Genomic DNA, 49,583 nt, shown 5'->3' on the forward strand with positions numbered 1-49,583 from the left:
ACGGCCGGCCTTGCCCCAGTTGATGTTCGCCTGCTCGGCGTTGCCGACCTCGCCGACGGTGGCGCGGCAGCGCACGTCGACGCGACGGATCTCGCCCGAGGGCATACGCAGCGTGGCGTAGGCGCCTTCCTTACCCAGCAGCTGGATGCTGACACCGGCCGAGCGGGCCAGCTTGGCACCGCCGCCCGGACGCAGCTCCACAGCGTGGATGACGGTACCGGCCGGGATGTTGCGCATCGGCAGGTTGTTACCCGGCTTGATGTCCGCGTTGGGGCCCTGCTCGATGACGTCGCCCTGCTTGAGGTCCTTGGGGGCGAGGATGTAGCGCTTCTCGCCGTCCACGAAGTGCAGCAGCGCGATGTTCGCGGTGCGGTTCGGGTCGTACTCGATGTGCGCGACCTTGGCGTTCACGCCGTCCTTGTCATTGCGACGGAAGTCGATGACGCGGTACTGGCGCTTGTGCCCGCCGCCGATGTGGCGCGTGGTGATGCGGCCCTGGTTGTTGCGGCCGCCGGTCTTGGACAGCGGGCGCAGCAGCGACTTCTCGGGCGTCGACCGGGTGATCTCGGCGAAGTCGGCCACGGACGAGCCGCGGCGACCTGGGGTCGTGGGCTTGTACTTGCGAATAGCCATGGTTGTTCCCTTGCTCCCTAGCCGACAGCCGTGAAGATGTCGATGGAACCGGACTTGAGGGTGACGATGGCGCGCTTGGTGTCCTTGCGCTTGCCTGTGCCGAAACGGGTGCGGCGCGTCTTGCCCTGACGGTTCAGAGTGTTGACGGATGCGACCTCGACCTTGAAGATCTTCTCGATCGCGAGCTTGATCTCGGTCTTGTTCGAGCGGGTGTCGACGAGGAAGGTGTACTTGCCCTCGTCGATGAGCGAGTAGCTCTTCTCGGACACGACCGGTGCGATGATGACGTCGCGCGGGTCCTTGTTGATGGCGGGCATGTTAGGCGCTCACCTCTTCCTTCTTCGTCGCTGCGGCCTTCTGCTTGGCTGCGACGAAGGAGTCGAAAGCAGCCTTGGTGAAGACGATGTCGTCGGAGACGAGCACGTCGTAGGCGTTCAGCTGGTCGTACGAGATGGTGTGCACCGTCGGCAGGTTGCGCACGCTCTTCACGCCGGTCTCGTCGTCACGCTCGGTCACGACCAGAACGTGCTTCGAGGCGGCGATGCCGGACAGCAGCGCGACGGCATCCTTCGTCGAGGGCGAATCGCCGGCGACGATGGACTCCACCACGTGGATGCGCTCGCCACGAGCGCGGTCGCTGAGCGAACCGAGCAGGGCCGCGGCGATCATCTTCTTGGGCGTGCGCTGCGCGTAGTCGCGCGGGGTCGGGCCGTGCACGATGCCGCCACCGGTCATCTGCGGGGCGCGGATCGAACCCTGACGGGCGCGGCCGGTGCCCTTCTGCTTGAACGGCTTGCGGCCGGCGCCGGAGACCTCACCACGGTTCTTGGTCTTGTGCGTGCCCTGGCGCGCTGCTGCGAGCTGCGCGACGACGACCTGGTGGATCAGCGGGACGTTGACCTGAACGTCGAAGATCTCCGCCGGCAGCTCGACGGAACCGGACTTCTTGCCGGATGCGTCGAAAACGTCGATCGAGGTAGCCATGGACTACGCTCCCTTCACTGCGTTGCGGACGAACACGATGCGGCCGCGAGCGCCGGGAACCGCGCCCTTGACGAGCAGCAGGCCCTTGGCCGCGTCGACCGAGTGCACGGTGAGGTTCAGCACGGTCACGCGCTCTGCCCCCATGCGACCGGCCATCCGCATGCCCTTGAACACGCGGCTGGGCGTCGAGGACGCGCCGATCGAGCCCGGCTTGCGGTGGTTGCGGTGCGCACCGTGCGAGGCGGAGACGCCCTTGAAGTTGTGGCGCTTCATGACACCTGCGGTGCCCTTGCCCTTCGAGGTTCCGACGACGTCGACCTTCTGGCCGGCTTCGAACGTGGCCTCGACGGTGAGCTCCTGTCCTGCGGTGTACTCGCCTGCGTCTGCGGTGCGCACCTCGGTGACGTGACGGCGCGGCGTGACGCCCGCCTTCTCGAAGTGACCGGTGGCCGGCTTGTTCACCTTGCGCGGGTCGATGGCGCCGGTGGCGATCTGCACGGCGTTGTAGCCGTCGACCTCGGGGGTGCGGATCTGCGTGACCACGTTGGGCGTGATCTCGACGACGGTCACCGGGATGAGCTTGTTGTTCTCGTCCCACACCTGGGTCATGCCGAGCTTCTTGCCGAGCAGACCCTTGACGGTCTTGGTCTCAGTAGTAGACATGAGTGGACCCCTACAGCTTGATCTCGATGTTGACGTCGGCCGGCAGGTCGAGACGCATGAGCGAGTCGACGGCCTTCGGCGTCGGGTCGATGATGTCGATCAGCCGCTTGTGCGTGCGCATTTCGAAGTGCTCGCGGCTGTCCTTGTACTTGTGGGGCGAACGGATGACACACACCACGTTCTTCTCGGTGGGGAGCGGCACCGGCCCGACGACCTGAGCACCGGCACGGGTCACCGTGTCGACGATCTTGCGCGCCGAGGTGTCGATGACCTCGTGGTCATACGACTTAAGCCGGATGCGGATCTTCTGTCCCGCCATATCTGACTCTCTCTCTACTGTTCAGGCGTCTTACGGCAGTCAGAGCCGCATTGGACGCATCGCGCGCCGACGCTCTCGCGCCGGCACCTCTTGGGAACGCCACGTGGTGCCGCACCGCTATTTATCTGTCAAGGGCGAGGGGATGCTCATGCTCGCGCCGGAGCATCCCTTGCCTCTCATCGGCCCCCGCGCTCGGGCGTGTCGCCCTCGCAAGGCACATGGATAGCCCATGGCCTTCCGGATGTCGATTAAGCTGCGTCCTTCTGCCCGCGGCCTAACCCGAACCCCGAGGACTCGATCCGATCGTTCGGATCAGCCAGCTCGAAGCGGCTATGCACTGCCTGGCAGTGATCCGATGCACATCGCGCGGGGCGCGCAGCACCGAAATGTTGAACCCCAAAAGTTTGCCAGATCGCAGGGGTATGTGCAACTCGGGCGTGTCGCGGCACCGGCGCACCCACTGGCGCCCCGTTCAGGGGGCTGCCAGCGCCGTTCGTCGGCTTCATGATGAAGGGTCGGACAGCATTCGGGGCGTGCCGAGCCGCGCCCGGTAGTCTTATCGAGCAGTCGCGACGCCAGCGGGAGACATAGTGACTTTTCGGCAAGCCTTGAGCGCCATCTGGCAGAGGCGGCTGCTCGTCGTCGCCGTGGTCCTTCTGGCGGTGGCCGTCGCAGCCATTTTCCTCGTGCGGCAGACTCCCGTCTACACGTCCACCACCACGGTGCGCATGAGTGCTCTGGCCTCCAGCGCGTCCGCGAGCGGGCAGATCGGCACGGCATCCGTCGACTTCGATCCGACGAGCATCTCCTCGCCCGCGGTGCTGGATGCCGCGGCGAAAGCCGTCGGCGAGCCTGCCTCTTCCACGGGGTCGTGGGTCGTCACCGCGACGCCCGTGCAGGCAACCGGGCAGGCGCAGCCGAAGACGCTCACGATCACGGCGAACGGCAGGACCGCTGAACAGGCGCAAAAGCACGCAGAGGCCGTGGTGAAGTCATACAACGACTACCTGAAGGCGCAGACGGCGAAGGCGAAGTCGGCGGCCGAGGCTCAAGCGGCGAAATGGACGGCCTCCGCCGAGGCGTACCAGGCGCAGGTGAACGCGAACCCCGCCAACTCCATCGCCCAGTCGAATCTGGCGAACGCCATCTCGTCGCTGGCGAGCGCGAACAACACGGTGCAGAAGATCGACAGCGCCGGCTCTCCGCTGACGGTCACGAAGGCCGCGACTCCTGGGCAGTTCCAGGGCACGAGTCCGCTCATCGCCATCGCGGTCGCCCTCGCGGCGGGCCTCGTCGCGGGCATCGGCATCGCGCTCATCTGGGATGCGTTCGACGACAGACTGCGCGGCGACGACGACATCGAGGACATCACCGGGCTTCCCGCGCTCGGAGAGCTCAGGCTGGACAAGCGCATGCAGCGACGCGGTGACTGGCTGCCGGCCGCCGGCCGCAAGCGCACCTCGCTGAACGAGGGCCTCCGCGCTCTGCGCACCACGCTGCAGGTGCTCCTGCCGCGCGGCAACGATGTCGTCGTGGTCACCAGCGTGGAGCCGGCAGACGGCAAGACGTTCGTCTCGGCGAACCTGGCGCTGGCCTGGGCGAGAACCGGCAAGCGGGTGATCCTCGTCGGCGGGGACCTGCGCAGGCCGAGCTTGGATGCCTACTTCGGCGAGGCGGCCACTGGAAGAGGCCTGACCGAGCTGCTGCAGGCTGCGGCCAACGGCGGCTCGGCCCCGGGTGCGGAGATCATCGCCGCAAGCCTGAACCGCACGAAGTTCCGCGGGCTGAGCATCCTGCCGGCCGGCTCCGAGCCGTACGATCCGGCCGACCTGCTGGCCGTCTCAGCACTCGGCGACATCCTCGCCGCGCTCCGCACGATGTGCGACATCGTCGTCATCGACTCGCCGCCGTCGCTCGCGCTCGTGGATGCGAGCCTTCTCTCGGCGCACTCGGACGGCGCCGTGCTCGTGGCATCCATTCGCCGTACGAGGCGCAAGAGGCTGCTCGAGACCGTGCACGCTCTGACCGGCAACGGCATCACGGTGCTCGGTGTCGTGGCCAATCGCTCGCGGCGGCGCATGCCCAAGTCGTACTCCGCGTACTACGGATCCGGTGCATCGGCCCGTCGCCGCACGGTCGCCGCGGCACGCAGTGCTGAGGCACCGGCCCCCGCGGACGACGAGACGGCTTTCGACGACGAGGACGGCTTCGCGAACCTGGTCGGAGGCAACGGCAGGCAGCACGATGACCGCGCCGGTGACCGGACCGGGGACCGCACCCGAGACCAGGGCGGGTCACGAGACGACCAGGCAGACCCCGACAACGACGACGAGCTCGAGGACTGGCCCGGGTTCGAGCAAGCGGACGACGAACCCGCGCGCTCTGGCAGGAGCCGCAGAGGACGTGACTCGGCCGAGGACGAGAAGGTCTAGCCGTGCAGGGCGCGTCGTACGCCGACCAGGTGGGAGGCACGGACGGGGACCGGGATGTGACGCGCATCCTGTTCGTCTGCACGGCCAATCAGTGTCGCTCCGCCATGGCCGAGGCGATCGCGCGCCGTCGCTTCGCGGGCCTTCCGTTCGCGTTCGCCTCCGCCGGCCTCATCGAAGGCGGACGGCCGATGCCGCCCGCCGGGGTGCAGGTGGCCGGCGAGAACGGGTTCGACCTGTCCGGTCACCTGAGCAAGCGGGCCGACACGACGCAGCTGCGCGGGTGGGACGTCATCCTCACGATGACCAGGGAGCACGTGCGCGAGCTGGTGGCCGCCGACCGGGAGCTGTGGCCGCGCGTGTTCACGCTGCCGCAGTTCGTGCGCTGGCTCGACGAGCATCCCCCGAGCAGGCACGTGCTGCTGCGGGAATGGATCGAGCTCGCGGGGTCGGAGCGCCCACGTTCCGACATGATCGGCTCCAACGAGCAGGACGACATCGCCGATCCCGTCGACGAGCCCGCCGAGGCGTGGCGGGTACTGGTCGCGGAGCTGACGAGCGAGATCGACAGCATGGCGCGTCATCTCGTCGGCGACCGGGCCGGAGCGCCGCTCGACGCCCAGTTCGCCGCGCGCTAGGCCATCCACTCCCTGATGCGGCCGCCGAAGGTCGAGCCGTCGAACTCCGCAGCCCGGGCCCGGCACGCTGCGGGATCCACGGCGGAGGCAACCTCGACGGCACGCCGCAGCTCCGCTGCATCCGTCGAGCGGAACAGAGCTCCGGTGACGCCGTCGACCACCGTCTCGGATGCGCCCCCGATCGCGTTCCCCACCACGGGCGTGCCCGCTGCCATGGCCTCGACGGGCATGATCCCGAAGTCCTCGACCGCGCCGAACACGTACACCGCCGCCCTGCGGTACAGGGCACGCAGCATGGCGTTGGACGGCCGGTGCACGAACGTGACGCGACCGGGATTCCGGCGCGCGAGCTCGAGCAGCCTCTCGCGCTCCGGGCCATCGCCCGCGATCACGACCGGCAGGTCCGCGGCCACGCCCGCCGCTATCGCCAGGTCGACTCGCTTGTAGGGGACGAACCGGGAGGCGCCGAGGATGAACCCGGCTGGCAGCGCCTCGAGCTCCCTCAGCTCGTCCTCGGTGAGCTCGTCGTCGCTTCCCGGGAACGCGGCGACGTCCACGGGCGGGTAGATCACGGTGCTCTCGCGGTCCCAGCAGCGCTCGATGCGCTCGGCGATGAAGTTCGAGACGGCCGCCACCTTCACCGGCTCGGCGGCACGCTTGCGGTCGATGCTGCGCAGCGGAACGGATGCCGCGCGCACGAGCGCGCTCTGCCCGCGTTCGTCGATGTCCGGCTCCCAGATGTACCGCCCGGGGCTGTAGGCGTAGACGTACTTCGGGATGTCGCGCGACGGCCCGCGCAGGCGGGCATGGTGCGCGAACAGGTGCGTGCCGATCAGGAGCCAGTCGGCATCCATCGCGGGCAGCGAGCGCCACCACGGCAGCAGGAACGGCAGTGCCGCCGCCTTGTGGTTCCTGAGCGGGGTGGCAGCCAGCCAGCTCTCCCGCACGCGCCCCGGCCCATAGCGATCCTCGACGTCGTCCCACGGGCAGATGATCGGCGCGTCAGGGAACTCTGCGGCGAGCGCATCGACGACGCGCTCACCGCCGCCCACCGATTCCAGCCACTCGTGCACGATCACGCCGGTCATGTGGCTCCTTCTCGTGGGGTGCGCGTGCCGGACGCGGTTTCGATGACGTCGCCGAATGCTGCGACCCGCTCCCGCCAGTCGGGGAGATCATCGTATTCCACCGACGGCCGCCACTCGGCGAGGTCGAGCGCGACCGCGCCGGGGAAGGCGTCCGAACGGGCGACCGTCAGGCCTTTCGTCTCCCGGAACCCGGCGACCGGAGTGCTCACGACGGGCCTGCCGACGGCCAGGTACTCGTACAGCTTGATCGGATCCAGGCTCTCGGTGAACGCGGTCACGACGTGGGGCACGAGGAGCACGTTCGCGTGCTGGAGATAGCCGGGCACGGCGTCGTGCTCGCGCGCACCGAGGGCCACGACGCCGGGATGAGCGGCCAGCCGCTCGCGGTTCCGCGCGCCGAGGGCGTCAGGCCCGACGAGCACGACCGAGCCGCCGGATGCCGCAGCCGCATCGGCCGTGCGCAGCACGAGGTCGACATCCAGCCTGTCCTCGTGCAGTGTGCCGACGTAGAGCGCGACGGGGCCGTCCGGGAGGTCGCCCGGCCGGGGCACCCCGAGGCGATAGCGTTCCACGTCGACGGCGTTCGGGATGAGATGCACCCGACGCGAAGCACCCTTCGTGCTCGCCAGCGCAGGCGAGCAGACGACCACCTCGGAACTCAGCTCGAGCAGCATCCGGTCGGCCGCCGCGATGCGCGAGTGCTGCCTGCCCGTTCGCTCGGCCTGGACCCAGTCGTCCGTCACGTCGTAGACGACCGGCCAGCCGAGGGCGTTCACGAGCGGCACGGCGGCCGGGTCGTTGATCCACAGCACGCCATCGCTCCAGCCCAGTCGGCGGACGGCCGCGACCACGTCCCGCGTGAGCAGCGCATCCGCCAGCGGCCCCGCGATCCGGGGCAGCGCCTTGGTCGGCTGATGCAGCACGAGCCTGCCGTCGTAGCCGCCGACACGTGACCCCCGTCCGCGCCGTGGGCTGTGTCCCGTGAGCGCGTCGTGCAGCGGGTCGCTCGGCGGCTCGACGAACAGCACGCGGGTTCCGGGATCCGAGTCGAGCAGCCCGTCGACGAGGTACTGATTGCGGCGCCACACGCCGTCCCACGCCTCGAGGGAGGCCACCACGATGCGGCGCGTCATGTCTGCACGGGGTGCGGCGGATGCGCCTCGGGCGGAAGCGGCGACGCCAGGCCGTTGAGCGTTCGCTGCTGGTCGAGGTCGTGGGCGACCATCCGGGTGACCAGCCCGTCGAAGTCCACCTCGCGCCGCCAGCCGAGCACCTCCTGGGCCTTTGACGAGTCGCCGAACAGGTTGTCGACCTCTGCGGCGCGCGTCTGTGCAGGGTCGAACGAGACGTACGGCCGCCAGTCCTCGACGCCGATCCGCGCGAACGCCGCGGTGAGGAAGTCCTCGATCGAGCGTGCCGTTCCCGTCGCGAGCACGAAGTCGTCAGGCTGGTCGTGCTGCATCATCATCCAGATGCCGCGCACGTAGTCGCCTGCGTAACCCCAGTCGCGCTTGGGCCACAGCACGCCGAGGCTGACGGTGTCCTGCAGGCCGAGGCTGATCCGCGCGACGGCTCTCGTGATCTTCCTCGTCACGAACTCCGTCCCGCGCCGCTCGCCCTCGTGGTTGAACAGCAGGCCGCAGACGACGAACATGCCGTAACTCTCGCGGTAGTTCTTGGCGATCCAGTGACCGTAGAGCTTGGCCACGCCATACGGGCTTCGGGGGTGGAACGGCGACTCCTCCGTGTATCCGGTGGTGGGAACGGCGTAATCGACGCCTCCGAACATCTCCGACGTCGAGGCCTGGTACATCCTCGTCTTCGTCGAGAGTCCCGACAGCCGGATGGCCTCGAGAACGTTGAGCACGCCCTTGCCCGTGACCTCCATGGTGAGGGTCGGATGCTTGAACGAATAGCCGACGTGGCTGATCGCCGCGAAGTTGTAGAGCTCGTCCGGCTGGGAGTCCTCGACCGCCCGCACGAGCGAAGCGGGATCCGTCACGTCGCCCTCGAGGAGTTCGACGAACGGAAGATCGCGCTCCACGTCGGCTCGACGGGGATTGTGCTGGCCGCGGATCAGGCCGAACACGCGATAGCCCTTGTCGTGCAAGAGCGATGCGAGGTGGCTGCCGTCCTGGCCGGTGATGCCCGTGATCAACGCGGTTCTACGGACCCCGTCCATACCTGTCCCGTCCGTCGCGCTCGGATGACACGACGTCGATCGCCAGGATATCGAGCGCTTCCACCGCCGAAAGTCCCCATCAGGGGGCCGGGGACCGCGCCGCACTCCGCAACACGGCGACGGTCAGCTCCGTCTGCGCAGCGACCGTGAACGCCGCGCGCTGTCGCTCGCGCAGCGCGCGGCCGTAGTCGCGCCGGCGATCGCCGTCGCGCACGAGCCCTGCGAGCAGCTCGGCGGCCGCCTCGGCGTCTCCCGGCGGGAAGAGCGCGGCGTCCGGAACGCTCCCGACCGTCTCCAGGTGGCCGCCACCGGCCGCGGCGACGACGGGCACACCCTGGGCCATGGCCTCGAGCACCGCAAGGCCGAGCCCCTCACGCGGCGTCGGCGCGATGAGCACGGATGCCCGCCGCAGCCAGTCCTGCACGTCCGCCTGGAACCCCACGAAGTCGACCGAGCCCTCGACACCGAGCTCGCGAACGAGCCGCCGCAGCGCTGCCTCCTCGCCGCCCTCCCCCGCGATGACGAGCCGCCAGCCCTCGGCGACGGGCATGGCCGCCCACGCCCGGATCGCGACATCCGTGGCCTTCTCGGCCTCCAGCCTCTGCAGCACGAGCGCGAACGGCTCCCGTGCCCGCTCGTCGACATCCGCGGCATCCGCCACGCCGGTGTGCACGACGACGCTCTCCCCCTCGATGGCGTCTGCCACGAAGCGCGAGATCGCGATCTGCCCGCCGATCAGCCGACCGACGATTCCGGCCGCGGCCCTGCTGGCGGGATTTCCGCCGCGCGGCGCAGCGAAGTGGCGCACGCTCACGACCGGAACACGACGCATCCGCCCGGCCGCGGCGGCGGCGAAGTCGGCTGCGGTCATGTGGCTGACGATGACGTCGGCATCCCGGATGCTGCGCAGCTGCCGGTACGCCGCCGCCATGCTGGTCCCCGGGCGCCAGCCGATTCCCGCAGCCTTCAGCGCAGTCCCCATCGAGTCCTCGCCGCCGCCGACCACGGTGACGTCGCATCCCGCCTCGTGCAGCGACACCGCGGACTGCAGGACGTACCGCTCGACGCCGGCGAACGCCTCCGAGCACACCACTTGGACGACGTGCAGGGTCTTTCGCCGCGCGGTCGGCCGAGGCCGCACGAGCGCGGACTCGACGCGCACGGGTCCGTGCCGGAAGAGGGCGCCTCGCCTGCGGGCTTCCGCACCCCGTTCGCCGGGGAGGACGGCGCCGCGCACCGCCGCGCCGAGGAACGTTCCCGCGCGGTACACCTGCCATCCCGCCGCGCCGTAGTGCTTGCGGATGTACCGCTCCGCGCTCGCGTAGAAGTGGCGCTCGCGCCGGCGCGGATCGCCGCCCGTCCCCGCGCCGACGTGCGTCGCCTTCACGTTCGCGACAGCGATGTCCCAGCCTTGCGAGCGGGCGCGGCGCTGCCAGTCGGTCTCTTCGGCGTACAGGAAGAAGCGTTCGTCGAGGGCCCCGATCTCGCGAAGGGCCGCTCGTCGCAGCAGCAGGGCCGACCCGATCGCGAAGTCGTGACGTCTGCGCAGAGCGCCGAGTCCTATCGCCTCGATCCACGCGCCGACGGGCGTCGGGAACGGCCACCATACGCGCACGGGCGCGCCGGAGCCCGGCTCGGTCTGCGTGGCGCCGACCGCGGCGAGCCGGGCACGGGAATGCAGCAGCCTGTGCATGCGCTCCACGCCGTCGCGCGCGATCCTGGCGTCGGGATTCAGCAGCAGCACGTCGCGGTCGCGATCCTCGGATGCTTCGATCGCCGCCAGACCCCGGTTGACGCCCCCGGCGAAACCCAGATTCGATCCGGAGTCGATGTACCCGGCGCCGAAGCGTTCGGCCACGGCGCGCGTCTCGTCGGACGAGGAGTTGTCCACGATCGTGACGGGAAAGCCGTCGCCGAGCTCCGCGAGGCATCCGACAAGCTGATCCGGCGGCCCGTAGGCGACGATGAGCACGTGTGGCGCGGAATCGGCGCCGGCGTCGCGATCGGCCAGCACCTGCTCGTACAGCTCGCGGTGCATCCGGGCGACGTTGTCCCAGGTGAAGCGGAGGGAGCGGGCGAGGCCGCGTTCCCGGTGCTCGCTCCACCGCTCCGGCTCCAGCATCCGTCCGATCCCCTCGCCGAGCGCGTCGGGATCCCCTGGCCGCACCAGCAGCCCGGCGTCGCCGACGACGTCGGGTATGGCGCCCGAGTCGCTCGCGACGACGGGGACGCCGGAGGCCATGGCCTCGACGGCGACGCGGCAGAACTGTTCGAGCCAGTTCGGCCGGGGCAGCGAGGGAACCGCGAGAACGTCGAGGGCCCGGTAGCGTTCCGCCAGCTCGGCGCCGCTCGCGAACCCGAGGAAGTCGACCCGATGGGCGATCCCCAGAGCCTGCGCCAGCTCGGCGAGCTCTGCGCGCTGCGGGCCTTCGCCCGTGATCGCTATCCGCCAGTCGGCTCGCCCGGCGGCAGCGCGGAGGAGCACGTCCACGCCCTTGTGTGCTTCCAGTCGGCCGACGTAGCCGATGGTCTTCACGCCCTGCGAGGGCGGTTGCCGGTCGGCGGGAGCGAACGTACGCACGTCGACGCCCAGCGGGATCTCGACGGCCGGCCCCGCGAGATCCTTGGCCGTGAGGATGCGGCCGGCCTCGGCGTTGCACACGTACGCGGCCGCCGCGCCGCGCAGCGCCCTCCGCTCCAGCCAGCGGAACGGAACCGGGTATCGCTTGCTGATGTTCTGCGCCGAGTAGAGCACGTACGGCGCCGTGCTCCTGCGCAGCCAGCGGAGGAGGAGCACTTCAGCGGTGGCCAGAGAGTTCGGCTCCTCGTGCAGGTCGATGAGATCGGGTCGTTCGCCGATCGCGCGCCAGAGCGGAACAGGATCGAACACGAAGACACTCGGGTGCCTGCCGATCGTCCACGCGCCGCGCACGAACGAGTCGCCTTCGGCATCCAGTCGCACGTCACGGCCGCCCTCATTCCACACCCGCGACGAGATCAGCTCGACGTCGACGCCCTGCGCCGCCAGTTCTCGTTCGCGCTGCCGCCACGCCGACACGACGGCATGGTGGGCGATGCGAAGAACTCTCATGCTGACCCTTCGATCTCGTGCGAACGCTTACGCCTGGCGGGATGCCCCGACGCGCGGCCCGGGGAGCGGGTGTCCCGGCCGCAGGCCCGGACGTCGTGCTGCGGATCTCTGACGTTTCAGAAGGGCCGCCTGCTCCCACGGCACCGGCTCGCCTCGCGCCCGGCGATCCCTGTCCAGCTCGCGCACGCCGTAGCAGATTCCCACCACGATCCACAGCAGCGACGCCTGACCCGCCACCCAGTAGAGATCGAACTGGGCCTGCGTGAAACGTGTGGCGACCACGGCGAACCCCACCGTCCCGTACACCGGATCCATCTTCCAGAGGTACCAGCCGGCCACGGCGAACAGCACGAGGAACCCGATGAGGCCGAACACGCCGACCGTCGTGAGCACTTCGAGCTCGGCGTTCGGCGGCTGGAACGACTCGTACTGCCCGGCGAACCTGTCCGTGTACCACCAGCGCATGCCGACGCCGAAGATGGGGCTCTTCAGCCAGATGTCGAACGCCTGCGCATACCAGTCGACGCGCTGATGGGCTGAGTTGAACTGGTTGTCGGATGCCAGCTGCGACGTGAGCTCGCTCATCACCCACGCGATGCCCGGGATGGCGGCCAGCCAGACGATGCGCACGCGTCTTCCGGTCTGCGGGCGGGCGCGCACGCTCACGATCAGGATGCCGACGATCTCGCCGACGAGTCCCTGCCTCGACTGCGCGGCGAGCACGCCGAGCGACGTGACGATCACGATCAGCCACGACCATCCCGGGGACCACTGCAGCCACACCGGCCGCGCGAAGGCGATGACGGCGGTGATGCCCAGCATGCCTCCGATGGTGTTCTTGTTCAGATCGGTGAGGTAGACGGGCTGAAACGTGTGGATCTGCGCGAACGTCACGAGCGACACGGCGATCGTCACGAGCCCGATGCCGACGCATCCGAGCACATAGAGCGTGACGGCGACGCGCGCACGGTCGGCCCGGCCGACGATGAACCCGACGATGAGGCTGCCGAGGACGAGGAACACCTCGTGGATCCACTCGACCCCGTTGGCCGAGTACGGATTGAGGATCTGCGTCGGGATCGCGGTGGCCAGGTAGAAGACGCCGGCCCAGACGATGGGGAGGAGCACGGCGGCCCCGCGTCCGCGCAGTGCCAGCAGGCACACGACGGATGCGAGGGCCAGCACGATGTCCGAGACGCTGAGTGCGCTGCCGACCCGGGTGAGCACGAGTGTCGCGGGAACGGCGAGCACCGGGATGATCGTGAAGTCGCGCGCCGCGACTCCCGCCAGCAGCACGGCGATGCCCACCACGAGCGCGAGCGCGGTGCTGTTCACACTCAGCACGCCGAGGGCGACCGCGACCACGACGGCGAACGCCCCGACCGCCACGAGTGCCGGAGCGGTAGCGGCGGCTCTCACCCTCGCGCGCCCCATGCACACATGGTAATAGGCGGCATCGAGGCGGTCCCTCCCCTGCTCACCACGTCGCCCAGACTATCCGACGCCGTGAGAGATTCTCAGTTCCGTCCGCCGTCAGGCTCCCCGATATGGGGGTGAGCCGCCCCCGATACCGGCGGAAACGTGCTGTTAGCATCGAACGGTCGTGCCACCGGCCGGCGTGTACAGACCAGCGGGAGCGAAGCGGACCATGCCCGACACCGCCATCACCGTCGAGCATCTGACGAAGACGTACCGGATCGTTCGCGGGTCAGCGAGCAACAACCGCATCACCGAGGCCGTGCTCGAGCGCATGCGGCATCCGTTCCGCCGTGCCGAATACACGAGCTTTCCCGCCATCGACGACGTCACGTTCGACATCCCGTGGGGCGAGGCCGTCGGCATCATCGGCAGGAACGGCGCCGGCAAGAGCACGCTGCTCAAGCTCCTGACGCGGATCGCGGCGCCGACCGCCGGCCTCATCGACCTCGGCGGCCGGGTCGGCAGCCTGCTCGAGGTGGGCACCGGCTTCCACCCCGAGCTCACCGGCAGGGAGAACATCTACCTGAACGGGTCGCTACTGGGCATGAGCCGTAAGGAGATCAGGCGCCGATTCGACGAGATCGTCGAATTCTCCGGCGTCTCGAAGTTCCTCGACACCCAGGTGAAGCGCTATTCGTCCGGCATGTACGTTCGCCTCGCGTTCTCCGTCGCGGCGCACCTGGAGACCGAGATCCTCGCGATCGACGAGGTGCTGGCCGTCGGCGATGCCGAGTTCCAGGCGAAGTCGCTCGCCAAGATGCGCGAGGTGGCCCACAGCGGCCGCACCGTTCTCTACGTCAGCCACCAGGCCAGCACCGTGACGTCGCTGTGCACGTCGGCCATGTTCCTCGAGCAGGGGAGGCTGTCGTACTACGGCGATGTCGACGGCGCCATGGAGCGGTACCGCAGCACGTTCGAGACGTTCCAGCTGGAGCAGAAGGATGCCAGCAAGCGCTTCGGCTCCGGAGAGCTGAGGCTGATCGGGGCGCGCGTCGCCGACCAGTCCCAGGATCCGACCGACGACATCGTGATCGAGTTCGAGGTGGGATCGAACCCCGACGTGGTGGGCAAGTACTTCGTCTCCTGCCACATCAACGACGCCGACGGCAACGTCGTCGTGCAGTGCGACTCCCGGCTCGTCGGCGCATGGTTCGACCCGGCCGTCCCGCAGCGCGGCTCGCTCGTCGTGCGATCGCTGTGGCTGAAGCCCGGCCGGTACTTCGTGGATCTGTTCGTCTGCCAGGCGGGTGTCATGGATGCGTGGCAGGGCGCCGACACGTTCGATGTGCTTCCGTCCTCGCCGTACCCGGAGCTCACGTCCGACGAGGCGATGTCGCACGGCGCCGTGCTGGCGGACTTCAGCTACGAGGCGGCATCGTGAGCCGCATCCTCATCCGCCCGCCCGGGCGGCTCAACCTGCCCCAATGGCGCGAGCTCTGGGAGGCCCGCGAGGTCTTGTACCGGTTCGGCGTGCGCGACATCGTGCTGCGCTACCGTCAGACCGCGATCGGCGTCGCCTGGGTGGTGCTGCAGCCGCTGGTGGCCGCCGGCATCTTCTCCATCGTGTTCGGCCAGGTGGCGGGCCTTCCGACCGGCGGTGTTCCGTACTTCCTGTTCAGCTTCGCCGGCATGCTCGCGTGGAACGTGTTCAACAACGTCGTGAGCCGTTCCTCGACGTCGCTGGTCGCCAACCAGGCGCTCGTGTCGAAGGTGTTCTTCCCACGGCTCGTCGTGCCCCTGTCGAGCGTGATCTCCGTGCTTCTCGACTTCGTCGTCGCGTTCGCGATGTATGTGGTGCTCCTGCTCGTGCTGCGCGTCGACCCCGGCTGGCAGGTGCTGCTCACCCCCGTCTGGCTGCTCATCACGCTGATGCTCGCCTGCGGGATCGGCGTCGCCGCATCCGCCGTCACGGTCAAGTACCGCGATGTCACGTACGTGCTGCCGTGGATCCTCCAGATCCTGCTGTACGCAACACCGATCGCCTATGCGCTCTCCGCCGTGCCGCAGAACCTCAAGTGGCTCTTCGAGCTGAACCCGCTCACCTGGTTGATGGAGGTCGTGCGCTGGTCGACGCTCGGGCAGCCGATGCCGCCCGTGTGGCAGCTCGTCGCACTGCCGGTGACGGCGTTGATCGTCTTCTTCGGCGGCATCGTCGTGTTCCAGAGCTACGAGCGCGGCTTCGCCGACGTCATCTGACCGGTCGGGTCGGCGGCCTCAGGGTCGCCGCGTCAGCGGTTCCAGCGTCTCGCCAGCGCCTGCAGCGGTCGTGGCGCGGAGCCGAAGCGCCGCAGCGCGTACGCGCCGACGCCCCACAGCACGACGATCCCGGTGCGCACCCGGTCCCGTGCCCGCTGCGATCGGATGCCTGCCAACACGTGCCTGCGCAGGAACCGCAGGCGGGAGCGGAACGTGCCCCCCGCCGTGCGGTTGAACAACAGGCCGTTGCGGGCGTAGTAGTACGTGCCGAGCGTCCCGGCGGCGCCGCTGAAGGATGCGGAGACCGAGTGCGCGATGCGTACGTCGCACGCCACGCGCAGCTCCACGCCGAGCCGTGCGGCCCGGATGCTCCATTCCGAGTCCTCGAAGTTCAGGAAGTACCGCTCGTCGAACATGCCGACCTTGAGCCACACGGCGCGCGACGCGGTGACGCAGCAGCCGGCCATGAGCTGGGTGATGCGTATGCCGCCTGCGCACGGCTGCAGCTCGCTCGCGGCGAGGTGATGCGGGTACGCGTCGCCGGCATCCATGGCGGCACCGCCGAACCAGAGCCGATCGGGTTCGTCGCGGAAGTAGATCTCCGGGCTGGCGACTCCGTCTGCACCCGCGGTCGACCGCATGACGGCCATCACGCCCGGAGCGACGACGGTGTCGTTGTTGAGCACCGTGATCCACTCGGCGCCCAGGTCGAGAGCAGTGCGGATGCCGGAGTTCATGCCGCCCGCGAAGCCCAGGTTCTCGCCGTTCTGCTGAGTCAGCACGCCGGGGAACCGTCGTTCGACCGCCTCGAGCACGCCATCGTGCGACCCGTTGTCGATGACCAGCACCGTCGTCTCTCCGGATCCCGTCACGAGCGACTCCACGCACGCCAGCGTGTCGTCGCGGCCGTTCCATGACAGCACGACGACGACGTGGCGCACGCCGTCCGCCATGGGGTCAGTCGGCGAGCGCACCGGCCGACTTCCTGCGCACCAATCGTGGCCACACTCCGCGCGAGAACGGGTGGAAGTCCCGCAGCAGGCGCCAGGTGAGCGGCGCGGGCCACCAGATGGCCCAGTAGTAGAACGTGCGCGGGAAGTCGCCGGAGTGGCCCCAGCTGCGCAGCTTCGCGCGGATCCGCCTCGGCGAGCGCGCCCACGTGTTGTGGATGATCGCCTGGTCATGGTCGATGGCCGCCAGCCTGTGCTCGCCGGGGTCCGGCGGTCTGCGCAGCTGCAGCGAACGTTCGTCGCCCCGCACCGTGACGCGCAGCACGTCGCCTGCTGCGCGACGCGCGTTGACCAGCTCCGCCGTCGGCCGCACGGCCACCGGTCCGGGGTATTCGTAGCAGGGTCCGCCGTCCCGTGCGACGACCTCGAAGACGTGCGATGCCGTGCGGCGGTAGAGCACCCGCATCGGCCACTCGACCGCGTCCGCGCCCAGCCGCTCCGCGTCGTCGAGCACGGCCAGCAGGGCATCCTTGTCGGGAAGGAACTCGTCGTTGTCCAGCTGGATCACCCAGTCGACGCCCTCGGCCTCGAGCGCCGCCAGCGCCGACCGGCGCTGGGCCGTGTCGGCCTGCATGGGGTTCTCGGGGTCGACCCAGTCGCCTTCCACGACGCGGAGGATGCCTCGCGAATCGACGCTGCGCGCGAGCTCCTCGACCTGGTGCACCGGGATGACGGAGCCGCTCCAGCCGCGGCCGCTCACCGGAATCGGCATGACGAGAACGTCGACGATGTCGTAGTACTGACGCAGCGTCTTCTGCAGCCAGACGGGATCGCCGGGCAACAAGTACGCCCCGATCCTCCTGGCCACCATGAGCTCCACTCGTTCTCGTCGCGGCCGATCGTCGCGCTGGGCTTGCGTCTGACCATTCAACTAGATTGACGATGAGTCAGCCAGCGAACAGACCCGAAGTGGTGACGTCGCGACGGCGATGCCGATGCGGCGGCTGCGCTCGACCCGCAGGGAGGGGAAATGTGCAGCGGCCTGAGCGCGTGGTCGTGATCGATCACACCGCACAGCTCGGGGGTGGCGAGCTCGCCATGGCCCGGCTTGTCGCCGCTGTGGATCCCGAGCGGTTCGACGTGCGCGTGCTGCTGCTCTCCGACGGGCCGCTCTGCGAGGTGCTGCGCCGGGACGGCACGCCTTTCGCGGTGATCCCGGCGTCCGAGACGCTGACGGGCGCGGCGCGTGACGCCGTGACCTCCTCGCTCGCTGCGACCGTCGCGAATGCGATGCGCACGCTGGCGCTGGTGCCTGCCATGGTCCGCGCCATCAAGGGCGCAGACGCCGACCTGGTCGTGGCGAACACGCTGAAGTCCGCCGTGCTCACCGCGATCGCGGCGCCTCTGGCCGGCAGGCGATGGGTGTGGCATCTGCACGACCGGCTCGCCGACGACTACCTGCCGGCGCGCCTCGCGCAGGCGATGCGGGTGCTCGCCCGGTTCGGCCCGCGGACGATCGTGGCGAACTCGATCGCGACCAGAAGCACGATGCCGTCCGTTCCGGACGTGACGGTCTCCGTCGCCTATCCGGGCGTGGATCCCGGCCCGGAGCGGCATGCGGTGTCCGGAGCCGCGGACGCGGCGCCGACGTTCGGGCTGCTCGGGAGGATCGCGCCGACGAAGGGTCAGCTCGAGTTCCTGCGTGCAGCGGCGGCCGTCGCGAGTGATCACGCGGAGACCCGCTTCACCGTCATCGGCGACGCGCTGTTCAACGACGCGGAGTTCGCTTCCGAGGTCCACGCGCTGGCCGACTCGCTCGGCCTGGGCGACCGGGTGACCTTCACGGGCTGGGTGGACGACCCGGCGACCGCGGTGCGCGAGCTGACGGCGCTCGTGCACGCCTCCCCCGTTCCCGAACCGTTCGGCCAGGTGCTCGTGGAGGCGATGCTCGCCGGCACGGCCGTGATCGGAACGGATGCCGGCGGCGTTCCCGAGATCCTTCTCGCCGACGACGGCGCGGAGATCGTCGCTCCCGGGGTGAGGCGAACGGCCATCGGGCTCCTGGTGTCCCCTGGCGACGTCGATGCGCTGCGTCGCGCCATGACGTGGATGCTCGAGCATCCCGCCGAACGAGCCGGGATGATCGAGAACGGCGTGAGGAGTGCTCGCGAGCGGTTCGACATCAGGCGGAGCGCGCGGATCGTGGAGGCATCGTGGGCCCGCGCTTTGGGGCGGTCTCCGGGGTCCGCACCGGACGCGGCTGCGGATATGTTGGGGAGACAGCCCGCAGACGAAGACTTGGAGACACCGTGAGACTGCGCACCGAGGGAATCACGTGGCAGGAGATCGACGGCGAGCTCGTCATCCTCGATCTGCAGTCCTCCATGTACCTCACCACGAACGGGTCGGGCGCTTTCCTGGCGAAGCTGCTCACCGAAGAGCGCACCGAGCAGGAGCTGGCGTCGGCGCTCGCTGCGGAGTTCGACATCGCCGACGACGTCGCCGCCGCCGACACGGCGGCCTTCATCGAACAGCTCGCCGAGAAGAAGCTGCTCATCTCGTCATGAGCGAGCGTGCCGCACGGGCGATCGCGTTCTACCTGCCTCAGTTCCATCCCATCCCCGAGAACAGCGAGTGGTGGGGGCCGGGCTTCACCGAATGGACGAACGCCGCCCGCGCCAGACCTCTGTACCGCGGCCACAACCAGCCGCATCTGCCTGCCGATCTCGGCTTCTACGACCTCCGCCTGCCCGAGTCCAGGCAGGCGCAGAGCGATCTCGCCCTGGAGTACGGCGTCGAGGCGTTCTGCTACTGGCACTACTGGTTCGGCAAGGGGTCGCGCATCCTGGAGCGGCCGTTCACCGAGGTGCTCGCATCGGGAGAGCCGTCGATCTCGTTCTGCCTCGGGTGGGCGAACCAGACGTGGACCGGCATCTGGCACGGCGCGGAGAACCGCGTGCTACGGCAGCAGACATACCCGGGACCGGAGGACGACCAGGCGCACTTCGACGCGATCCTGCCGGCGTTCCGCGATCCGCGCTACCTCAGGGTCGGCGGCCGCCCGGTGTTCTACGTGTTCCGCCCCGAGGAGCTGCCGAGCGCATCCGAGTTCGTCGACCGGTGGCAGGGCATGGCCCGCGCTGCAGGTCTCGAAGGCCTCTATCTCGTCGCCGAGGTGAGCGACCTTCTGGGCAACGGACCGCGATACCGCACCGTCTCGAACGACGGATTCGACGCGGGCGCATACGTGCGGCTTCCGGCACGCCGCACGCGGGCCGACGTTCTGCGAATGCGAGTCCGGCGCAAGCTGGGCGGCCCCGAGGTGTATCCGTACTCGACGGATGCGTCGCCGTGGGGTCCCGTGCGCGCAGACCCGGCGCTGCAACCGAGCGTCTACCCCAACTGGGACAACACGCCGCGCTCCGGTCGTCGCGGCCTCGCGCTCGACGGATCGGATCCGGCGAAGTTCGCGCAGAATCTCGCGCACGCGGTCGGAACGCTCCAGACGCGTGAGCCGGAGGAACGCCTGCTCTGGATCAAGTCGTGGAACGAGTGGGCGGAGGGGAACTACCTCGAGCCCGACCTGCAATACGGCCGCGAGTGGCTGGCCACGCTGCAGCGCGGACTAGCGACGACATGACCGCCGAACCGGGGCGTCCGCTGCGCATCGCCGTCATCTCGTACTACCTGCCGAGCGGCAGCAAGATCGGCGTGGGCTACCAGGTGCACGAGCTCGCCACCGAGCTCGCCCGGCGCGGTCACCAGGTCGACGTGTTCAGCGAATGCCCGCCCGTCGACGGCGCGATCTACGGCCATCGCCGCATCGAGCTCTCCGGTCGCATGCGCACGTTCCGCTTCGCGCTCGAGCTGCGCAAGGTGGACTTCTCGTCGTACGACGTGCTGCACGCCCACGGCGACGACTACTGGCTGTGGAAGCGGCGAGTGCCCCGCCACATCCGCACCATCCACGGTTCGTGCTTCGAGGAGGCCATCCACATCAAGGGTCTCGGCGAGAAGCTCAGGATGCTCGCGCTGGGCTTCAGCGAGGTGCTCGCCAGCTTCATGGCCGACGAGACCGTCGTGGTCTCTCCACGCACCCGGCGCTGGACGCCGTGGGTGCGGCGCGTGATCCCGAACGGCGTCGACGATCGCCGGTTCCATCCGGAGCCGTCGCTGCGAGCGCCGGTGCCGACAGTCCTCTTCGTCGGCACGTGGGGCAATCGCAAACGAGGCAGAGACCTGGCCGAGGCGTTCGAGAGGCACGTGCTCCCCGCCGTGCCCGATGCGCGGCTCGAGATGGTCTGCAGGGACGCACCCGCCGACCCGGGAGCGGGCATCCGCATCCTCGGCGGCCTGAGCGACGCCGAGCTCGTCGAGGCGTACCAGCGGGCCTGGGTGTTCTGCCTGCCGTCCGACTACGAGGGTTTCGGCATCCCGTACGCGGAGGCGATGGCATCCGGCGTCCCGGTCGTCGCCACACCGAACATCGGGGCTCGCTACGTGACGGATGACGCGCGCGCCGGCGTGCTCGTGCCTCTCGATCTGCTCGGCCCCGCGCTGCGCGACCTGCTCACCGACGACGCGAGCAGGCGGAGGCTCACGGCCGCTGGCCTGGAGCGGGCCAGGGAGTTCTCGTTGGCGCGCATCGTCGACGAATACGAGCGCCTGTACACGGCGGAGTGAGCCGCTCGTCCGAGGCTTCGGCGTCCCTAGAATGACAGCGATGCGCGTGGGAGTGGACATCCAGCCGGTCGCAGACGTGCTGCGCTCGCTCGCGCGCTTCGGCGATCGCTACCGCACCAGGCTCTTCACGGAGCGCGAGGTGCAGGACAGCGGCGGATGGGGCGCGGAAACAACCACGGCAGCGGCGAGCCTCGCCGCGAGGTTCGCCGCGAAGGAGGCCACGTTCAAGGCTCTGCGGGTCAGCGAGCGCGTTCCGCTATGGACCGATGTCGAGCTCGTGCGGGAGCCAGGCGGATGGCCGACGCTGCTGTTGCACGGGCTCGCGGCCGAGCTGGCGGCAGAGGCCGGACTGCACGAGTTCCAGGTGTCGATCAGCCACACGGAGGAGACGGCCGTCGCGATGGTCGTCGCCATTACGTGAACACGGGTGCGGATCGGTGCCGGCGCCGCCTGCAAGTCCCGCAAGGCCGCGCGCTGCTCTCCGAGTAGTCTCTGCTTGCGCGGGTTCGCCCGGGCACGAAGAGGACGGCACGACGAATGGCAGGGACGCCGATGGCTGGTCAGCGATGAGCACATCGGATGCGGCGATGAGCACATCGGATGCGGCATCCCGGCTTCCCCGGCTGGCGTACGTCTACCATCCGCTCTCGTTCGCGCCGCTGTCGATCAGGGATGCCGCGGCTGGCGTGTGCGAGCTCGTCTGGGTCATCGACATGTCCGATCCGGACGCCGCCGTCTTCCGGCGCCTGCTGCAGAAGTCGGGACCGGTCATCGACGCCGCCGGCCGCTCCGTCGACGACGTCGCCTCGGAATTGCACGAGCTCGGAGTGGATGGCGTCGTCTCGCTTCACGACGCCGACCTGGTCTGGACGGCGCAGCTGGCACAGGCCCTCGGGCTGCCGTTCCACAGCGTCGAGACGGCCGTGAAGCTCACCGACAAGTACGCCCAGCGCTCAGCCCTCGCGGCCGCCGGCCTCGCCGTTCCGCAGTTCCGCGTCATCCCCACGGAGGCAGGGCCTGACGAGGTGACGAGCATCGGCACGGGGTTCGCGTATCCCGCCGTGCTCAAGCCGCGCGAAGGCCAGTCGAGCCGCGACACGTTGCCGATCGCGTCGCTCGCGGAACTCGAATCCACCGTGGCCGAGCTGAGGGCACGGCCGACGGGCGCGGAAGAGTTCATCCTCGAGCAGTTCGTGCCCGACCCGTCCACCCCGCTCGGCGGTGAGGGCTTCGCCCCGTTCGTCTCCGTCGAGAGCGTCGTCGAACACGGCGGCATCGCGCACGCCGGGATCAGCTCGCGCACTCCGTTCCGCTGGCCGTTCCGCGAGACCGGGTACTGCACTCCGACGGCCATCGAGCCCGACCTGCAGGAGGAGATCTTGCGCGTCGCCGGCGAAGCGGCCGCCGCACTCGGCATCACGACCGGATGCCTGCACACCGAGATCAAGCTCACCGACGACGGGCCCGTCGTGATCGAGGTGAACGGCAGGCCGGGCGGCGGGATGTCCGAGATGCTGGAGCGCGCATCCGGCGGCTTCAGCATCCTGCGCACGGCACTGCGCCTGGCCGTCGGAGACCCCGTCGGGCTGCGCGACACCGTGCCCACCGATCGCATCGGCTACCTGCTGTACGTCTTCCCAACGACCGACCTCGAGTGGATCGACACCGTCGATGGCCTCTCCGATCTCGCGGCCGTCGACGGCGTGGATGAGATCGTGCTCGTGCGCGGCCCCGGCCAGCGCATCGACTGGCGGGAGGGGTCGGAAGCGCACGTGTTCCATCTCACGGGAACCGTTCGCGACTTCGAGGAGCTGCACGCGCTGATCGGATTGACCACTACCCTGGTGCAGATCGGCGGTCATGATGGAGACGAGCCGTTCCGGGCGCTGCCCGACCCGAAGGGCCGTGAAGACGTTCACGACGCCCACGACTGAAGGAGTTCCGATGTCCTCGATCGCCGACACCATCCGCGGAGTGCTCAACGACGTCGCCCGGCTGACCGCCGACGCGTCGACGCTCTCCGACGACGACGACCTGTACCAGCGCGGTCTCACCTCGCACGGCACGGTCAACGTGCTGATGGGCATCGAGGATGCCTTCGACATCGAGCTGCCCGACTCGCTGCTGCGCCGGGACACGTTCGCGAGCATCTCGGCGCTGCGCGACGCGGTGGTCTCGTGCGGCGTCGAGGACGACGAGAGCGCGCAGACGGCGTCCTAGCGCCGCCGCGATATCCGCCCTACTCGGAGTTCTAGGCGGAGAGACCGAGCGCCGTCTTCACGGCCGTCGGCCACGACGCGAGGTCGAAGCCATGGCGCCTGGCCAGCGCCAGCACCGTCCGCTCCATGCCGTATCCGAGGCACGAGCTGTGCGCGGTCGCGCCGTCCGGCGTGGTGATCGAGAACTCCTCGCCGAAGTGCGTGTCGTGGTAGTTCCCGGAGCCGATCGCGGTCTCGGTGCCAGGGTAGATCTCCACGACGATCTCGAACTTCGCCTGCGACTCCAGTTGGTTGGAGGCGAGGATCGCTCCGCCGCGACCGAAGAACGGGTCGTTGGCAGGCACGACGGACACGTCGAGGCCGAGGGACTCGTACACGCCCTTCGCGATGTCGAGAGACGCGTCACGGTGCGCCTTGGCCTGCTCCTGCGTGCCGAGTCGCACGTACTCGCGCATCCGGAACGCCACGAACCGCATCGGGTCCTCGCTCGGCTCGTGCCGGAAGCAGTCACCGGTGAGCTCGTAGATCGTGCCGTTGTCCGCGACGCTGCCCTCCAGCCATCCGTAGAGCGGATGACACGCCGACGACGTGAGCGCGAATCCCGTCGGCTCCAGGAATCTCTGCCAATCCTCACCTGACGAGTACGCGGCGAGCAGGTCGCGGAACTGCTTCTTGTCGCCGAGGAACGACGTGATGGCACCCAGCAGCTGCGGGAACGACGCCACGTAGTCCGTCTGCTCGAGCATCCTGGCAGCGAACACCGGCGGGAACCGCACCGGCATGATGTCGGCGTCGAACTCCTGGCGCGACACCCGGTACAGAAGCGCTGCGAGCCCGTCGTACACCGCGACGGCGGCGGGTCCGAGGCCGGGCAGCGCGGTCGATGCCGAGCTCAGCAGCCATCGGTTCTCGATCAGCTCATCGCGGAACGTCCTGCGCTGCTCTTCGAGCGCCGGAGGCACCTCCGTGTTCGTCATCGTCTCCCCCTCGTGTACCCAGGCTTCGAACCGATCTTTCCAGGTGCCGGGGACTCGTGGGCGAAATCCAGCACCGGACGGAGCTACGGGCGACGAACGACACCAGCAGGACCGCCTGGAGGACACCCCAAGAGGTCACGTCCGAGCGTTTCGCGAACGCGCGCAGCAGGCGCGATACTTGCACCGTGAACGCCGAGGCGAAAGACGATGCTCTTCCGCTGCTCGCGCTCGTGTACGGGTCGCTCTCCCTCGAGCAGCCGCTCCGACGGCTGACCGAGGCGTCTCAGGGAATCTGCCGGCTGCTCTGGGTGCTGCCTTTCGACCGCAAGGACGCCCGCGTCGCCATCCGCCTGCTGAAAGCAGAGGGCGAGATCGAAGGCGATGTCGTCGATGCCTCGAAGATGTCACCTGCGGAGGCCGCCGAAGCCATCCGTGCGTATCACCCCCACGGGATCACGTGTTTCATCGACGAGACGATCGCGTGGACGGCCGACGTCGCCGACTTGCTCGGGTTGCCGTTCCACAGTCGCCGCACGGCCACGGCGTTGACAGACAAGTTCGAACAACGCAACGCCCTCCGCGCGTACGGGCTGCCCACGCCGGACTTCTGGAAAGCGGAAGAGGTTGCGAACGACGACGTGCTGACGGAGGTCGTGCAGAAGGTCGGCCTTCCCGTCGTGCTCAAACCGCGCCGCGGTGTTGCCGGGAAGGACACCGAGCCGCTGCGCTCGAGGGAGGAGCTGCGGGCAGCAGCAGCGTCCGTGGCATCGGACACGATGCTGATCGAGGGATACATCCCGGATCCGGCCACCCCGCTCACGGGGCCAGGGAGCGCGCCCTTCGCCTCTGTCGAGCTCGCCGTCAGCCGTGGAAGCATCAGCATCCTGGGTGTGACCGGACGCACTCCGCTTGCGGCACCTTTCCGTGAGACCGGTCAGCTCTTTCCTGCCGATGTGGCTCCCTCGACGAGGTCTGGGCTCATCGCTACGGCCATCGATGCCGCCCGCGCGCTCGAGGTCACCACAGGCGTGCTGCACGTGGAGATCAAGCCGACGGATGACGGACCCGTGGTGATCGAGGTGAACGGCCGTCCGGGCGGCGGGCTCGTACATCACTTCATCAAACGCGCGACGGGTGTCGACCTGCTTCAACTGATGATGCGTCTCGCCCTGGGGGGCTCGTTCGACCTGCCGCTGCCCGAGTCGCCTTCAGACGTCGGTTTCATGTTCTGGGTTCAGCCGGCGCTCGATGTGCACCGGATCACCTCCGTCGAGGGCCTCGAGCGAGTGCAGGAGATCCCGGGGGTGGAACACGTCGCGCTTCCGCCCGCTGCCGCGCCCGGCAGCCCATTCACCTGGCGAACCGGATCGCTGGGATACGTCGCAGAGGTGAGCGGCACAGCGCGCGACCACGAAGACGCGCGTCGCATCCGCGAGCAGGTGCTCGCGACGATCGTCGTCTCGGGGGACTGAGAAGGGATACGCCCATGTCGGATGACCAGGCACAGGGCGCGCTTCCGCGCCTCGCGTTCGTGTACAGCGGATTGAACTCCGAGGACCCGCCGCTCCTGCTGGCCGAGGCCGCGGACGGCGTGGCCCACCTGTTGTGGGTGCTTCCGGATGCCAGCGAGATGCCGCGAGCAGTTCTGCGCATGCTGCGAGGGCTCGGCAACGTCGTCGACGTCACGGGTCTACAAGGCGAAGCGGCGGCCGACGCCATTCGCGAGCACGGGCCGACCGGCATCGTGTGCTGCAACGACACGTACCTGGTCTGGGCCGCCGAGATCGCCGAGCCGCTCGGTCTGCCGTTCTTCAGCCGCGAAACGGCTGTCGGGCTCACCGACAAGCTCGCGCAACGTCGCGCGCTTCGATCCCACGGACTCCCGACTCCCGACTTCTGGGACGCCGACGAGCTGGCGGCCGATCCGGCGCCCGACGATGTGGTGCGGGCGGCGGGATACCCGCTCGTGCTGAAGCCCAGACAGGGGCGTGCCAGCCAGGACGTCGAGCCGATCCGGTCGCCGGAGCAGCTTCGCGAGCTGCTCGCAGCAGCAGAGCCGGGGCGCATGCTCGTCGAGGGCTTCATCCCCGACCCGACCTCTGCTGCGCAGGGCACGGGCAGCGCACCGTACGTGTCCGTCGAGCTCGTGGCCAGCGACGGGGCCATCAGCGTGCTCGGCGTCACGGGGCGGCCTCCGCTCGCGCCTCCGTTCCGCGAGACGGGCGTGATCTTCCCGGCCGACCTCCCGCAAGACAGGCGCGACGAGGTGATCGCCGCGGCGGTGGATGCGGCGCGCGCACTGGGCGTCGAGACCGGTCCGCTGCACATCGAGGTGAAGCTCACGGATGCCGGCCCCGTGGTGATCGAGGTCAACGGCGTCATGGGCGGAGGAGCCATCCGCGACCTCATCAGGCATGCACTGGGGATCGACGTGCTGCAGCTCGCCATGCGCATCGCTGCCCGCGAGCACATCGAGTTCGACGAGCCGCCGAGGCCCGCGGACGTGGGATTCCTGTTCGAGATCCAGCCGGATGCCGACGCCAAGCAGATCCTGACGATCGACGGTCTCGACGGCGTGGCCGACATCCCGGGCGTCGAACGGGTCATCCCCGGCCTGCGAGCGGGCGACGAGTGCACGTGGCGTGCGGGAACGCCGGGCTTCATCGCCGGCATCTTCGGATCAGCGCCCGACCATGCTGCCGCGTACCGCATCCGCGAGGAGTTCGACGACCGGGTCGTCGTCACCGTGCGCACGTGATGGCTGGGAAGAGCCTTGCGGGCATCCTGGCCGGTTCCATGAATCGGCTATGCGTCGGTGGGCTACGGTGGGAGTTCACGAGCGCCTCGCTGCCTGCTGAGGCACGGCGCCGGTCGGACGGCCACTGCCCGAGCGGCACGGACTGCTCGGACACGGGCGGCGCATGCACGGACGGCGTAGAGCTGCACGGCGCAGAGCTGGACGGCGCGCACCCGGACGGCGTGCATCTGGACGGCTGGGAAAGGACCATGGCATGAGCGGGGCCGCCGGATCGGCGACGGGCCGAGCCGAACACGATGATCGAGCTCCAGCGTCGGACGCGACCGACCGTGTCGAACTCCGTCACGACGGCATCGTCGAGACGCCGACCTGGTTCGGGCTGGATCAACGACCGTTGTTCGGCTGGTTCGTCTACCCGGAGGATCAGCAGGTCAGGGGCGCCGTCGTGCTGTGCCAGCCGCTTGCCGAGGAAGGCAACATGGCGTACCGCACCTTCCGCGTACTGTCGCAGCGGCTCGCCCAGGAGGGATACCTCGCGTTCCGCTTCGACTACGACGGCACGGGCGACAGCGCGGGCTCGTTCGAAGACGGGGACAGGGCGCAGTCGTGGCTGGCATCCGTCGATCACGCGCTCGCCGCTGTGCGCGCCTGCGGAGTGGACCGGATCAGCGTCGTGGGCATGCGGATGGGCGCTGCGATCGCCCACACCGCTATTGCCCGATCGTCGGCGGATGTCGAGGAACTGGTGCTGTGGGATCCGGTCATGTCGGGCCGTTCCTTCCTGCGCGAGTGGCAGATGATCCACGCCGCCTGGATCGCCGACGTCGACCGTGCGCCGGAGGGCTGGGTCGAGACGCCGTCTTACCGCTTCACGCCGGAGGCCGCCGCTGACGTCCGCTCGTTCTCGATCCGGCCGACGGACGACCCCATCGCTCGTCGCATGCTCGTGCTCAGCCGTTCGGACCGCAAGCGAGACGGCCGACTCGAGCAACTCATCGCAGGCGACGGCGTGGAATGGGCCGAAGTGGACGACCAGGCCGCCCTGCTCGACGTGCCGACGATCGACGCCGCCGTTCCGCACGACGGCGTGGACAAGGTGGTTTCCGCGTTGACGGCGCAAGCGCCCCAAGGAACGACGGGGATCACGGTGCACCCACGCCAGGTGGCGAGGTGGGTGGAATCCGGAGTCGAGGTCGAGGAGTCGCCCGACTTCTTCGGACGCGAGCGAATCGTCTTCGGGATGCGAACGACCTCGCCCGCAGCGGACCCGCGACTTCCCGTCGTGCTGTACGTGAACATCGCCGCGGAGCGCCACGTCGGCGAGGGGCGCAGCTGGCTCACCCTCGCGCGGCGCACGGCGGCATCCGGGTTCACATCGGTGCGCGTGGACCACTCCGGCGCCGGGGACAGCGGGGTCCACCCTGGGCAGCGCCTGGACCGCGTCTGCGACGCGTTCTGGCTCGACGACGTACCGGAGGTGGCGCACGAGCTCGCGGCGGATCCGGCTCGCGACGTGGTCGGCGTCGGGCTGTGCTCATCGGGGGCGAGCGTGCTGGAGGCCCTGTACCGGGGCGCCCTTCGCGAGGCGGTCGCCATCAACGTGCCGTTCATGATCCGCGCCGACTCCTCGACCCCCAGGGAATGGACCGTCTTCCGCCGGATGAGCCGTTCTGTCACCAAGCTGGCCATCCGCCACCGGAGGACGGCGTGGAGCCTCTGGCGCGCATCCAGCGCCCTCGATCCGCGACGCGCGGCGCTCTGGGTGCCGAAGCTGGCCGTCAAGCGGGGCAGCGAGGTGACCCTCGTGGTCGGGGATGACGATCTGGACGGCATGCGCACCGGGCGGCTGTGGAACGCCACGTGGGGTCGCTCGCTGTGGAGGTCGCCGCGGTTCCGCGTGGTGCGCGCGAAGAACGCCGACCACTCGCTTCGCGTCAGCTCGGGACAGGACGAGGCGATGGAGATCGTCGTGGGCCGCCTGGACGCCATCGCGGCAGAGCGCCGCGGCGCTCCCGCGAGCGTGCCCGATCGGGTGTGACGCACGGGTCCAGGTGCTCCGGGTCTCGTCTCCACTGTCCCCCTGTTCGGGGCATGGGGAGATCGCTGTGAGGCTGTTACGTTCTTTCTGAGGGGTTGTCACTTCCGTGGCGTCCGCTCGCAACCCGGAATCTCAATACCCGATGGGAGATTGCAATGTCGTACGAAGCACCCAAGATCCGAGCTGTCGGCTCGGTTTCCGACCTGACGCTCGGTCAGGACCAGACCGGAGACCAGGACCACATCCTGTTCATCCCGCTTCCTGGGAAGACGTCCTGATCGACCTGATGAGCCCCGGACGAGCCGAAGCTGGCTTGTCCGGGGCTGCTCATTTTCCGATGCCTGATTCGTACATCCGTCCCACCATGACGGAGCTCGCTCTCGGCGTCCGAGACCGGGGAGGCTCGAGCGGCGCTGTCGCCGAAGTTCCCGGATCCGCGCGACTCGCTCTCGAGGCAGTGGTCGCGCGCGCACTGACCTCCGGTCCCACGTTCGTCAGCTTCTCCGGCGGCCGTGACTCGTCCGCCGTTCTCGCGACCGCTGTGCACGTCGCCCGCGAACGGAACCTCCCACTGCCCCGCCCGATCATCCTGCGCTACCCGGGCGACCGGGATTCCGACGAGACGGAATGGCAGGAACTGGTCCTCGGCCACCTCGGGATCGACGACCCGATCGTCCTCGAACTCGACACGCCTCCGACGTATCTCGACGCCGACACGCAGGCCAACCTGCGGCGCAGGGGGCTCCTGTTCCCGCCGGCGCTGCAGCTGAAGGACCACATCCGTCCCCTGGCCAGCGGCGGCATGCTGCTCACCGGCGAAGGCGGTGACGAGATCCTCGGACCGCACAGGATCACGCCGCTCACACTTCTCGTGAAGTACCGTCGTCGGCCGTCGAGAACGCTGCTGTCGTGGACCCTGGAGGAAGTAGCGCCAGGGCGGACCCGCAGAGCGGCCAGAGCGACGATCGCCCGGTCGCCGTGGCTCACCGAGAAGGCACGAGCCATGCTGCGTCACGACCTTCGCAGCGCAGCGAAGACCCCGCTGCACTGGGGCGAGCAGACCAAGTCGATGGTGACGGGACGCATCACCCACGACCTGACGCACAACCTTCAGTTGCTCGCGGACGAGCACGACGTCACGTACGTGCATCCGCTGCAGTCGCCGGAGTTCACCTCGGCGCTGGCGCGAGAGGGCGGCCGCTGGGGATACGCCGGCCGAACGGACTTGATGCGGCACCTCTTCGCCGACCTCCTCCCCGACGAATTGCTCGCGCGCTCGACGAAGGCGCACTTCGGCTCCGTGCGCTGGGGAGCGCAAGAGCGACGGTTCGCCGAGACCTGGGACGGCGACGGGCTCTCCACCGAACTGTTCGACGTCGAAAGGCTACGGGCCGAGTGGCTGTCGGAGCGGCCGGCCGGCGCGTCGGCGCTGCCCCTGCACGCGGCATGGCTTCACTCGCAGGGCCTGCCCTGGGAGGGGGCGTCGCATGCCTAGCCTCTCGGCGATCGCCCGCGTGGCCGCACTGGGACCCGGCGCATGGAACCGGATGGCGCGAACCGCAGTGGTCTCACGCCGGATCGAGCGTTCGCTGCAGAGCGAGACCCTGGATGCGACGGCGCGCCGATTCGGCGCGACCCTCTCGTTCGACCCACCCGCCTCCTTCGCCACGGAGGCGTCGCTCAGCGAACGGGAGAAGGCGAACCTCGGCGTCGCGCTCGCTGTGCTTCGCAAGAGCTCGCTCAACGGCACCTGCCTGCGGAGGGCGCTGGTGATGTCGGACATCCTGCGCGACCGCACGCCGATCCTGCGCGTCGGAGTGGCGAAGGCCGACGGCGCCGTCATGGCTCACGCGTGGATCGAGGTCGACGGCTACGCGTTCGACCCCATGGACGACCGCGATTTCATCCCCCTGCGTCGACCGGAGTCCTGATGCCGCTCTTCCGTTACTTCATCTACGGGCTCCTCGTCGACAGCGATCGGCCGCTCTTCCGCGAGCGCTTCGCCAGGCAGCGTGACCCGGAGCTGCCTGCCGACCTCGTGATCCTGCACTCCGACACCGAGATCGACTCCCGCAGCGCCGGCACGGAGAACCTGCTCCTCGACCTGAAGTACGAGGACGCGGAGTACTTCTGCGAGCATCGCCCGGACGGCGGATACAACCTCGTGTTCGCCGAGGCGTGCGAGATGACCGTCTCCCCCGACCTCTCGATGGCGACCGTGATCAGGCATCGCGACACCGTGCCCGGCATCGAGGACGTGCTGGCCTCAGGGGCGTTCATGGCGTGGCAGCTCTACATGCGAGGTGTGCTCGTGCTGCACGCGAGCGCCATCCAGGTGGGCGACCGGGCCATCGCCTTCGTCGCCGGCTCAGGTGGTGGCAAGTCGACCATGGCCACGATCATGTCCGCAGCAGGCGGCAGGGTCATCACCGATGACCTCCTGGCCATCGACTTCGTCGACGGGCAGCCGTATGTCAGGCTCGGTTCATCCGAACTGCGCCTTCGCAAAGGGGCGGACGAGCTCGCCGAGGCCTTCGAATCCGGCCGCCGGCCCGACAGACGGATCACGGCCGACAGCCGGCAGGTGGTCGAGCCGGGCCTCCTCGCATCCGACGGCCTGCGACTGTCTGCGATCTTCGTTCCGGTTCCCGATCGGGAGTCCGCCGAGGTCGGCTTCGACCGGGTCTCGGCATCCGACGCGCTGTTCGCCCTGCTGCGCACGCCGCGCCTGTTCGGATGGCTCGACGAATCCGTTCGCCGCACTCAGTTCGAGCTCACCTCTCTGCTCGTGAAGACCGTGCCGCTCACCGTCGCACACATTCCCTGGGGCCCGCCGTTCGCGCCCGAGATCGCCCCGAGCATCGTCGCCGAGCTGAACGAGGATCGTGCCCCGCGTCGGCTCCGATTCCAGTCCGCGCCATCATGAGCGGCGCCGACACCACTGCCGCGAACCTGCGACCAGAGGCCAGGCTTCTGATCGAGAGCGTGCTGAACGTGCCGGGTCCGCTCCCCCACGACCTGTCGACGCTGTCGCTGACGACCACGCTCGGCGCGGCGGACGAGCATCGGGTCGCGCCGGCCGTCTACCGGCGCATCCGCGACCAGTCGCCGCCCGACGCCTGGGAGAACGCGTTCGCCATGACGCGCCATCAGCAGCTGATCAGGCATATGCGAACCCGGGCCGAGCTCGAACAGCTGACGCGCACGCTCGCGTCGCACGGCATCCCATCGGTCGTGGCCAAGGGCCCCGTCGCAGCCGACGTCATCTGGCCGCACCCGGACATGCGCGAATACCACGATCTCGACCTGTTCGTCCGGGCGTCGCAGTTCGAGGACGCGCTGGACGTGCTCCTGCGATCGGGGTGCACGCTCGTCGATCTCAACTGGCCGGAGCTCGCGCAGACCATGCGTGCTGAGGTCGCTCTTCTGGGGCCGCTGGGCACTCCCATCGATCTGCACTGGCACATGGCTGTTCCACCGGAGTTGCGCCGCGCCTTCGCCGTCGACATGGAGGCCATGCTCGACAGGGCACGGTCCATCGAGGTCGGCAACGGTCTGCGGATCCGCACGTTCGACGAGATCGACACCGTGCTGCACCTGGCCTTCCACGCCGCGCAGGCAGGAGCGAGCAAGCTGATGTGGGCGGGCGACATCCACTACGCCCTGCAGGCGCCCGGCTTCGACACCGCCGAGTTCTGGCGCCGCGCCGCCGAATACCGCATCACCCGGCCGGTGTCGCTCGTGCTGTGGAGAGTCGCGTCGGCCCTCGGCGACTCGTCCCGGCCCGACGTGTACGCGGCGCTGGACTCCGGCGGTGCCTGGGGAACCGTGGTGCGCCGGCTGAGCGCCAACAGACCGTTCCCGGCACTGCCTGTCGACTCGCACGCCGGAGGGAACCTGATCGGAGGAGCGCGCAGCACGGCCGTCGGCTCGGCGGTCGCCACAGCGCGCTCGGCCATCCGCATCCGCATGATCGAGCGTCGCCTGCGGCGCCGCGGGGCGGAAGAACGCACGCTCCACCGCGACATCGCCGACGAGAAGGCGCGTCGTCGCTACCTCGTCGCGGTGAGGGCGGAAGGGGATGCCTCATGACCACGCCGGCCGCTCCTCGCAAGTCCCTGCGACGCCTGGGATCGCTCCTGCAGTTCAGCTTCGGGCTGGTCTGGAGCGCTGCACGCGCGCCGTTCGTCGGCCTCGTCGCGCTGCAGATCGTCTCGGCCGTCGCCCTCGCAGGCCAGGTGCTGGCCGTGCAGCTGACGCTCAGCGTGATCCTGGATGCGAAGGCCCGCGAGCAGGGTCTACTCCCGTTCGTCTTCCCCGTCGTGCTCCTGGCTCTGTTGACGGCACTCACCGCCGTCGCAGGGTCGCTCCAGGCGTCCCTCGGCCGGTACGTCGGCGAGTCGGTCGCACAGTCGATGTGGGGCCAGATCCTCGAGATGGCAACGGGCGTCGGCCTGCGACGGTTCGAGTCGACGGACTTCTACGACCGCTTGGAACGTATGCGCTCCAACGCGCTCAGCCGGCCGTTCCAGGTGACCAACGGTGTGCTCGCCGTCATCGGTGCGACGGCTGCCAGCATCGGCGTCGGCATCACGATCGTCGCCCTGAACCCCCTGCTGCTGCCTCTCCTGCTCATCGGCGGTGTGCCGATGCTGCTGACCAGCAGACGCGAGAGCAGGCTCGAGTTCCGGTTCAACGTGGAGCAGACGCAACGCATCCGGCTGCGCACGTACATCGCCCTGCTTCTCACCGCGCGTGACGAGGCCAAGGAGGTGCGAGCGTTCGGTCTTCAGCGGTTCCTGACCCATCGGTTCAGCCGCATGTACGACACGTATCGCTCCGACCTGGCCAGACACGTGCGCAGACGCTCGACGCTCAACGTGCTCGGCAACCTCGGTGCGGCCCTCGTGCTGGCCCTCACGCTGCTGGCCCTGATGTGGCTGATCGCCGTCGGACAGATCGGCATCGCGGGCGCCGGAGCGGCGATCGTGGCCATCCGCCTGCTCGCCTCGCAGATCCAATCGCTGACCGGCGGCGTGCAGACCATCTTCGAGTCCGGGCTGTTCCTCGACGATGTGCACGAGTTCGTCACAGGTGAGCAGGACGAGCAGTCTCGTGGACCGGTGCGCGACGTTCCCGAGTTCGCGTCGCTCGACCTCGACGACGTGCGGTTCACCTATCCGGGCCGCCCTGAACCGGCGCTCGACGGCGTCGACATCCATCTCGAAGCCGGCGAGGTGGTCGCGCTGGTGGGCGAGAACGGCTCGGGCAAGACCACACTCGCCAAGATCATGGCCGGGCTGTACCCACCGGACAGCGGCACCGTCGAATGGAACGGCACTGACGTCAGCGCATTCGACCAGAGCCGGCTGCGCAGCCAGATCGCCGTGATCTTCCAGGACTTCGTGCGGTACGCGTTCACGGCCGAGGAGAACATCGGTCTCGGGCGCGCGGACGAGCCCGTGGACATCGAGAAGATCCGCGCCGCAGCGCGGGAGGCGGGAGCCGACGACTTCCTGGCGGCTCTTCCCGACGGCTATCGGACCCCGTTGTCCCGCCTGTTCGACGGAGGGCACGAGATCTCGGGCGGTCAGTGGCAGCGCGTCGCGATCGCGAGGGCCTACTACCGTCAGGCTCCGCTCGTCATCCTCGACGAACCGTCGTCGGCTCTGGATCCCCGGTCGGAGCACGACCTGTTCACGTCGCTGCGGGCCACGCTTCAGGGTCGCACCGCCCTCTTCGTGTCGCACCGGTTCTCGACGGTGCGCTCGGCCGACCGCATCTACGTCCTGGATGCCGGCAAGGTGGTCGAGCACGGAACGCACGACGAGCTCATGGCGCGGCAGGGCCTGTACGCGGAGCTCTTCAGCCTGCAGGCGGACGCGTACCTCAGGTCCTGACCTTCGCGCTCACGCAGCGTGATCCGACGGACCGACGGCGGCCGGCTGCCGGGGTAGTCGTCGCCCGCCGTCAGGCCAGGAGCTGCCAGGCGGCCAGCTGCAGGCGCTGTCCGTCACCCTCACCCGACTCGCCGCCCGGCGCCGTCGACGCCAGCCGGTCGGGCTGGCCGCCGTAGCTGGTCTTCTTCACGGTGAGCCGCACGGTGCCGGCCGGGATGTCCACCTTCTCCAGCCACGCGAACGGCCCCGTCCAGTACGTCGTATACAGGCACGGATCGGAGCTGTTGTCCGACGAAGGCGACGGGATCGGCAGGCTGCGAGCCGACTCGCACGTGTAGGAGTAGACCGTCTTCCCGTCGACGGCGATCTCGAACTCCACGATCGAGCACCCGACGGTCTGCCAGGCAGGCCCTCCCGTGAAGAGCGCGAAGCCCTTCGCCGGCTTCGTCGTCTTCACCTCGAACGTGGCGGGAAGGGAGGTGGTGGCATACGGCTGGGCGGGCACCGGCACCGTTCCGCCTTGCAGGTTGGCCCCGAAGCCGCCGGAGGTGATGACGCTCGCGTGCCCTGAGCTCGCCTTGACCTTCTTTCCGCGGGCTGCGTCATCCAGGGACGACCACCACGAAGGTGCGACCGAGACGGAACTGCCAGCTGGCAGGAACACGTACGTGAGCAGATCGTCGAGCGGGATGCTCACCCGTCCGTCCGCGACCTGCACCGTCGACGGCACCCCCATGCCGTCCCACACTTCCAGCGAACCGGACGCGGAGACGCTCAGGTCGACGGTCGAACGCTCCATGCCGTTGGCTGCCAGCACCACGACGTCGTTGTCGACGCCGCGGTAGTGCAGGCCGGCGAACAGGCTGTCGCCCACACCGCCCTTCGGTCCGAATCTCAACGCCGTCGGAGGCTTCTGCGGCGTGCAGGTCGTGCCGTGCAGCGCCTCCGACATCACGTGCACCGCGTAGGCACCGGCGCGCAGGTTGCCCGTCGTGCCGCCGTTCTGCCCATCCACCATGTAGGTCGGCAGACCGGAGCCGAACGCATCGAACACGCGGAAGTCGTAGCTGTGCTCCTTGGGCCATCCGAACGACTCGAAGACGAGACGCAGCACCGTGCGCTGCCGTGCTTCGCGGCGCGGCTGGAGCACTCCGTAGCCGCCGCCGAGGATCCCGGTCTCGGTCAGCCACAGGTCGAGGTCGGGTCGCTGCGAGTCGGTGAACCTGTCCTTCAGGGCACCGAAGAGCTGCCTGAGCGCCACGATGTTCGACAGATTCTGGTGCGAGTTCTCCAGGTGGTCGGTGAAGCCGTCCACCTTGCACGAGTCGAGGAAGCGACCGAGCCCGTCGAGCGTCGTGGCGGACATGACGCCCGCCGAGTCGAATCCGAGAACGTGCGCCGTCGGATCCGCCGCCAGGATGGCGCTGCGACACTGCGTCCAGTACGAGATGAGCGCAGGCATGGACCAGCCGCCGTTCTCGGGCTCGTTCGTGGGGCACTCGTAGTACGCCCCGGCGTATCCGGCGGCACGCAGTGCAGCGGCAAGGTCTCCCCAGTCCTGCGGCGACGGGTCGAGCTTGGGCGCCTGAGCCTGCGGCGAGGGCGCGATCCATACGGGGCGGGGTCGCGCCCGGTCTTGCGCGCCGGTGAAGTACGGATCGTGCTTCAAGGCCGACACCAGGTCTGGGATCTGCCCTGGCCGGTACGAGTACAGGTCGCGGTCGGGAGCAACGGCGAGCCACGCGCCGATCGCCGGCTGGCCCATAGGCACGTGCAGCTTCGTCGGCGGGCACACGACGACTGTCCCCGTCACGACGCCGTTCGATCCCGCGTTCGTCACGACCGTGTAGTGGCCGGGCACTGCCCGCGATCCGCCGTGCCAGACGCCGTCGGTGCAGACCGTGAGCTTGCTGTCCCGCGCCGACATCGACCCGTGTCCGACTCGCCGGCCGCGCGCATCCAGCACCTGCCAGCTCGTCGCGCCGATCGGCAGGTCGAGCTGGAACTTGTTCAGCTCGTTCGTCGCGCCGGTCAGCCGGATGGTCGGACGGCCGTAGTAGACGCCGCAGAACGCGGCCGCCTGCAGCATGCGCTTCGGCCGCGATGACGCCCCCGGACGGATCGAGTTCCCATCGGAGCCCGTCCCCCCTCCGGCTCGCGCGGAGTTCTCGATGAGCTGCCCCGCCACGACTGCCGACGCGCCCACGACGACGATTCCGGCGCCGCCGATCAGTGCCTGACGCCGGGTGATCCGGCCTCGCCGCTCATCGCCGGTCATCGGGAGCGTCCTCCTCCGTCGCCGGCGGGAGGATCAGCGGACCGGTCGGCGCGAGCATCACCGAGTACGCTGCCGGAGCCGCGCAGAGCAGCAGCCATCCCGGGATGCCTGCCGCGGCGAGCACCGGCGGACCGCCCGCGAACACGCCGCCCACCACCACGAGCGCCGCCCCAGCAGCGGCGCACAGCAGGATCGCTGCTCCGAGGCGGGCTCGCGAATCCACCATCGCGATCTTGCGCCAGAAGACCACCTGCACGAGAAAGCCGACGAGCAGCGCTGAGCCGATCACGTCGCTCGCGCGGTGCGCGGTCGAGAGCACCGAGCACCAGGCGACCCCCACGGTCGCGGCACCGGTCAAGAGCGCCAGCCACACGTGCCACCTGTCGGTCGGCGACAGGATGACGACCACCAACGCGAGAGAGAGGGTCACCGCCACGTGGCCGCTCGGATAGCTGTTGCCGATGATCGCGACCGAACCACCCGTTCCCGGCCGAGGCAGGAGGAACTTGAGCCCCTCGGCCGCGATGAGCGACGAGGCGACCAGCACCACCGATCGGGCGACGTCATCCCAGCGCTGCCTTGCCAGAGCCGCGGCCGCCAGCACGACGACGAGCGCCGCCAGCACGAAGGGGATGACCTGCCGTACGACGTCGGCCGTCGCTCCGAAGACGTCGCTCAGCGGCATCAGGGAGGCGAACGCGCTCGCGTCGGCCATGCGGCCCTGGCCGGAGAGAACGAAGAGGAGGTAGGCGGCGACACAGCACACGGCCAGCACGGTCACCCTGATCAGGGCGTGCGGTGCGGCGATGCGCAGGTGCGAAGAGGAGAACCGGTGTCGACTGGGGACGGCGCGGGCGAGTTCCCCGGAACGAGGTGCGGTACCTCGAGCCGGAGCCTCGCCTGGCGCTTCTTCCGTCGTGTCGCTCACTCGATTCACCGCGTCGCGAACGAAGCGCCGTCCTCACTCGAGCCCGACCGGCGCTGCTGTGCCCGCGAGCGGTCTCGCCCCGGTTCCGGTCGTCGCGTCATGTACAGCACGCTATCCCGAACCGGGCCGGGTCTTGCACCGCGACGGCATGGCCTCAGTACGCTCCCACCGGCCTGATCAGCACCTTCGCGGTGCGCCACAGGATGATGAGGTCGCCCATCAGCGACCAGTTCTCCACGTAGTAGAGATCCAGCCGTACGCTCGCGTCCCAGCTGAGGTCGCTGCGGCCGCTGACCTGCCACATGCCGGTGAGTCCTGGCTTGATGAAGAGCCTGCGCTGCACGTGGTTCTCGTACGCCTCGACCTCCCGCGGCAGAGGCGGGCGCGGGCCGACGAGGCTCATGTCGCCGATGAAGACGTTCCACAGCTGCGGCAGCTCGTCGAGCGAGTACTTGCGGATGATGCGCCCGATCCTGGTGACCCTCGGATCGTCCTTCATCTTGAACAGCAGGCCCGCGCCCTCGTTCATCTCCGCGAGATTCTTCGCCTCCGCCTCCGCCGTCGTGACCATGCTGCGGAACTTGTACATCGTGAACCGCTCGCCGTTGCGGCCGACGCGCTGCTGCGAGAAGAAGGCACCGCCCGGGCTGTCCAGCCGCACCAGCACGGCGAGCACGAGGAACAGCGGAGAGAGCAAGGCCAGCGCGATGCCGGAGAGCGCGACGTCGAGCGCACGCTTCAGCGCGTGCTTGGTGCCGTCGAACTGCGGGATCTCCACGTGGATGAGCGGCAGACCCTCCACGGGACGGAAGTGGATCCTGGGGCCGGCGACATCCGTGAGCCCCGCGGCGAGCACGAGGTCGGTCGCGGCGCCCTCCAGCTGCCAGCTGAGGTCTTTGACAAATCCGCGGTCATCGCTGGGCTGCCCGGCCAGGATGACGGTGTCCACTTGCAGGTTCGCCGCCGCCATCGCCAGGTTGGAGAGGTCGGCCACGACGGGAACGCGGAGCTCGACGCCGTTGTCGTCGCCCGCCGTCCCGTCGAGGGCCGCGCCGATGATGTGGTACGTCGCACCCGTCTTGCTCTCCAGCTGGTCGACGACGTAGGCGACGTCTGCCGGAGAACCGCCGACGAGCGCGCGGGAGAGGTAACGGCCGTTCGCCCGCTGGCTGGAGAGCCAGCGACGCCAGGCCCACCGGCTGATGGTCAGCGCCAGGAGCCCGATCGGAAGCGTCAGCACGAAGAATCCACGCGCGATCTCGACCTTGCCGACCAGGAAGATGATCGCGAGCGATCCGAACGTGAAGGCGCTTGCGCTGGCCACCCGCCGGTATTCTGCGAAGCCCACACCGATGACTCGCGGGTCGCGCGTGCGGCACGTGGCGAGAAGAACCAGCCACGTCGCGACGACGCCGAGCGAGATCAGCCAGTAGAGCTCGTCGAGGCCGCCGAGGTCGTCCGCGCTCAGCCCGAAACGTGCGAGGAAGGCCCCGGCGACGGATGCCGTCACGATGATCGTGTCACTGACAACGAGCCTCGTGCGGTAAGTGCGGCTCCAGCGCTGTTCGGCCGAGAGTGCGGCGGAACGCGAGCCTGCGGAGACGCGACCGAGCGTGGGCCGGCCGAGCGCGATCGCCCTGCGATCGTCGAGCCCGGTCATGCTGCACGCCCGCAGCTGAGAACAGCCGGCCGCGCACCGCAAGCGGAGGCGTGGCTGTGCTGAGAATCGGGGCGACGCGTGGTTCGGGTTCCACGCGCCGCCCCCGCCAATGAGGCCACTTCGGCACCTCGGGTTCGGGTAAGCGAGTACCGGGTGTGAGGTCGCCGCCTGAGCTTCTTTCGAAGCCCTCGGGATAGGCGGACGACCTCAGCTGTGTTGAGTCTATCTATTGCTGAGGATTCCTCATGTCCCTAATAAGGGGCTCTCCCGAATTGGGGTCACGAGGCTTTCATCGGGGTGCAGGCATGCGCCATCGCACCCGCTCAGCGGGACGACTCGAGATCGGGAGTCAGTTGGAGCGATGGACGCGACGCCGCGAAAGCACGATCGCTCCGCCGCCGGCCACGACGGCCGCACCCGCCAGGCCGATGAGAGGCCAGGAGACGGTGCTGCCGGTATCCGCGAGACCTGCTTCTGGCACGTGAACGGTCACGTTGCTACAGGACGTCTCGCACGGGTCTATGGGTACGTAACTTTCGGCTGCTGCGGCAAGGGGAGCGGAGAAAGTGACTGCTGCCACTACTGCGGTCCCGCCGAGGCACGCCAAGATATGGCGTTTCATTGGGTGGCCTACCTATTCGGGTTGGGAAGGCAATTCGGGTAACGCCTAGTCTACCCAGACGCAAGCCTTGCACCACACCCCCGATCGGGTGTAAACGCGTCAAGATCGGCGCACGAGCCTCAGGATCAGCGCAAGACGTCGGCGCACGAGAACGGGACCCGTCCCACCTCTGTCGGCCACACTCCTGGCGTCGCCTGCACCTGCGGTCCTCCGGCGTCAGCCGACGTCCCCTCGGCCGCCGCTCCGACGACCTGGAAGTCGTACACGGCGCTCTGCCCAGGGTGGAGTTTCACGAGCACGTGCGCGACGGCATGGCCCTGATCGGTGGCGCGCTGGATGGCGACATCCTTTCCACCGGTGGACGCCCCGATGATCACGGATCCCGGCGGTGCGTAGACCGCCACCGTCGTGTACGTGTCGCCAGCGGGGACTCCGGAGAGGCCTGCGCCCGTCACGTAGCCGGGCAGCGACTGGGCGGCATCCACCGGCGCGTCGCTGGAGAGCTTCACCTGCACCAGATAGTTGGGCCGGCCGTCTTGCCGGCACGATGCCTGGCCGAGGCCGATCGCGGTGTGCAGGTAGTAGTCCATCTTGGCGCCCGTCGCGTCGTTCAGATAAACGCCGAACGGTTGTCCTGAAGCAGAGCTCGCCGGCACCGAAGCAGAGCTCGCCGGAAGTCCCCCGGCGAGCGACGTGCCCGCGAGATTGGACTGCTCGTGCGCGTCACCGCTCCACACGAGCACTCGCCGCTCGTTGCTCGCCTGCGTGAGTGCCGACAGCATGGCCGTGGTGTCGAACTGCCCGCTCGCCACCCTGTTGAACACGGAAGCCGCGGCGGACGCGAAGAACGCGTTCTGCTCCAGAGGGTCGCTGAACCTGGCATACGACGCGCTCAGCAGCACCTGCACCGCATTGTCGCTCGTCAGCTGCACTCCGCCGCCGAGGTCGACGGGTCCGGTCGCCTTGAGCAGGTAGCTCAGCGCGACCGGGTCCATCGAGAGCACGCCGTCGACCTTCGTGCCGAACCGCTGCTGCCACATCGCCTGCACCAGCCGGCCCGAGGTGGCGAAGTCCGGCGTGAGCGTGACGTCCTGGATGAACTCGCCCGTGATCGGCCCGTAGAGCTTCTCGGTCTGCGCGGGAAGCCGGATGACGGGCTTGTCGAGCTGCGGGAAGTCGGGGGCGGATGCCTGGCTCACGAGCGAGATCCGCCCGTTCTCGGTGTGCAGAAGGGCCAGCGCCCCGACGATGCCACCTGTGGCGCGCGCCTCGGCGTTGTTCTGGATGACGAGCACGTAGTCGCGCGGACCGTCGGCACCGAGCATGGGCGGCAACAGTCTCGCAGCCCGGCTGACGGCATCCGTCACCGCTCCCGCCTTCTGCAGGGCAGCCGTCAGTTTCTCGACGGCGTCGCGCACCGGACCGATGGTCGCCGAGGCGTCGATGCCGCGCACCATCTCGAGGTCGGTTTGCAGCGCGGAGTTCGCCTTCGTCACTGTCGGCGCCACCTGGACCAGAGGCTGCAAGGGCACGGCGCCGTTCACGGGTTTGAAGCTGTCGACGTTGATCGTGCCCGCCACCTGGGCGAGCGGGACGATCGACTTGTCGGTCACATCGGATGCCGCCGCCGCGAGCGTGCGCACCGCGGACAGGTTTGGTCCGATGCCCGGCACGACCTCCGCGGCGCGCCAGATCGGGTCCGAGGTGTCATCCCGTGCGGCATGGAGGTGATCGGCGAGGGATCGCGTTGTGGCGGCCGCTGCCTTCGAGTCGCCGGACGTGATCTGCGTCTGCACCGTGTCGACGAGCGGCAGGGCCGCCTCGAGCTCGTTCTTCGCGTTCAGAGCCCGCACCGCGACCCAGACGGCGCATGCGATGAGAAGCACGATGACGCCGACGATCGAACACACGATGATCCGCCGCCTGCGCGCCCGAGTCTCCAGTCGTGGGGCGGCTGTCGAGTCGGGCATGGGGGTATTCAACCAGACACTTCTTGAGCGCCCGTCAAGAAGAAGGGCTGAACCGGGTGCGAAAAAGGGGCCGGGCCCGAAGGCCCGACCCCTTTCGAGATCGCTGAGCTGGTCGAGATCTCGACAAGCTCGATCTGAGTCGTTCGGGCTCAACGCGCCGTGCGCATTGAGCCCTGCGGACTCACTTGATGATCTTGGTCACCGTTCCGGCGCCCACGGTGCGGCCACCCTCACGGATGGCGAAGCCGAGGCCCTCCTCCATGGCGATCGGCTGGATCAACTCGACCGTCATGTCGGTGGTGTCGCCGGGCATGACCATCTCGGTGCCCTCGGGCAGCGAGATGACGCCCGTGACGTCGGTGGTGCGGAAGTAGAACTGCGGACGGTAGTTCGCGTAGAACGGGTTGTGACGTCCACCCTCGTCCTTGGACAGGATGTACGCGGTGCCCTCGAACTGCGTGTGCGGCGTCACCGAACCCGGCTTCGCCACGACCTGACCGCGCTCGACATCCTCGCGCTTGGTGCCGCGGAGCAGCAGACCACAGTTCTCACCGGCCCACGCCTCGTCGAGCTGCTTGTGGAACATCTCGATACCCGTGACCGTGGTCTTCTGCGTCGGGCGGATGCCGACGATCTCGACCTCGGAGTTGATGGCGAGCGTGCCACGCTCGGCGCGGCCCGTCACGACGGTGCCACGACCGGTGATCGTGAAGACGTCCTCGATCGGCATCAGGAACGGCTTGTCGCGGTCGCGCACCGGGTCGGGGATCGACTCGTCGACGGCCTCCATCAGGTCGAGGATGGACTGCGTCCACTTCTCGTCGCCCTCGAGGGCCTTGAGGCCGGACACGCGCACGACGGGCGCGTTGTCGCCGTCGAAGCTCTGGCTCGACAGGAGGTCGCGAACCTCGAGCTCGACGAGCTCAAGGATCTCCTCGTCGTCGACCATGTCGGCCTTGTTCAGCGCCACGAGCAGGTAGGGAACGCCGACCTGCTTGGCGAGCAGCACGTGCTCACGCGTCTGCGCCATCGGGCCGTCGGTCGCCGCGACCACGAGGATCGCGCCGTCCATCTGAGCGGCACCGGTGATCATGTTCTTGATGTAGTCCGCGTGACCCGGGGCGTCGACGTGCGCGTAGTGGCGCTTCGGAGTCTCGTACTCGACGTGCGAGATGTTGATCGTGATACCGCGCTGGCGCTCCTCGGGAGCGGAGTCGATCGATGCGAAGTCACGGGGGACGTTCACATTCGACGGGTACTTGTCAGCGAGAACCTTGGAGATCGCCGCCGTGAGCGTCGTCTTTCCGTGGTCGACGTGACCGATCGTTCCGATGTTGACGTGCGGCTTGGTCCGCTCGAACTTGGCCTTAGCCACTGTGGGTCCTCCTCAGGACTCTCGTGTAGAAGCTGCGGGCGGCATGGACCGACCGGACATTCTACGGGGATCGTGTATATGTTACGGGATGTTGCTGGCGGGTCGCTCGCTGAGCGTCCCGTTGCCCTTCGCCAGGCTCAGGGCACGGAAGGTGCTACTCGCCCTTGGACTTCTGGATGATCTCGTCGGCCACAGCCTTCGGGACCTCCGCGTAGCTCTCGAACGACATGGAGTAGACGGCACGGCCGGAGGTCTTCGAACGAAGGTCTCCGATGTAGCCGAACATCTCCGACAGCGGGACGTGCGCGCGCACGACCTTGACGCCCTGCGCATCCTCCATGGCCTGGATCTGGCCGCGGCGGGAGTTCAGGTCGCCGATGACGTCGCCCATGTACTCCTCGGGCGTGCGCACCTCGACGGCCATCAGCGGCTCGAGCAGCACGGGGCTGGCCTTGCGGGCAGCTTCCTTGTACGCCATCGAACCGGCGATCTTGAACGCCATCTCGGACGAGTCCACCTCGTGGTAGGCACCGTCGAGCAGCGTCGCCTTGACGCCGACGGTCGGGTACCCGGCGAGCACGCCGACCTGCATGGCATCCTGGATGCCCGCGTCGACCGAGGGGATGTACTCGCGCGGAACGCGGCCACCAGTGACCTTGTTCTCGAACTCGTACGTGGTCTCGGCGGTGATCTCCAGCGGAGCCAGCGAGATCTGCACCTTCGCGAACTGACCGGAACCACCGGTCTGCTTCTTGTGGGTGTAGTCCAGCTTCTCCACGGTCTTGCGGATCGTCTCGCGGTAGGCCACCTGGGGCTTGCCCACGTTGGCCTCGACCTTGAACTCGCGCTTCATGCGGTCGACGAGGATGTCCAGGTGCAGCTCGCCCATGCCGCCGATGACGGTCTGACCGGTCTCCTGGTCCTGCTCGACGCGGAACGTCGGGTCCTCTTCTGCGAGCTTCTGGATGGCCGTTCCCAGCTTCTCCTGGTCGGCCTTCGTCTTCGGCTCGATCGCGACCTTCAGCACCGGCTCCGGGAACGTCATGGACTCGAGCACGATCTGGTGCGCCGGGTCGCAGAGGGTGTCGCCGGTCGTGGTGTCCTTGAGGCCGATCACGGCGTAGATGTGACCCGCGGTCACGGAGTCCACCGGGATCTCCTTGTTGGCGTGCATCTGGAAGATCTTCCCGATGCGCTCCTTCTTCTGCTTGGTCGAGTTGATGACCTGCGCGCCGGAATCGAGGTGACCCGAGTAGACGCGGATGTAGGTCAGACGACCGAAGAAGGGGTGCACGGCGATCTTCGAGACGAGCGCGGAGAACGGCTCTGCGGCATCCGCGTGACGCTCGAGCACCTTCTCCGGGTCACGCACGTCGTGGCCCTGAACGGCAGGCACGTCGAGCGGGCTCGGCAGGTAGTCGACGACCGCGTCGAGCATGGGCTGCACGCCGCGGTTCTTGAATGCGGAACCGCACAGCACGGGGTAGATCTCGTTGTTCACAGTGAGCTTGCGGATGGCCGCCTTGATCTCGGGAACCGTGATCTCCTCGCCGCCGAAGAACTTCTCCAGCAGCTCGTCGCTCGTCTCCGCGACGGTCTCGAGCAGCGCGGCGCGGTACTCCTCCGCCTTCTCCTTGAGGTCGGCGGGGATGTCCTCGATCTCGTAGTGGGCGCCCATGGTGACATCACCCTTGGCGTCGCCCGGCCACACCAGCGCGCGCATCTCGATCAGGTCGACGACACCGACGAAGTCGTTCTCGCTGCCGATCGGGAGCTGAAGCACCAGCGGCTTGGCACCGAGGCGGTTCACGATGGTGTCGACCGTGAAGTAGAAGTCGGCGCCCAGCTTGTCCATCTTGTTGACGAAGCAGATGCGCGGAACGTTGTACTTGTCGGCCTGGCGCCACACGGTCTCGGACTGGGGCTCGACGCCCTCCTTGCCGTCGAAGACGGCGACGGCGCCGTCGAGGATGCGCAGCGAGCGCTCCACCTCGACGGTGAAGTCCACGTGTCCGGGCGTGTCGATGATGTTGATCTGGTTCTTGTTCCAGAAACAGGTCACGGCCGCGGACGTGATGGTGATTCCGCGCTCCTTCTCCTGCTCCATCCAGTCGGTGGTCGAGGCGCCGTCGTGCGTCTCGCCGATCTTGTGGTTGACGCCCGTGTAGAACAGGATGCGCTCGGTCGTGGTGGTCTTACCGGCATCGATGTGCGCCATGATGCCGATGTTGCGGACCTTCTTCAGGTCGGTGAGCACGTCTTGTGCCACGGGGATTCCTCCGGAGAAAGATTGGTGTGGGTTGCCGGCCGGACAAGCCGGCGCGCGGGGCGGGGAAAGGGCATCCTGCCGCCCCGTGCGTCTGACTGTTACAACCGGTTACTGGCCGGATTTGTTCCGTCCTGGCCGGTGCGCCACTACCAGCGGTAGTGGGCGAACGCGCGGTTGGACTCGGCCATCTTGTGCGTGTCTTCGCGACGCTTCACGGCGGCGCCGAGACCGTTCGAGGCATCCAGGATCTCGTTCATGAGACGCTCGGTCATCGTGCGCTCACGACGGGCCTTCGCGTAGCTCGTGAGCCAGCGCAGCGCGAGGGTGTTCGCGCGGTGCGGCTTCACCTCGACGGGCACCTGGTACGTCGATCCGCCGACGCGGCGGCTCTTGACCTCGATGGTGGGGCGCACGTTGTCGAGCGCCTTCTTGAGCGTGGCGACGGCATCCTGACCGTTCTTGGCTGCGACACCCTCGAGCGCGTCGTAGACGATGCTCTCTGCGAGGGACTTCTTACCGTCCTTCAGGATCTTGTTCACCAGCTGGCTGACGACCGGAGCACCGTAGACCGGGTCTGCGATGACGGGACGCTTGGGAGCGGGACCCTTGCGAGGCATTACTTCTTCTCCATCTTCGCGCCGTAGCGGCTGCGAGCCTGCTTGCGGTTCTTCACGGCCTGGGTGTCGAGCGCGCCACGGATGATCTTGTAGCGCACACCGGGCAGGTCCTTCACACGACCGCCACGCACGAGCACCATCGAGTGCTCCTGCAGGTTGTGACCCTCACCGGGGATGTAGGCGGTGACCTCGGTGCCGTTGGAGAGCTTGACGCGAGCAACCTTGCGGAGCGCGGAGTTCGGCTTCTTCGGCGTGGTCGTGTAGACGCGCGTGCACACGCCGCGCTGCTGCGGGTTGGCCTTGAGGGCCGGCGCCTTGGTCTTCGAGACCTTCGGCGTGCGGCCCTTGCGGACCAACTGCTGAATGGTTGGCACTATTTCTCCTAGTTGCGCTGCACGGTGACAGCATTGATGATCTTGTTCACATCACGACCCACCGGATGCCGCAGAAGAGCGGCAGCTTCAGTGTGGTGGGTATGCCGTGGGGGTAGCCCGCGAATGCAAGGCTCCCTAGAGTGTGGTTTCGGATTGAGCCGGTTCCTCGTCCGCCTGCTCGGCGGTCACGGTCCTAGCGCGCTCAGAGCGCACACCCGCAATATTCTACTCGATGCCGTGTGCCGTAACAAATGCGCGCCGACGCTGCGGACCCGGCGCCGACCCTACCCAGCGGGCGCCAACCGTACCCAGCGGGCGCCGAGACTACGAAACGGCCGTGGAGACTACGGAACGGGTGTCGAGGCTACGGCGCGGGCCACGAGACTAGGCACCCCGACCCGAGTCTCGGCATTAATTCCGTAGTCTCGCCTGCGGTCGTGACCCGCATCCGTTCCGTAGTGTCGGCATCCGCGGCGCGCGTCGAGAGAAGCGCTGCGGACTCGCTCGCCGGAGCGCCGTTGTCCAGGAACGCCGTCCTCCACGGGCGCGGTCGCACACAAGCGCGTTGCCCACAGGAGCGGTTGTCCACAGATCGAGCTGGAGACGCCGAGCGCGGATCGCGGTCCACCAGCATCGGGAGGTGGCCGCGTTCGTCCCGTCTCCCGTCGCCCTCCTGCTCGCCGGTCGCACGCCGGCCGGAAAGCCGCTGCACCGGAACACGTCTCTCACGCGTGTGCATTCGCGCGTGTACGCGAAGAAGGAGGAATGGGATGCCCTGGCACCCTGGGATCGATACTTGGCGCGCGTGCACGCCGTACGTCTGATTCGGCCGGGATCGGTATTCTGCCTCGAGTCGTCAGCGGCCCTGCTGGGCCTGCCGATATTCGGCGAGCCGAGGTACGTTCATGTCTTCAATGAGTGGCCCGACGCTCATTCGACGTCCTCGGCAGGACTCGCGTTCCACACGTTCATCGATGAACGGGCGATCACCGTGAAAGATGAAGGAGCGGTGGTCGACGTGGCAGACACGGTTCTCGACCTGTGCCGGGTCTTGCCACCTGCGTTCGCGTTAGCCGTCATGGACGCCGCGCTGCGAAGTGCCGCACCCGGTGTCACGAGATCCGCCTTGTTGGAGCGAGCGCGCGGACAGACGTGGAAGCGCGGCATCCGCCGACTCGAATGGGTTCTGGCAGAAGCGAACCCGGTAGCGGAGTCCGTAGCCGAATCGGTCGGACGCGCCGTGATCGGCTGGCTGGGCTACCCCCGACCGGACCTGCAGACGGAGTTCCGGTACGAAGGCGCCATCGATCGCGTCGACTTCTACTGGCGGGCTCAGCGCGTCATCGGCGAGTCCGACGGGTACGCCAAGTACCGCACCGGCGATATCGAAAGGTCCGAGAGCCGTCTCGTTTCCGAGAAGCAGCGCGAGGACCGCCTTCGGCGACACGAAGCAGGCTTTGTCCGTTGGAGCTTCAGCGACGACGTGCACCCGGAACGCCTTGACCGCAAGCTCCGGTGCGCAGGCTTGCAGCCGATCCGCCCGCAGGATACCGGGATGCTGATGACACTGAGACGCAATCCCCGGTAGCGGTAGCGGTAGCGGTAGCGAAGACGTCGAGACTAGAGGTGCCGAATCGAGACTACGGATATCAGCCCTAGTCTCGGCGCGGATTCGTAGTCTCGGCGATCGTTCCGTCGGAGACGCGGCAACCGGAACGTCCGTGCCGTGAGCGAGCAGACGATCCGGCAAGCACAAGACGTCTGCTGTGAGGCGACCCGGAAACGCTCGGCGCCAGGACCGCACAACTCGAGCAGACGCGACTCAGCTGGGCGACATCGGCGAGACCATGCTGCAGTTCTTCGATGCGATCGCCACCACAGCTCGATTCGTGGGCACGCCTGCCGACCGACTGGTCGTCCGCGCCGCATGACGTCGCCGAAAACAGCAGCTGTCATCCGATGCAGCAGGATTTCCGCTGTATTCGACGCGAGAGCGCGAACACTGCTGTTTTCGGCGCGTGGCAAGCCAGCGCGGCGCGGGGCGGCGAGCGCGGCTCAGCGCGGGCGTCAGCACCGGGTGCCGCCGCGCCGGGTGCTACCGCATGCGCGGCGGCATCCGCGTCGGCGCCGTTGCCACGTTGCAATCCGCAAGAGGACGCGCCGCTAACGTGGTCGCCATGCGATTCGGAACTTTTCTCCCCCAAGGCTGGCGCTTCGATCTCGTCGGGATCGACCCGAGCGAACAGTGGCCGACCATGCGCCG

Annotated in this window: 42 protein-coding genes; 21 read left to right on the top strand and 21 right to left on the bottom strand. The window is 68.5% G+C overall.

All coding sequences use genetic code 11. From position 1 onward, the window contains the following. The 5 genes from rplB to rpsJ form a co-directional block, all read right to left on the bottom strand. A partial coding sequence (gene rplB, locus VHB92_RS16260) for a 50S ribosomal protein L2 (protein ID WP_325454815.1) occupies positions 1-633 on the bottom strand: 633 nt, incomplete at its 3' end. A 17-nt stretch (positions 634-650) separates the two neighbouring features. After that, positions 651-950, bottom strand: coding sequence for a 50S ribosomal protein L23 (rplW, locus tag VHB92_RS16265; RefSeq protein WP_325454816.1), 300 nt, complete (start codon positions 948-950; stop codon positions 651-653). 1 nt (position 951) lies between these two features. Continuing rightward, positions 952-1,617, bottom strand: a complete 666-nt coding sequence (gene rplD / locus VHB92_RS16270; protein ID WP_325454817.1) for a 50S ribosomal protein L4 — start codon at positions 1,615-1,617, stop codon at positions 952-954. Positions 1,618-1,620: 3 nt separating this feature from the next. Further along, on the bottom strand, positions 1,621-2,280 hold the full coding sequence (rplC, locus tag VHB92_RS16275; RefSeq protein ID WP_325454818.1) for a 50S ribosomal protein L3: 660 nt from the start codon (positions 2,278-2,280) through the stop codon (positions 1,621-1,623). A gap of 10 nt (positions 2,281-2,290) precedes the next feature. After that, positions 2,291-2,599, bottom strand: a complete 309-nt coding sequence (rpsJ, locus tag VHB92_RS16280; protein ID WP_022900935.1) for a 30S ribosomal protein S10 — start codon at positions 2,597-2,599, stop codon at positions 2,291-2,293. Positions 2,600-3,189: 590 nt separating this feature from the next. Here rpsJ and VHB92_RS16285 point away from each other — a divergent pair. Further along, positions 3,190-5,031, top strand: coding sequence for a CpsD/CapB family tyrosine-protein kinase (locus tag VHB92_RS16285; RefSeq protein WP_325454819.1), 1,842 nt, complete (start codon positions 3,190-3,192; stop codon positions 5,029-5,031). A 2-nt stretch (positions 5,032-5,033) separates the two neighbouring features. After that, entirely contained in the window at positions 5,034-5,666 is a 633-nt protein-coding gene (locus VHB92_RS16290; protein WP_325454820.1) for a hypothetical protein, read from the top strand. On the opposite strand, the gene VHB92_RS16295 is transcribed toward VHB92_RS16290, so the two are convergent. The 5 genes from VHB92_RS16295 to VHB92_RS16315 all read right to left on the bottom strand — a co-directional run bounded on the left by VHB92_RS16295 (position 5,663) and on the right by VHB92_RS16315 (position 13,461). After that, the gene (locus VHB92_RS16295; protein WP_325454821.1) at positions 5,663-6,754 is read right to left on the bottom strand and encodes a glycosyltransferase; all 1,092 of its coding nucleotides are present in this window, start codon (positions 6,752-6,754) and stop codon (positions 5,663-5,665) included. The genes VHB92_RS16290 and VHB92_RS16295 overlap by 4 nt on opposite strands. Beyond that, the gene (locus VHB92_RS16300) at positions 6,751-7,887 is read right to left on the bottom strand and encodes a glycosyltransferase (protein ID WP_325454822.1); all 1,137 of its coding nucleotides are present in this window, start codon (positions 7,885-7,887) and stop codon (positions 6,751-6,753) included. Before VHB92_RS16300 ends, VHB92_RS16295 begins: the two co-directional genes overlap by 4 nt. After that, complete coding sequence (locus VHB92_RS16305) at positions 7,884-8,936, bottom strand: GDP-mannose 4,6-dehydratase (RefSeq protein ID WP_325454823.1); 1,053 nt, start codon at positions 8,934-8,936, stop codon at positions 7,884-7,886. Before VHB92_RS16305 ends, VHB92_RS16300 begins: the two co-directional genes overlap by 4 nt. A gap of 79 nt (positions 8,937-9,015) precedes the next feature. Next, complete coding sequence (locus VHB92_RS16310; protein WP_325454824.1) at positions 9,016-12,027, bottom strand: glycosyltransferase; 3,012 nt, start codon at positions 12,025-12,027, stop codon at positions 9,016-9,018. A 27-nt stretch (positions 12,028-12,054) separates the two neighbouring features. Next, a complete protein-coding gene (locus VHB92_RS16315) occupies positions 12,055-13,461 on the bottom strand; it encodes an O-antigen ligase family protein (RefSeq protein ID WP_325454825.1) in 1,407 nt (468 codons plus the stop codon). A gap of 214 nt (positions 13,462-13,675) precedes the next feature. On the opposite strand from VHB92_RS16315, the gene VHB92_RS16320 reads away from it, so the two are divergent. Continuing rightward, complete coding sequence (locus VHB92_RS16320) at positions 13,676-14,887, top strand: ABC transporter ATP-binding protein (RefSeq protein WP_325454826.1); 1,212 nt, start codon at positions 13,676-13,678, stop codon at positions 14,885-14,887. After that, positions 14,884-15,702 carry an ABC transporter permease gene (locus tag VHB92_RS16325; RefSeq protein WP_325454827.1) on the top strand — a complete coding sequence of 273 codons (819 nt, stop codon included), beginning with the start codon at positions 14,884-14,886 and terminating at the stop codon, positions 15,700-15,702. The genes VHB92_RS16320 and VHB92_RS16325 overlap by 4 nt, the downstream gene beginning before the upstream one ends. Before the next feature lie 32 nt (positions 15,703-15,734). Here VHB92_RS16325 and VHB92_RS16330 read toward each other — a convergent pair whose 3' ends face one another. Next, positions 15,735-16,655, bottom strand: a complete 921-nt coding sequence (locus VHB92_RS16330; RefSeq protein ID WP_325454828.1) for a glycosyltransferase family 2 protein — start codon at positions 16,653-16,655, stop codon at positions 15,735-15,737. Positions 16,656-16,659: 4 nt separating this feature from the next. Further along, on the bottom strand, positions 16,660-17,523 hold the full coding sequence (locus VHB92_RS16335; RefSeq protein WP_325454829.1) for a hypothetical protein: 864 nt from the start codon (positions 17,521-17,523) through the stop codon (positions 16,660-16,662). A gap of 161 nt (positions 17,524-17,684) precedes the next feature. Between VHB92_RS16335 and VHB92_RS16340 the strand changes: the two genes are divergently transcribed. The 7 genes from VHB92_RS16340 (at position 17,685) to VHB92_RS16370 (ending at position 23,555) form a co-directional block, all read left to right on the top strand. After that, positions 17,685-18,965 carry a glycosyltransferase family 4 protein gene (locus tag VHB92_RS16340; RefSeq protein ID WP_325454830.1) on the top strand — a complete coding sequence of 427 codons (1,281 nt, stop codon included), beginning with the start codon at positions 17,685-17,687 and terminating at the stop codon, positions 18,963-18,965. After that, positions 18,962-19,219 (top strand): PqqD family protein, encoded by a 258-nt coding sequence (locus VHB92_RS16345; protein ID WP_325454831.1) that lies wholly within the window; start codon positions 18,962-18,964, stop codon positions 19,217-19,219. The genes VHB92_RS16340 and VHB92_RS16345 overlap by 4 nt, the downstream gene beginning before the upstream one ends. After that, positions 19,216-20,292 carry a glycoside hydrolase family 99-like domain-containing protein gene (locus VHB92_RS16350; RefSeq protein ID WP_325454832.1) on the top strand — a complete coding sequence of 359 codons (1,077 nt, stop codon included), beginning with the start codon at positions 19,216-19,218 and terminating at the stop codon, positions 20,290-20,292. The genes VHB92_RS16345 and VHB92_RS16350 overlap by 4 nt, the downstream gene beginning before the upstream one ends. After that, positions 20,289-21,335: a glycosyltransferase family 4 protein gene (locus VHB92_RS16355; RefSeq protein ID WP_325454833.1), complete on the top strand. Its 1,047-nt coding sequence runs from the start codon at positions 20,289-20,291 to the stop codon at positions 21,333-21,335. The genes VHB92_RS16350 and VHB92_RS16355 overlap by 4 nt, the downstream gene beginning before the upstream one ends. 40 nt (positions 21,336-21,375) lie before the next feature. Beyond that, positions 21,376-21,756 carry a holo-ACP synthase gene (locus VHB92_RS16360; RefSeq protein ID WP_325454834.1) on the top strand — a complete coding sequence of 127 codons (381 nt, stop codon included), beginning with the start codon at positions 21,376-21,378 and terminating at the stop codon, positions 21,754-21,756. 166 nt (positions 21,757-21,922) lie between these two features. After that, positions 21,923-23,269 (top strand): ATP-grasp domain-containing protein, encoded by a 1,347-nt coding sequence (locus tag VHB92_RS16365; protein WP_325454835.1) that lies wholly within the window; start codon positions 21,923-21,925, stop codon positions 23,267-23,269. 10 nt (positions 23,270-23,279) lie between these two features. Then, positions 23,280-23,555 carry an acyl carrier protein gene (locus tag VHB92_RS16370; RefSeq protein WP_325454836.1) on the top strand — a complete coding sequence of 92 codons (276 nt, stop codon included), beginning with the start codon at positions 23,280-23,282 and terminating at the stop codon, positions 23,553-23,555. Between the two features lie 31 nt (positions 23,556-23,586). Here the strand turns inward: VHB92_RS16370 and VHB92_RS16375 are convergent, their stop codons facing one another. Further along, positions 23,587-24,531 (bottom strand): hypothetical protein, encoded by a 945-nt coding sequence (locus tag VHB92_RS16375; RefSeq protein ID WP_325454837.1) that lies wholly within the window; start codon positions 24,529-24,531, stop codon positions 23,587-23,589. A 185-nt stretch (positions 24,532-24,716) separates the two neighbouring features. On the opposite strand from VHB92_RS16375, the gene VHB92_RS16380 reads away from it, so the two are divergent. From VHB92_RS16380 to VHB92_RS16420, 9 genes are all read left to right on the top strand, one after another. After that, positions 24,717-26,003 carry an ATP-grasp domain-containing protein gene (locus VHB92_RS16380; RefSeq protein ID WP_325454838.1) on the top strand — a complete coding sequence of 429 codons (1,287 nt, stop codon included), beginning with the start codon at positions 24,717-24,719 and terminating at the stop codon, positions 26,001-26,003. Between the two features lie 14 nt (positions 26,004-26,017). Then, on the top strand, positions 26,018-27,289 hold the full coding sequence (locus tag VHB92_RS16385; RefSeq protein ID WP_325454839.1) for an ATP-grasp domain-containing protein: 1,272 nt from the start codon (positions 26,018-26,020) through the stop codon (positions 27,287-27,289). Between the two features lie 253 nt (positions 27,290-27,542). Further along, positions 27,543-29,327: a serine aminopeptidase domain-containing protein gene (locus VHB92_RS16390; protein ID WP_325454840.1), complete on the top strand. Its 1,785-nt coding sequence runs from the start codon at positions 27,543-27,545 to the stop codon at positions 29,325-29,327. A 155-nt stretch (positions 29,328-29,482) separates the two neighbouring features. Continuing rightward, positions 29,483-29,605: a lasso RiPP family leader peptide-containing protein gene (locus VHB92_RS16395; protein WP_325454841.1), complete on the top strand. Its 123-nt coding sequence runs from the start codon at positions 29,483-29,485 to the stop codon at positions 29,603-29,605. Between the two features lie 59 nt (positions 29,606-29,664). Beyond that, on the top strand, positions 29,665-30,822 hold the full coding sequence (locus tag VHB92_RS16400) for an asparagine synthase-related protein (RefSeq protein ID WP_325454842.1): 1,158 nt from the start codon (positions 29,665-29,667) through the stop codon (positions 30,820-30,822). Further along, positions 30,815-31,258 carry a lasso peptide biosynthesis B2 protein gene (locus VHB92_RS16405; protein WP_325454843.1) on the top strand — a complete coding sequence of 148 codons (444 nt, stop codon included), beginning with the start codon at positions 30,815-30,817 and terminating at the stop codon, positions 31,256-31,258. Before VHB92_RS16400 ends, VHB92_RS16405 begins: the two co-directional genes overlap by 8 nt. After that, a complete protein-coding gene (locus tag VHB92_RS16410) occupies positions 31,258-32,253 on the top strand; it encodes a hypothetical protein (protein WP_325454844.1) in 996 nt (331 codons plus the stop codon). Before VHB92_RS16405 ends, VHB92_RS16410 begins: the two co-directional genes overlap by 1 nt. Then, the gene (locus VHB92_RS16415; RefSeq protein WP_325454845.1) at positions 32,250-33,419 is read left to right on the top strand and encodes a nucleotidyltransferase family protein; all 1,170 of its coding nucleotides are present in this window, start codon (positions 32,250-32,252) and stop codon (positions 33,417-33,419) included. The genes VHB92_RS16410 and VHB92_RS16415 overlap by 4 nt, the downstream gene beginning before the upstream one ends. Further along, a complete protein-coding gene (locus tag VHB92_RS16420; RefSeq protein WP_325454846.1) occupies positions 33,416-35,227 on the top strand; it encodes an ABC transporter ATP-binding protein in 1,812 nt (603 codons plus the stop codon). Before VHB92_RS16415 ends, VHB92_RS16420 begins: the two co-directional genes overlap by 4 nt. A gap of 70 nt (positions 35,228-35,297) precedes the next feature. On the opposite strand, the gene VHB92_RS16425 is transcribed toward VHB92_RS16420, so the two are convergent. From VHB92_RS16425 to rpsL, 8 genes are all read right to left on the bottom strand, one after another. Then, positions 35,298-37,505 (bottom strand): hypothetical protein, encoded by a 2,208-nt coding sequence (locus VHB92_RS16425; protein ID WP_325454847.1) that lies wholly within the window; start codon positions 37,503-37,505, stop codon positions 35,298-35,300. Beyond that, a complete protein-coding gene (locus tag VHB92_RS16430; protein ID WP_325454848.1) occupies positions 37,492-38,433 on the bottom strand; it encodes a phosphatase PAP2 family protein in 942 nt (313 codons plus the stop codon). The genes VHB92_RS16425 and VHB92_RS16430 overlap by 14 nt, the downstream gene beginning before the upstream one ends. 154 nt (positions 38,434-38,587) lie before the next feature. Next, positions 38,588-40,093: a sugar transferase gene (locus VHB92_RS16435; protein ID WP_325454849.1), complete on the bottom strand. Its 1,506-nt coding sequence runs from the start codon at positions 40,091-40,093 to the stop codon at positions 38,588-38,590. Positions 40,094-40,840: 747 nt separating this feature from the next. Next, the gene (locus VHB92_RS16440; RefSeq protein ID WP_325454850.1) at positions 40,841-42,685 is read right to left on the bottom strand and encodes a DUF4012 domain-containing protein; all 1,845 of its coding nucleotides are present in this window, start codon (positions 42,683-42,685) and stop codon (positions 40,841-40,843) included. A gap of 181 nt (positions 42,686-42,866) precedes the next feature. Further along, positions 42,867-44,060, bottom strand: a complete 1,194-nt coding sequence (gene tuf, locus VHB92_RS16445) for an elongation factor Tu (protein WP_325454851.1) — start codon at positions 44,058-44,060, stop codon at positions 42,867-42,869. Between the two features lie 154 nt (positions 44,061-44,214). Continuing rightward, a complete protein-coding gene (gene fusA / locus VHB92_RS16450; RefSeq protein WP_325454852.1) occupies positions 44,215-46,329 on the bottom strand; it encodes an elongation factor G in 2,115 nt (704 codons plus the stop codon). Positions 46,330-46,475: 146 nt separating this feature from the next. Then, complete coding sequence (gene rpsG, locus VHB92_RS16455; protein ID WP_325454853.1) at positions 46,476-46,946, bottom strand: 30S ribosomal protein S7; 471 nt, start codon at positions 46,944-46,946, stop codon at positions 46,476-46,478. Continuing rightward, positions 46,946-47,320 carry a 30S ribosomal protein S12 gene (gene rpsL, locus VHB92_RS16460; RefSeq protein ID WP_170024989.1) on the bottom strand — a complete coding sequence of 125 codons (375 nt, stop codon included), beginning with the start codon at positions 47,318-47,320 and terminating at the stop codon, positions 46,946-46,948. Before rpsL ends, rpsG begins: the two co-directional genes overlap by 1 nt. 796 nt (positions 47,321-48,116) lie before the next feature. On the opposite strand from rpsL, the gene VHB92_RS16465 reads away from it, so the two are divergent. After that, complete coding sequence (locus tag VHB92_RS16465; protein ID WP_325454854.1) at positions 48,117-48,908, top strand: hypothetical protein; 792 nt, start codon at positions 48,117-48,119, stop codon at positions 48,906-48,908. Positions 48,909-49,583: the final 675 nt, after the last annotated feature.

The sequence above is a fragment of the Humibacter sp. genome (assembly GCF_035547335.1).
GTDB lineage: Bacteria > Actinomycetota > Actinomycetes > Actinomycetales > Microbacteriaceae > Humibacter.

Bases quoted from the DNA above. Each gene is read 5' to 3' on its own strand.
- rplW (WP_325454816.1), bottom strand. From the start codon at position 950: ATGCCCGCCATCAACAAGGACCCGCGCGACGTCATCATCGCACCGGTC.
- rplD (WP_325454817.1), bottom strand. From the start codon at position 1,617: ATGGCTACCTCGATCGACGTTTTCGACGCATCCGGCAAGAAGTCCGGT.
- rplC (WP_325454818.1), bottom strand. From the start codon at position 2,280: ATGTCTACTACTGAGACCAAGACCGTCAAGGGTCTGCTCGGCAAGAAG.
- rpsJ (WP_022900935.1), bottom strand. From the start codon at position 2,599: ATGGCGGGACAGAAGATCCGCATCCGGCTTAAGTCGTATGACCACGAG.
- VHB92_RS16295 (WP_325454821.1), bottom strand. From the start codon at position 6,754: ATGACCGGCGTGATCGTGCACGAGTGGCTGGAATCGGTGGGCGGCGGT.
- VHB92_RS16300 (WP_325454822.1), bottom strand. From the start codon at position 7,887: ATGACGCGCCGCATCGTGGTGGCCTCCCTCGAGGCGTGGGACGGCGTG.
- VHB92_RS16305 (WP_325454823.1), bottom strand. From the start codon at position 8,936: ATGGACGGGGTCCGTAGAACCGCGTTGATCACGGGCATCACCGGCCAG.
- VHB92_RS16310 (WP_325454824.1), bottom strand. From the start codon at position 12,027: ATGAGAGTTCTTCGCATCGCCCACCATGCCGTCGTGTCGGCGTGGCGG.
- VHB92_RS16315 (WP_325454825.1), bottom strand. From the start codon at position 13,461: ATGGGGCGCGCGAGGGTGAGAGCCGCCGCTACCGCTCCGGCACTCGTG.
- VHB92_RS16320 (WP_325454826.1), top strand. From the start codon at position 13,676: ATGCCCGACACCGCCATCACCGTCGAGCATCTGACGAAGACGTACCGG.
- VHB92_RS16330 (WP_325454828.1), bottom strand. From the start codon at position 16,655: ATGGCGGACGGCGTGCGCCACGTCGTCGTCGTGCTGTCATGGAACGGC.
- VHB92_RS16335 (WP_325454829.1), bottom strand. From the start codon at position 17,523: ATGGTGGCCAGGAGGATCGGGGCGTACTTGTTGCCCGGCGATCCCGTC.
- VHB92_RS16350 (WP_325454832.1), top strand. From the start codon at position 19,216: ATGAGCGAGCGTGCCGCACGGGCGATCGCGTTCTACCTGCCTCAGTTC.
- VHB92_RS16355 (WP_325454833.1), top strand. From the start codon at position 20,289: ATGACCGCCGAACCGGGGCGTCCGCTGCGCATCGCCGTCATCTCGTAC.
- VHB92_RS16360 (WP_325454834.1), top strand. From the start codon at position 21,376: ATGCGCGTGGGAGTGGACATCCAGCCGGTCGCAGACGTGCTGCGCTCG.
- VHB92_RS16365 (WP_325454835.1), top strand. From the start codon at position 21,923: ATGAGCACATCGGATGCGGCATCCCGGCTTCCCCGGCTGGCGTACGTC.
- VHB92_RS16370 (WP_325454836.1), top strand. From the start codon at position 23,280: ATGTCCTCGATCGCCGACACCATCCGCGGAGTGCTCAACGACGTCGCC.
- VHB92_RS16375 (WP_325454837.1), bottom strand. From the start codon at position 24,531: ATGACGAACACGGAGGTGCCTCCGGCGCTCGAAGAGCAGCGCAGGACG.
- VHB92_RS16385 (WP_325454839.1), top strand. From the start codon at position 26,018: ATGTCGGATGACCAGGCACAGGGCGCGCTTCCGCGCCTCGCGTTCGTG.
- VHB92_RS16390 (WP_325454840.1), top strand. From the start codon at position 27,543: ATGAGCGGGGCCGCCGGATCGGCGACGGGCCGAGCCGAACACGATGAT.
- VHB92_RS16395 (WP_325454841.1), top strand. From the start codon at position 29,483: ATGTCGTACGAAGCACCCAAGATCCGAGCTGTCGGCTCGGTTTCCGAC.
- VHB92_RS16400 (WP_325454842.1), top strand. From the start codon at position 29,665: ATGCCTGATTCGTACATCCGTCCCACCATGACGGAGCTCGCTCTCGGC.
- VHB92_RS16405 (WP_325454843.1), top strand. From the start codon at position 30,815: ATGCCTAGCCTCTCGGCGATCGCCCGCGTGGCCGCACTGGGACCCGGC.
- VHB92_RS16410 (WP_325454844.1), top strand. From the start codon at position 31,258: ATGCCGCTCTTCCGTTACTTCATCTACGGGCTCCTCGTCGACAGCGAT.
- VHB92_RS16415 (WP_325454845.1), top strand. From the start codon at position 32,250: ATGAGCGGCGCCGACACCACTGCCGCGAACCTGCGACCAGAGGCCAGG.
- VHB92_RS16420 (WP_325454846.1), top strand. From the start codon at position 33,416: ATGACCACGCCGGCCGCTCCTCGCAAGTCCCTGCGACGCCTGGGATCG.
- VHB92_RS16425 (WP_325454847.1), bottom strand. From the start codon at position 37,505: ATGACCGGCGATGAGCGGCGAGGCCGGATCACCCGGCGTCAGGCACTG.
- VHB92_RS16435 (WP_325454849.1), bottom strand. From the start codon at position 40,093: ATGACCGGGCTCGACGATCGCAGGGCGATCGCGCTCGGCCGGCCCACG.
- VHB92_RS16440 (WP_325454850.1), bottom strand. From the start codon at position 42,685: ATGCCCGACTCGACAGCCGCCCCACGACTGGAGACTCGGGCGCGCAGG.
- rpsG (WP_325454853.1), bottom strand. From the start codon at position 46,946: ATGCCTCGCAAGGGTCCCGCTCCCAAGCGTCCCGTCATCGCAGACCCG.